Here is a 57671-nt window from a genome sequence, read left to right as displayed (position 1 = left end):
TGCTGGCCGCGGTCGAAGCCGTGGACCTGTTGGGCTCACGGATCGGCGGGGCCAGCGCCATGGACATCCGGAGGCTGCGTCAGAGGTTGCGCTACGCGGAACTCAGGGACGGTGGCGGCCGCAATTCGGACCAACTCCTGGTGGAAGCCCTGGTGGTGCCGGGGGCGCTGGACGCCGCTGGGGTGCGCTCGACCCCCGCCAGGCGGATCGCTCGCATGGTCCAGGCCGGCCGGGCCGCGTTGGGTGGGCCCAATGCGACCGCGGAGACGGTGCTCTGGGCGCTGTGGGAGGCCGCGGGGGTCGCGGATGCGTGGCAGCGGGAGGCGCTCAACGGTGCGGAGGCCGGACGACGAGCGGACCGCGACCTGGACGCCGTCGTCGGTCTGTTCGAAATGGCCGAACGATTCGTGAACCACCTGCCCGGTGCCGGTGCGGCGGAGTTCCTGGACTTCCTGGAATTACAAGAGCTGCCCATGGACACCCTTGCTGCACGGGCCCCCACCCGGGCGACGGTCGAGATCATGACCCCCGCCACCGCGGCCGGCCGGGAATGGCCCGTCGTGTTCGTCGCGGGAGTCCAGGAGGGCCAGTGGCCCAACACCACCCTGCGCGGCCAGCTCCTGGGTGCCGATCTGCTCGACGACGCCGTGGAGCTGGGGGTCGAGGCCGCCGCCAGGACCTCGCCCATCACGCGCCTCACCCTGGTCCGGCATGACGAACTGCGGTCCTTCTCGACCGCTGTATCCCGCGCCGGGCGTGAACTGCTCGTCAGTGCCGTGGTGGACCAGGACCACGAACCCTCCGATTTCCTGGGCCTCGTGGACCCGTGGGAGGTGGACCGCCACCCGGAGGCCGCGGAGAACAGCAGGCCCGTGCTCAAGGCACCCCGGCCCCTGACCCTGCGCGCTTTCACCGGGCAGTTGCGCGCCGCCGTCGGGGACGGGGCCGAAGCCCCTGAACACGCAGAGGCCGCAGCTCGCCTGCTCCACCGGCTCACCCGGACCCGCACGCCCGTGCCGGGCGCGCATCCGGAGCAGTGGTGGGGTCTCCTGCCGCTGTCTTCCGAGGGCCCCGTCCTGGATCCCGACCAGCCCGTTCCGGTGTCGCCGTCGCGGATCGAGACCATCAGCCGCTCGCCGTTGGACTGGTTCGTGTCCACGGCGCGGGCGGAGGAAGCCACGGATGCCGCGCGCAGCCTGGGCACGCTCGTGCATTCGATCGCGGAGGAGTTCCCGAACGGCTCGGGGACCGAACTGGTCGCCCAGTTGGAACGTCGCTGGCCGGAACTCGGTCTGCCCACCGGGTGGGAAACGGACCTCCTGCTGGAACGGGCCCGCACCATGCTCCGCAAGTTCGCCGCGTACGTGATCGATGCCCGCAAGGACGGCGGGCGGGAACTCGTCGCGGTGGAAGGCTCGTTCAGCGTGCTGGTTCGTGGACGCGCGCGGGACGCCCTGCTCCGGGGCCGCGTGGACCGGCTGGAGGTGGATGCCCAGGGTCGTTACGTCGTGGTCGACCTCAAGACCGGGGCCGTGCAGCCCAGCGGGGCCGATGTTGCACGGCACCCGCAGATGGGCACCTACCAGGTCGCCCTGGCCGCCGGGGCGGGGGAGGCAATGGCTGCCGCTGCTCGATCCCAGGACGACGACGCCGCGCCCGATCAGGAGGCCGACCTGGTCCTGGACCTCGGCCCGGAATCCCGGGTGTCCGATCCGGGCGGAGCCGTCCTCGTGCAACTGGGCCGAACAACCAGCGGCTACACGGCACAGCGCCAGGACCCGCTGGCACCCGACGAACGATGGGCCCAGGAACTCGTCACCGCCGCGGCCGAACTGGTGTCCCGCGACCATTTCATCGCCCGCCACACGGGGCAGAACACCGGCTCGTACGGGATGCGCTGTCGCCTGCCGGAGATCTGCCCGCTCTGTAGTCAGGGAAGGCAGGTCACCGAATGAACGCCCATCCGTACGGTGGGATCGACCCTCGATTCACCCCCGAGGAACTGGCCGCCGCGCTGGGGACAAACACCCCCACGGGCCAGCAGTCCGCTGTCATCTCCGCGCCTCTCACGCCCAAGCTCGTGGTCGCGGGCGCAGGTTCGGGCAAGACGGCCACGATGGTCGACCGCGTGGTCTGGCTGGTGGCCAACGGGATTGTGCGGCCGCACCAGGTCCTGGGCGTGACCTTCACCCGCAAGGCCGCCGGCGAACTGCGGGACCGAGTGCGCGGGCGGCTCAGCGTTCTGCGCTCCAAGGGGCTGCTGGTCCCGTCCGAGGACACGGCGATGGAGGACACCGCCGCCGCAGATGTCGGAGACGTCGGCGACTCGCTGCCCCTTGACCCCACCGTGTTGACGTACCACTCCTACGCGAGTGCCCTGGTGCGGACCTACGGGCTGAGGATCGGGGTCGAGCCCGAGACCGTGTTGCTCGGCCAGGCTCAGGCCTGGCAGCTGGCCACCCGCGTGGTGCAGTCCTGGGACGGCGAGGTCACGGCCGACCTCAAGGCCTCCACCCTGACCCAGGACGTGTTGTCCCTCAGTTCCGGGGCAGCGGAGCACCTGCTGAGTCCGGGGGAGATCGACGAGTTCCTGGAGGGCTTCCTGCCCCAACTGTCCGACGTCCCGCCGTCCAAAAAATCCAGGGCACTCGACAAGGCCGTCAAAGATGCGGTGGCCAAGATGCATCGCACCCGTTTGCTCACGCGGTTGGTCAAAAGGTTTCGTGACCTCAAGCGGGAGACCGAGACCATGGACTTCGGGGACCTGCTGGAACGCGCGGCCCGCATCGCCAAGGAGGACCCGGCGGCCCGAACCCTGGAACGTGAACGCTTCCGCGTGGTCCTGCTCGACGAGTTCCAGGACACCTCCCACGCGCAGATGGTGCTGTTCGCTTCTCTGTTCGGAGACGGCCATTCCGTGATGGCCGTGGGAGATCCCCAACAGTCCATCTACGGTTTCCGCGGCGCCTCCGCGGGGCAGCTGTTCAGCTTCGACCGGTGGTTCCCCGCCCCGGACGCAACGGCTGCCGAACCGGCCTACCTCACCACGGCCTGGCGGAACGACACCGCGATCCTGGACGTGGCGAACACCATCGCCCAACCGCTGCGCACGCCGCCGCCGTGGTCCGTGAGCACCGGCCGGGGCCTGCAGGAGGTCCCTCAACTCGACCCCCGCCCGGGCGCCGGGACCGGCCGTGTGGAGGTCAACCGCTATCTCACCGACGACGACGAGGCCCGCGCCATCGCCGGATCCATTGCGGGATCCATTGCGGGATCCATGGGTGGGTCCATCGCCGAGTCCGACCAGGGCCCTGGTTCTGCGCACGGTCAGGTCGCCTCGGAGCGCACTCCGCCGGTCACCACCGCGGTGCTGTGCCGGCGTCGTGCCCAGTTCGAGCCCGTGCGACGGGAACTGGCCGCACGCGGCATCGCCTACGAAGTCGTGGGCCTCGGTGGCCTGCTCGAGGTTCCCGAGGTGGCCGACGTCGTCGCCACCCTGCAGGTCCTCACCGACCCCGGACGTTCCGACGCCCTGGCACGCCTGCTCACCGGGGCGCGCTGGCGCATCGGAGCCCGCGACCTGGTCGCTCTGGCGGACTGGGCGGGGCACCTCGAGCGGCGTCGCACGCAGGCGGCGCGCACCGGCCGCCTGGTCGAGGAGATCGACGCCGACGCCGAGGCCGGGGCGGGGGAGGGCGGCGACGTCGTGATCGAACCCGACCTGTCCGATGCCGCATCGCTGATCGAGGCGGTCGAAACCCTGCCGCGGCCGGGGTGGACCTCCGGGGCCGGGCGCAGCATCACGGACAGCGGACGCGATCGCATGCAGCGCTTCGCCGACGAGCTGCACGGCCTGCGGTCCTGGCTGTCCGAGGACCTGGCCACGGTGCTGACCGTGGTCGAACGAACCATCGGCGTGGACATCGAGGTTTCGGCCAGGGCCGGGGCTTCCGCGGCGGAGGGGCGGCGGAACCTGGACGCCTTGCAGGACGTGGCGCTCGAATACAGTGCTGCGACCGGGTCGCAGGACATCGGGGCCTTCCTCGCCTGGCTCAAGGTCGCCGCTTCCGAGGAGAATCCGGACACCGCACCTGCGGATCCGAACCCCGGCGCCGTACAGATCCTCACCGTCCACGCCTCCAAGGGGCTGGAATGGGACCACGTCTACGTGCCGGGCATGAACGCGAAGTCGTTCCCGTCCGACAAGTCCTCCGCCTGGACCAAGTCTGCCGCGGCCGTGCCCTGGCCGCTGCGTGGTGACCGGGACTTCCTGCCACAGTGGGCCCCGGACACCACGGACGTGGTCACGCTCAAGGAGTCCATGGCGCTGTTCGTCGAGGACTGCGCGCAGCACACGACCGATGAGGAGCGACGGCTGGCGTATGTCGCGTTCACCCGTGCCCGTAGCCTGCTGAGCCTGTCGTGCTCGGTGTTCGTGGGCGGCACAGCCATGCAAAGGGCTCCCTCGGAGTTCCTGGACGAGTTGAACGATCTGACGGAGCCCGGACCGGCGGGTACGTCCGTGGTGCGTCGGGGAACCTGGGTCGAACCGGACGAGGACTTGCCCAACCCTGCCAAGTCGAGGACCCTCGAAGCGGCCTGGCCCTACGATCCCCTCGAGGGCCCCGAGGTCACCGAGATCGTGGCGAGCACAGCAAGCCCCGGTGCGGACACCACCGGAGCTGAAGTCCACGGGGCTGAGGGCACGGGTGCTGAAGTCATCGAGTACCGCACGGTGCGGCCCCCAGTCCGGGCGGGACGACGTCGCCACCTGGAACAGATCGCGCGAGCGGTACTGGACGGAGGTTTCCGGGAACACCGTGACCTGAGCGACCAGGAACTCTTGGCGCTGCCCGAGGTCCGCCGCTGGGCGGAGGAGGCCCAGGTGCTCGTAGCCGCCCACGAGGCGCCACCGGACCAGCAGGTGCTGCCCATGCCGTCCCACATCTCGGCCTCGACGGTGGTTGCCTTGGGCCAGGACCCGGAAGCCGTCGCCGCCCAGTTGCGGCGCCCCATGCCGCGGCGCCCCGCCGTGGCAGCCAGGGCCGGAACCACGTTCCACGCCTGGGTCGAGGAGTATTTCGGTTCGAGCGCGATCTTCGACGTGGACGAACTCCCCGGCGGCGCCGACGACTTCGTGGACGAGGGCTACGACCTCCCCGCGCTGGCGCGGACCTTCCGGGAGAGCGAATGGGGGCAGCGTCAGCCGTGGGCGGTCGAGCACCCGATCGAGACACCACTGGGCGGATTGACCGTCCGCGGCCGGATCGACGCCGTGTTCAAGCTGCCCGACGACCGGTGGGAACTGGTGGACTGGAAGTCCGGGCGAGTCCCCGGGGCCGCAGACCTGGCGGGTAGAGCTGTGCAGCTGGCGGTGTACCGCCTGGCCTGGTCACGGCTGATGGGGGTGGAGCTGGAGAAGGTGTCGGCGGCGTTCTACTACGTGGCCTCGGACAGGACGGTTCGCCCGCACGACCTGGCGGGCGAAGCCGAGCTGGAGGCGATCGTGACGCGAACCCTCAAGTGAGCGGGTCGCGGCGCAGCTGCGTCACATTGGTCGGCGGCTCGGCCTGACCGGCCTGATCCGTCTGACCGGACGGACCCGTCTGATCGACGCCGTTGGCCTGCCCGTCCCCGTCAGGAACGCCGGCCGCTTGAGCCTGCTCGCCCTGCTCCGGCTGAGACTGTTCCGCGCGGGTACGCGCTTCACGCGCGTGCTCCGTGCGGGCCTCCACCGAGTCCTCCGCCTGTGCGGGGCGGCCGGAGGCCAGCTCCTCCTCGTAGTCCGCCACGTCCTTTTCGAGCACCCGGAGCGTGTGCTGCGCGTCGGCCACCATGTCCGGCCGCTCGCGGGAGACCCCGCGCACCAGCCAACGGGCCAGCGCGAACTCGGCTTCCAAGTGGGCCCGACGCAACAGGTGCGGGTCGGGGGCGCGGACACCGGCTCGCGTGTAGGCAGCCACCACAGCCTCCGCGAAACCGGCGTCGTTGGCGCCGATCAACCAGGCGAAGTCCAGGGCGGGGTCGCCCACGTGGACGTCGGACCAGCCGGTGACGGCGGTGATGCGGTTGCCGTCGACCACCAGGTTGTCCTCGTTGAGGTCGCCGTGCACCACGTGGGTGGAGAAGCGCCACAGGGTGCGGTCCTCGAGGGCGTTCTCCCAGCGTTGCAGCAAGCCGGACGGGATCTTCCCCGTGGTGGCGGCCTGGTCCAGCTCGTTGAGCATGCGGGTCCGGCACTGGTCGGCGCTGTAGGCGGGCAGGTCGGCGTCCATGACCATTGCGCGCGGCAGGTCGTGGATCGCGGCCAGGAGCTGGCCGATCTGGGTGGTCACGGGCGGGACGGGCTCCGCGCTGGGTGGTTGCGGCCGCGTGGGTGCCGCGTCCTGCAACCGGTCCAGTCGGTCGATCGGCACCGGCCCACCGGGGAGGTGAGAGTAGATGAAGGTCCTGCGTCCGCCGTCGTCCACGGAGCCCACCACGGTGGGGATCAGGAACGGCAGCTTGGACCGCAGCGCCGGGGTGAACGCGCTCAACACGGCGTGCTCGGCGGCCAGTCGGATACCGGCTTCCTCCGTCAGGGGGCTGCGCACCCGCCAGCGTTTGTGGGCCTGATCCGTCACGACGGCGGAGCGGAAATCGGCGTCGTCGTCCGGTGACGGACCAACCGATGCGGGCACGATCCCGGGCACCCCGGCGACCGCCACCGCTGCCAGATGTTCGAGGGAGGGGCGCATGGAAGCAACCCTACAAGGGGCGGGGAAGGTCACCGCGCCGGTGCGTGGCAGGGGAGTTACCCACCGCCGTGGAGGGCACAGGCCCGGCCCACGTGCGCGCCGTTAGAGTGGAACGGTGCAGTTGCCCAGGCCCACAGTCCTCAACCCCGATGTCATGCCGCTGACGCGTTCGCGTCTGGAACGGCGCAGCCCGGAACGCGACCGCGAGGACCAGCGGCCGGGTTCACGGTGGACGTTGGTCACCCTGGACGGTCGGATGCCCGTGGCCGACGGGCGCCTGGTGCTCGTGGAACGCTCAGTCCTTGCGCGGATTATCGAGGGCTTGGACGATCCCGACGCCGACCCGGGACTCCCGGAGGTCTACCTCGGTGAACTCACCGACGGCAGCGCGGAGGGCGTGACCGTCCGCCCTCAGCAGGGTCAGGGCGAGATGACACAGGCCCTCACGGAACTGGTGGAACTCAGCCACGCCAGGGGAGATTCGGCCGGCCAACCGCTCGAATGGGCCACCCTGCGGGCGATCGCCCCGGCCCTGGGAGCAGCCGAGCCGGAACACGCAGCCCTGGCGGTCACGGCCCAGGCCGTCACGGCCTGGCACGTCGACCACCCGCGCTGCCCCCGGTGCGGCGAGCTCACGCACGTCGAACGCTCCGGCTGGATGCGTCGATGCCCCGCCGACCGGTCCATGCACTTCCCCCGCACTGACCCCGCGGTGATCGTGGCGGTCACGGACGGTGCCCCTGACTCGTCCCGCGAACGCATCCTCTTGGGCCAGTCCGCGGCCTGGAGCGGTAACCGCTTCTCCACGCTGGCCGGCTTCGTGGAACCCGGCGAATCCATCGAACAGGCTGTTGTCCGGGAGATCGAGGAAGAATCCGGGATCGTGGTCGACCAGGTGCGGTACCTGGGCTCCCAGCCCTGGCCGTTCCCGCGGTCGCTCATGATCGGCTGCACGGCCGTCATGCAGTACGGCCAGTTGACCCCCGACGGGGACGAGATCGCTCAGCTGCGGTGGTTCACCCGCGATGAACTCCGGGAAGCCTCCCTCAGCGGAGAGATCGTACTGCCCGGCAAGGTTTCGATCGCCCGCGCGCTGATCGAGCACTGGTTGGGCGAAAACCTGCCCGAATCCGGTTGGTGACCCGTGCTCGCCCCTGACGCAGCGGCTCAAGCGCTCTTCCCGGTCGAGAGTGAGGATCAGCGGCCCCTCCCCGAACGCATCCTGGACGGGCTGGACCCGGAACAACGCCAGGCCGCCACGGCACTTCGCGGCCCCGTGTGCATCCTGGCGGGAGCGGGAACGGGCAAGACCCGCGCGATCACCCACCGGATCGCCTACGGAATCGCCACCGGCGTCTACACCCCGCAGAAGGTGCTCGCCCTGACGTTCACCACCCGCGCCGCCAACGAGATGCGCAACCGCCTCCGGGTCCTGGGCGCCGACGGCGTGCAGGCCCGTACGTTCCATTCAGCGGCACTGCGCCAGCTGCAGTACTTCTGGCCGCAGGCGATCGGGGGCAGTGTCCCGGAGCTGGTGGAACACAAGGCACGCCTGATCGCGCAGGCCGCGGGCGCCATGCGTCTGAGCAACGACCGCGCCACCATCCGTGACCTGGCCGGGGAGGTCGAGAAGGCCAAGGTCTCCATGCTCACACCCGACACCTACGCCGCGGCGCACGAATCCGGTGGCGTTCCGCGGCCGTTGCCGGGCGGTCACGACGCCCGCACGATCGCCCGGCTGTGGCAGACCTACGAAGAGATCAAGACCGACCGCAACCAGATCGACTTCGAGGACGTGCTGCTCCTGACCGTCGGCATCCTTGAGGAGGACGAACGCATCGCGGCCACCGTGCGTGCGCAGTACCGCCACTTCGTGGTCGACGAGTACCAGGACGTCTCCCCGTTGCAGCAACGGCTCCTGGACGCGTGGCTCGGCCCGCGTGACGACCTGTGCGTGGTCGGCGACGCCTCCCAGACCATCTACTCCTTCACGGGGGCGACCTCCCGCCATCTCCTGGACTTCCCGCGCCGGTATCCGGAGGCCACCGTGGTCAAACTGGTCCGGGACTACCGGTCCACACCGCAGATCGTGAACACGGCCAACCGGTTGCTCGCCGCCCGCCGCCCCGGGCCGGACTCCACACCGGGTACCTGGGCCACCCCGTTACGACTGGTTGGCCAGCGCAAGGAGGGCCCCGCGCCGTCGTGGAACGAATACGACGACGACCAGCTCGAGGCCCAGGGCACGGCGGTGCGGATCCAGGACCTCCTGGACGACGGCGTTCCCGCCTCCGAGATCGCGGTTCTGTTCCGCACCAATGGCCAGGCCCAGGCCTACGAGACGGCGCTCGCCGACGCCGGGATCGGATTCCGGCTCCGGGGTACCGAACAGTTCTTCCGCCGTCCGGAGATCCGACAGGCACTGCTGCAGATCCGCTCGGGCGCCCAGGCCGAAACTCCGGCGACCGCCGACGACGCCACGGCCACACCCGCCGGTGACACGCACGGCAACTCCGGGGGGGCCGCAGCCACCGGGACCGCCGGGGCCGCTGCGGTGCGGCAGACCGTGAGGGACATGCTCTCCTCGTTGGGCTGGTCACCGCAGGCACCGCGGGTCACGGGGGCGGTCCGTGAGACCTGGGAGTCGCTGGCCGCGCTGGTGGACATGACCGATCGGATGGCCGCGGCGCACGAGGAGGCGGCACGCACCGCCGAGGAACACGGCAGGACCGGGCCGGGGGAGTTCACCCTGCGGCAGGTGGCCGAGGAACTGTCCCGCCGTGCCACCCAACAGGACGCCCCCGCGGTTGAAGGGGTCACCCTGGCCTCCTTACACTCCGCCAAGGGCTTGGAATGGGACGCGGTCTTCCTGGTGGGACTCACGGAGGGGCTCATGCCCATCACCTTCGCCGAGACCTCCGACGAGATCGACGAAGAACGTCGCCTGCTGTACGTGGGAATCACGCGTGCGCGGGAACACCTGATGCTCTCCTGGTCCCTGACCCGGACTCCCGGCGGGCGCCCCAACCGGCGGGCCTCACGGTTCATCGATGATCTCCTCCCGGAACGCCCGGGCAGTTCGCGGCGTTCGACCCGCCCGGCGGGCCAGGGACGCGGTGCTGCGCGCCGCGGTTCAACCCGCCGCGCATAAGGGGCAGGCGGCCTGCGGATTCGGCACCCGCTCGATCGTCGACACCGGCCCGCCCGGGTGCAGAACGGTCACGTGCTCGGCGGCGGACCCGTCGACCGGACCGTTGCTCGGGTGACCCCGGTGGCCGACCTCCGGACCACCGGCACCGGCCTGGGCGATCACCGCTTGGGCGAGCACGGCGGCGGCCAAGGCGGTGTGGGTCGGCCAGGCGTCGTACCGCGCACCCCGGGAGGGCTCGGGCTGCGCGGTCCCTGCGGCCTTGGCCATGCAGTCGGTGCAGGCCCGGGCGTACCAGGGGCGAACGGGCCACAGCATCGTGGTCCCCGGAGCGTGGCCACCCGGAACCACGACGTCGAGCACCTCCTGGCGCTCCCGCACACGACCCTCGGCGGCAGCTGCCCGGAGATCCAGGGACGCGCCGTCCGGGTCCGACAGGTCCACCGCGCGAATGACCAAACTGCTCGGACGGTCCTCGGCCGTGAAACGGGCGGGATCCGAGAGGGCCACGGCGTTCGGGTTGGCGGCACGGATCCGCTGCCGAACGCCCAGGTCCCGGGACCGGCCGACGTCGGGAAGGTCAAAGGCGCCCGCGGCGGCGTCGTCCCAGGTCACCGGTCGCGGGTCCGAGATCACGAAGCCTCGGACCCCGCAGCCGGCCAGGAGAACGGCGGCCGCCGCGGTGACGGGGCTCAGGCCCAGGAACATCAGCTGCAGGTCCGTGACGGGCGGTCGGCCGTCCAGCCGGACACCGGTGCTCACGGTGCGGCGGAGCTGGGGATGGCGGGCTGCGGGTACGGCGGGGACGGCAGATGTGGGCACGGTGTCCCTCCTGGATACGCGGTGCTCTGTCCCGGCAAGGAATCGCCGGTGTGCACATCAGTGTGACCCGACACCGGGCCAACCGGACCTTGTCCACAGGCGCGGTCGGGGGCTGGCTACCATCGTGGGGTGGACCGAGCCAACCCCGCTGAAGAGCCCGTCGAGAGCCCCGTCGCACCCGCGTGGGCGCAGAACCCACCCGTCGAGGTTCGGCGTTCGGCGCGGCGCCGCAAGACGGTGTCCGCCCACTGGTCGGGGGACTCCGTGGTGCTGCAGGTACCGGCGCGGATGTCCGCGCGGGAGGTCAAGCGGTGGGAAACCGAGCTCGTGGCCAAACTCGTGGCCTCACGCTCCAGGGCCACCGCGGCAGGGCGCCGTCGTTCGAGTGACGAGTACCTGGGCGAACGGGCACAGCACCTGTCCCGCACGTACCTGGATGGTCGCGCGCGTCCCACCAGCATCACCTGGTCGTCCCGCCAGAACACTCGGTGGGGATCGGCCACCCCCGCCACCGGGAGCATCCGCATCAGCGACCGCCTGCGTTCTGCCCCGGAATGGGTTATCGACTCCGTGGTCCTCCACGAGCTGTGCCACCTGCTGGAGGCCAACCATGGCCCCGCGTTCCGCGCCCTGGAGGCCCGCAGCCCTGACACGGCAAAGGCCCAGGCCTTCCTGGACGGAGCGGCCTGGGCCCTGCGGTCACCGGCGGAGGAACCGGGTCAGTCGGTGGACTGACCGGAAGAGCCACCCGCCCCGCCGTCGTCGGTGTCGTCCCCGGTGTCGTCGCTGGTGTCGTCCTTGGTGTCAGACCCCAGCAGCTGTTCCAGGGCGGCGTCGAACTCCTCGTCGGAAGCGGTGAGCAGGCCGCGACGCGACTCGTAGGCCGCGGGATCGTCCAGATCCTCGTCGGTGGGCAGAAACTCGGCGGCCTCCCACAATCCGTCGCGGTCTTCCATGCCACGCCGCTGTTCCACGAAGCGCCAGAACTCCGCAGCTTCCCGCATCCGCCGCGGACGCAGTTCCAGGCCCACGAAAGACCCGAAGGCGTGCTCGGCGGGACCGCCCGAGGCCCGACGACGGCGCATGGTCTCGGAAAGTGCGTCGGCTCCCGGCAGGTTGGTCGTGGCGCGCACGGTCACGACGTCCACCCACCCCTCGATCAGGGCGAGGATGGTCTCCAACTGCTTGAGCGTGGCCTGCTGCTTCGGCGTCTGCTCGGGCATGAACATCCCGGACCCGAGCGCTTCCTGCATGGCCGCGGGATCCGACGGGTCGATCTGCGCGGCCAACCCCTCGATGCGGTCCATGTCGATGTGGATCTCCTGCGAGAACGCGGTGATCAGGTCGACCACGTACTGGCGCAGCCACGGCGCTGCGTGGAACAGGCGGGCGTGGGCGACCTCGCGCACGGCCAGGTAGAGCACGACCTCCTGCTCCGGAACGCCCAGGTCCTCACCGAAGTCCTTGACGTTGCGCGGGAGCATGGCGGAACCGTCCTGGGCCAGCGGGAAGCCGATGTCCGTCGAGGACACGACCTCGGCGGCCAAACCACCCAGGACCTGGCCCAGCTGCATGGCGAACATCATGGAGCCCGCGTTGGCTAACATCCCGGAGGCACCGCCGAGCATGCCGGTCATCTCCTCGGGCAGCTGGCCCTGGATCGAGTCGGTCAGGGCTTTGGTCATGGACTCCGCCACCGGGCCCGTGATCTCCTGCCAGGTGTCGAAGGTGCCCTCGACCCATTCGCTGCGGGACCAGGCGGTCGGGTTGGTGGGGGGTGTGTCGAAAGCCGTGTGGTCGGCCACCCAGAGCTGCGCCAGCTGGACCGCTTCGTCGATGACCTTGCGTTCGGCCTCCGTGACCGACGGGTCTCCCGCAGCGGAAACCACACGCCGGGCGTGATCCTTGGCGGCCTTCCAGTTGACGGGTCCGTCAGCGGGGCCAGCTGAGAACATCGACTGGACCTGGGCGAACATGGCCTGCATGGCCGCCGGATCGGTGGGAATCCCCATCTTCTGGAGGTCTTCCTCCGACATCCCGGACTGGCCCAGGAACTGCTGGAACATCGCCTGGAAGGGGTCCTGACCTTCGTTGTCGTTCTCGCCGTTGGGGGGCTGCGACGTCATGGTTCCTCGATCCTTTGGCCGGTCCAGATGCTCGGGCCACGTGCGTCCGGTCAGGTCGCCGCGGCGTAGTATGTGGCGACCAGGCTATCGACTCTCCCCGGTGCAGTGGGAGGCCCTGGCCCGTCGTTCGCTTGAAGCATGCGAGTTTAAGGATCTGCCGACCAGTGTCTCCCCGCCTCCCACGCGCGCTCCGCGCCCTCCGCGGACGCCGGCTCGGCCTGGAGTCCGGATCGATGATTGCCACCGCCCTGCTGATCGTGGTGGCGGTGTGGGCTCCCACCCCGTTCGTCCTGGAGCGACCCGGTCCCACGTTCGACACCACGGGCGAGGTCGACGGCAAGACCGTGATGAGCATCGACGGGGCCCGGACGTACCCGTCGGAGACCCAACTGGACTTCACCACGGTGTACGTGGTGGGTGGTCCGGAGTCCAGCCCTCGCATCCTGGACACCATGTATTCGTGGGCCGCGCCCACCCAGGCGGTTCTGCCGCTCGAGGTGATGTACCCGCCTGCGACCACCCAGGAGGAGATCAGCAACTCCGGAACCGCGGCCATGGATTCCTCCCAGGACCTGGCCGTGGCGGCGGCCCTGGAGCACATGGGCCAGGACTACACCACCACGTTGACCGTTCATGAGGTCGCCCCCGGTTCCCCCTCGGAAGGGGTCCTGGAACCCGGCGACGTGTTGCGTACCGTCAACGGCGAGCCCATCACGTCCTTGGACGGCCTGCGGGAATCCTTGAACGACGACGAGGACGCCCGGGTGGACCTGATGGTCGACCGGGACGGGCAGGAGAAGAAGCTCACGGCGGGCACCGAGGAGTCCGAGGGCAACCGGCAACTGGGCGTCTATCTGGAGCGGGAGTTCGACTTCCCGTTCGACGTCACGTTCAGTATCGACGGCGTCGGTGGACCCAGCGCGGGCATGATGCTCTCCCTGGGGGTCATCGACGAGCTGACGCCCGGTTCCCTGGGCGGTGACCGCCACATCGCCGGTACGGGCTCCATCGACGTCAATGGCGACGTCGGGGCGATCGGCGGAATCCGTCAGAAACTCGTGGGTGCCGCGGATTCCGGGGTCGACGTCTTCCTGGCACCGGTGGAGAACTGTGGGGAAGTGGTCGGTCACGTCCCTGACGGCATGGACGTGGTCGCGGTGGACACGCTCGAGGACTCCGTGGATGCGGTCACAGCCATCTCCGAAGGCACCGATCCGGCCAGCCTCCGCACCTGCTCCGCGGATTCCTGACCCCTACCCCGCGGCCGCGGTGCGGATCAAGCCCTCCGCACCGCGGGCTCGGTCCGAGTTTCGTGTGAATCCCCGCGTGACGCTCTGGGCGAATCCTGGTGCGCCACTGTGGGGAGACTTTGCTCACGGACGCCTGTGGCGGACACAATGGGGGGTGCGTATTCAGCGCGCCCTTTGAAGAGCCCATGGAAGGCCCAGGACCGACGTGACATCAGGACCGGCAGAACCGCCCCGAACCCCAAGATCGCCGCGCCCGGCCGGGGCATCCAGCCGGAAACCCCGTAAGGGGCGCAGCCCGTTGTTCATGACGGTCGTGATCGTGGCCGCGCTCATTGCGGCATTCGTGGCTTTCACCCAGATCTACACGGATGTCCTGTGGTTCCGGCAGATCGGCTACCTCAAGGTCTTCGTGACCCAGAACGTCGCGCGAGCGGTGATCTTCGTCGTCGCAGCCCTGCTCGTGGCTGTCCTGCTCTGGCTCTCCCTGTGGCTCGCGCACCGGCACCGGCCCCTGACCGCGGCGGCCGCGGCCGACGACAACCTCCGCCGGTACCAGCAGGCACTCGAGCCGGTCCGCAAGATCGCCATGTTCGCCGTGCCCGTGCTCTTCGGTCTGTTCACGGCCTCAACCATGGCCGCGCAATGGGAGACGGTCGTGCTGTTCTTCAACCAGGAGCCGTTCGGGCAGGAGGACCCGCAGTTCGGCATGGACATCGCGTTCTGGGTGTTCACGCTCCCGTTCCTGCGCCTGGTGTTGGGATTCCTGGTCTCCATCCTGTTGTTGTGCGCGATCGCAGCCGTGCTGGTGCACTACGTCTACGGCGGCATCCGCATCTCTGAGAAGGGCCTGACCTTCACCACCGCGGCACGCGTCCAACTGGCGGTGACCGCTGCGCTGTTCCTGATCCTGCAGGGCATCAACTTCTGGCTGGACCGCTACGCCACGCTGCAGTCCACGTCAGGTTCCTGGACCGGTGCGCTCTACACGGACATCAACGCGGTGATTCCGGTGCGCGCGATCCTGGCCGTCGCCGCGATCGTCGTGGCCGTGCTGTTCATCGTCTCCGCGGTCATCGGACGGTGGCGGTTGCCGCTGATCGGAACGGCCATGCTCGTCGTGGTCGCCGTGGTGGCCGGTGGGATCTATCCATCGCTTGTGCAGCGCTTCCAGGTCACCCCCACGGAGCAGCAGGTGGAGTCCGAATACATCCAGCGCAACATCGACGGCACCCGGACGGCCTTCGGGCTGGAGGACATCGAATCCGAGTCCTACGCCGCCACCGTGGACGCGGGGGAAGGTGATCTGGCCGACTACGCCCAGACCACCAGCAACATCCGACTGCTGGACCCCAACGTGGTCTCGCCCGCTTTCGCACAGCTGCAGCAGTTCCGTCCGTACTACAACTTCCCGGCCACGCTGAACGTGGACCGGTACGAGGTCGACGGCGAGGTCCAGGACACCGTGCTTGCCGCCCGCGAACTCGATGTGAACGCCACTGACTCCTGGTACAACCAGCACGTCGTCTACACCCACGGTTACGGGCTCATCGCGGCCTACGGCGACCGTGTGGAGTCGGATGGTCGGCCGTCGTTCATCCAGGGCGGCATCCAGGCCCAGGGCGACATCTCGGAGGACTACGAACCTCGCATCTACTTCGGTCAGCAGTCCCCGGAATACTCCGTCGTCGGTGGGGCCGAAGGCGACCAGGACCTCGAACTGGACCGCCCGTCCACCACGGACGACGAGGGCAAGGACGTCAACACCACGTTCTCCGGCGAGGGCGGGCCGAACGTGGGCAACCCGCTGAACCGGCTGTCCTACGCGATCAAGTTCCAGTCCTCCGACCTCTTGTTTTCGGACGCCGTGCGCGGCGAGTCCCAGATCCTCTACGACCGCAACCCGCGGGAGCGCGTGTCCCAGGTGGCCCCGTACCTGACGGTGGACGGCAACCCGTACCCGGCGATCATCGACGGTCGGGTCAAGTGGATCGTGGACGCGTACACCACCTCGGACGCGTACCCCTACTCCACGCCCATGGAGCTGCAGGACGCCACGGCGGACACCACCACGGCGGAAGGTGCCTCCGCTCAGCTGCCGAACGAACGCGTGAACTACATGCGGAACTCGGTCAAGGCCACCGTGGACGCCTACGACGGGTCGGTGGACCTCTATGCCTGGGACGACCAGGACCCGGTGCTCAAGGCCTGGCAGAAGGTCTTCCCGGAAACGGTCAAGCCCTACTCGGAGATGTCCGCCGAACTCATGGACCACGTGCGATACCCGGAGGACATCTTCAAGGTCCAGCGTGAACTGCTGAACACCTACCACGTGACCCAGGCCAACAGTTTCTACGCGGGCGACGACGTGTGGTCGATCCCCAACGACCCCACCAGTGACGATTCCACGGCCATCCCGCCGTACTACCTCTCCCTGCAGATGCCGGGCGAGGACCAGGCCAGCTTCTCACTGACCACGCCCTTCATTCCACAGCAGAACCAGGGCGAGAACACCCGCAACGTGCTCTACGGGTACCTTTCTGCCAACGGCGACGCAGGCACGGGCGAGGACGGCGTCAAGGCCGACACCTACGGCAAGATGACGTTGCTGGAACTGCCTCGAAGCTCCGTGGTTCCGGGCCCCGGGCAGGCGCAGAACAACTTCAACTCGGACACGGAGGTCTCCTCCGCGCTGAACCTGCTGCGGCAAGGTGGTTCCGAGGTGATCAACGGCAACATGCTCGCACTGCCGGTCAACGACGGGATCCTCTACATCCAACCCGTGTACGTGAGGTCTTCGGGCGAATCCGGGTACCCCACGCTGCGGCGCGTGTTGGTCTCCTACGGTGAGGAAGTCGGCTTCGCCCCCACGCTGGACGAGGCGCTGGACCAGGTCTTCGGTGGGGACTCGGGAGCCCAGACCGTGCAAGGTGCCGGGGTGAGCGAGGAGCAAGCGGCCGAGGCCGCAGGCCAGGATCCCGCAGCCACCGACCAACCCACGGACGGAAGCACCGACGACGCCGGCTCCGGTTCGGGTGGAGGCGGTTCCCTCGAGGACGCCCTCGACGACGCCAGCAAGGCCATGGAGGACTCCAACACCGCCATGGAGGAGGGGGACTGGGGCGCCTACGGCGAGGCCCAGGACCGGTTGGAGGACGCCATCAACCGGGCGCTGGAAGCCGACGGGGTGGCCACCTCCACGGCGCCGTCGGCACCCGCCACGAGCGATTCGGGGAACTGACACCACTCAACCCGCGCCGGGGCGGAGACCGTCCCGGCGCGGGGCACCCGATTTGCATGGGTGTCATCCGGTGCGTACAGTAGTCATCTGTCGCCGCGGGGTGGAGCAGTTCGGTAGCTCGCTGGGCTCATAACCCAGAGGTCGCAAGTTCAAATCTTGCCCCCGCAACTCTCGAAGGCCCGGTTCCTGGAATCCAGGAACCGGGCCTTTCTTCGTGCAATGTGGTCAACCTGTTCGATGCTGTTCCGCAGAAGCGCGTTGCAGGTTGCCGAAGACCCTGGTGAGGCGGGGATCCGATCGGACACCGTCCAGTAGTTCGTCGTACATCGTGATGCCCAGGACTTCGCTGTTCGGGAAAACGGCTCAGTCCGCTGTCGGTGGAGCTGGCGTGTTTCCCGAACATTCCTGCTTTCTTGTTTGGGTAAATAGAGTGTTCCGTCGTCGGCGGAACAAGCCCAGGACCTGAACGGGGGCCCAGTCGTGGCGACCAGCGACGCGCCTACGGCCGCTGAGGCGGCGCGAATCGTTGCAGCCTCCGTGCGTGAGCGTCTGCCGCGTAACTGGAAGACAGTCGAGGCGCTTGAACCAGACCGAGGAACGGCGCGTCCGGACCTGGAGATCACCGTCGAAGCCCCGGATGGTCGCACAGCACGTTTGGTGGTCGAGATCAAGCAGGTCCTGGAGCGTCGCGACGTCGGTCGGGTCACTGATCAATCCCGCAGCATGACGACAGGTCACACCGACGTTCCGGTCGTCGCAGCCAGATACCTCACCCCATCGGTACGAGAAGCGTTGGCGGAGCAAGGGCTCTCGTACGTGGACGCCACCGGGAACATCCGGGTCGTCATCGATGCACCCGCGGTGTTCATCTCGGAAAGCGGTGAGGACCGCGACCCTTGGCGGAAGGGTCGACCTCGCGGCACGCTGAAGGGAGAGCCTGCGGCGCGAGTCACTCGCGCGTTGCTGGACTACCGCCGCGATTGGAGTGTGCGTGAACTAGTGGCTGCCTCCGGCTCTTCCACTGGCGCCGCCTACCGCGTGTTGGATTACCTTGAGCGTGAGGGCCTTGTGGTCAAGAAGCTCACCCGTTACCGGGTAACCGACTGGGAGCGACTGTTGCGTGCATGGAGCGCTGACGCCGCGTTTCAGACGACAACTCGCACGATGGCCTTCATCGAGCCTCGCGGCGTCGAGTCTTTCCTCCGAAACCTGGCGGAGGACTCGACGTTCCCTGTTGCCGTCACGGGTTCGATGGCTGCGAGAGAGTGGGCGACCTACGCCCCGGCCAAGGCCGCTTATGTTTATGTCTCGTCCATCCAGGAGGCCTCCGAACAGTGGGGGCTCCGGCCCAACGCCGCCGCTCCGAACGTCATCCTGCTCGAACCCAAGACCGTCGGTGACGTGCCGTTCGTCAATACCGTTCGTGCTGAGGCGGGCTATCCGGTGGCCGCGCCGCCTCACGTGGCAGCCGACCTGCTCAACGGGCCGGGCCGCGAACCGGCTGAAGGCGACTACCTGATCGAGTGGATGAAGGCCAACGAAGAACGGTGGCGCCGTGAATGACGAAGTGGCGCTGGCGCGGACGGGGCTGCTCGATGCGCTGGAGGCATTGGAACTGCACCGCGACGCACTCGTCATTATTGGGGCGCAGGCCGTCTACCTCCACACGGGTGCGACGGAGATCGCCTTGGCCGAGTTCACCACAGACGGTGATGTCGTGGTGGACCCGCACAACTCGAAGTCGATGCGGAGGATCCGTGGCATTGAGGCTGCGTTGATCGACAACTCCAAGATGGTCATCGGGGCTCGCGATCCTGCCGTCCACCCTCGGGAGTTCGAGGTCTCCGTGGCTGGTCCCGCCGCGCTGCTGGTGGCCAAGCTGCACAAGATCCACGACCGGATCGACTCGCCTTCGAGGCGTGACAACAAGGACGCACACGACGTCTACCGTTTGCTGCGGGCTGTGGAGACGCAGGTGTTCGTTGCGGCGATCGAACGCCTTTTGCACGAAGGTGTCAGCGCGGACGTAACTCGCGAGGCGATCATCCAACTCGACGAGCTCTTCGGCAATGGCGCAGCTGCCCGCGGGTCCCTCATGGCCGGTGCAGCTGAGGAGTTGGTCGGTGACCCAACTGCCGTGTCCGAGAGCGTGGCGCTGCTGGCAGAGGACCTCCTTGCCGCACTGGAGCGCTAAAGCTTTATTGCGTCTGGACGTCCGGCGCGGTCGCTGACGAGCGCCGGTGAGGGTGGTTCCTGCCCGTCGCCTCAAGGTGACGGGCAGGAACCACCCCGCACGTCTCAGACCTCCTCGGAGCTCACGATCTTCTCGCCGTCCTTGGCGGCGTTGCCCGATCCGCCGGCCTTGAGCGCGGCCAGCCGGGCCTCGAGTTCGGACTGCCGGCCCAGTTCCTCCAGGGACTCGAACTGCGCGTCCAACGACGACGCCGCGAGTTCCTGCTGACCCGCGATCCGCGCCTCTTCGCGGCGGACCTTGTCCTCGAACCGGGAGACCTCGGAGAGCGGGTCCATCACGTCGAAGGCCTTGAGCGAATCCTGGACGGCCGCCTGGGCCGCGACCGTCTTCTGGCGGGCGTTGAGTTCGTCCCGCTTGGCGGAGAGTTCCTGCAGCTTGCCGTGCATCTTGTTCAGCCCGTCCTTGAGCTGATCGACCACGCGCGTTTGAGCCTCGATCTGCGGAGCCGATGCGCTGGCCTCGGACTCGTGCTGCATCTGACGCTGCAGTGCCACCTTGGCCAGGTTGTCGAACTTGTCGGCCTCCGTGCTCTGGCCCGCGGACCGGAACTGGTCCGCGCGGGTGGACGCCGCAAGCGCCTTGTTGCCCCACTCCTCGGCATCCCGAACGTCCTCGGCGTGGTCTTGTTCGAGCATCCGCAGTTGGCCGATGGTGGTGGCGACGGCGGATTCGGCCTCCCGGATGTTCTGCGTGTAGTCACGCACCATCTGGTCCAACATCTTCTGCGGATCCTCAGCGGAGTCGATCAAGGCATTGATGTTGGCCTTGGCCAGCTGGGCCACGCGCCCGAAGATGGACTGCTTTGCACTCATGGGATCGTCCTTTCGATCAGGGTCTGACGGTCGTTCAGGTGGTTCGAGTGGTTCGTGTCGGATGCGGTGAGGTCAATGTGGGGTGGCGACAGTGCTCAGAAGTCGAAGCCTCCGAAGTCACCCAGTCCGCCCAGGAATTCGCCCAGACCGTCGCCCACGGAATCGCCGAAGCCACCGCCGAAGTTTTCACCGATGGCGTTGCCGACGTCGCCGCCCACGTTCGGGGCGCCGTCGTTGAAGCCGTCCAATGCGGAGCCGAGGAGGATGCCGCCCAGCACCGCCCCGCCCAGACCGGGGGAGCCCATGCCGCCGTATCCCTGGAAGCCGCGGCGGTACCCGCCTCGGCCGTAGCCTCCGTGGCCGCCCCAGCCGGGGCCGCCCATGGGTCCCCAACCGCCGCCGTATCCCCCGTGAAATCCGGAGACGTCGTCCTGCGCTTCCTGGCGGGCGGAGGTGGCCAGCCGGATGGCTTCGTTGGCGTGGTTGAGCGCGGTCGAGGGTTCGGTGCTGCGTAGCCGCTGCGCCTCGGAGAGATGCCGTTCGGCCTCCGACAGGTGGGTGCGCGGTTGTGCGGTCACGCCCCCGCGGCGGGCCCCCAGGTAGTCGTGGGCTTGTGTCACGGCGGCCTGAGCGGAGACTAAGGTGCGGTCCAAAGTGGCCCGGGCGGCTCGGTCGCGTTCGTGCTCCTCCCGGAGCCCGCCCAGGGCCTTCTCGAGTTCCGTGGTGACCACGGACAGGCGGTGGGCCAACGAATAGGGGTCGAACCGTCCGGCGGCCAGTTCCGCCTGGATGCCGGTGAGCACGGACCGCACGCCCGCGGCACTGCCTGTCAGTTCGGTGCGCATGGCCACCTGGGCGGCGGCCTCGGCCTCGGCCACGTCACGTTGGGCCACGGCCACCGCATCCCGCAGGGACTGCTCGGCGCGTTCCAGATCCTGGGCCCCGCGTTCCACGGAGGCCACCAGGTCCCGGGCCTGTGCTGCAGCCTGCTCCGCTGCGCGAACCTCCAGTGCAGCCTCCGACCGGGCACCACTCTCGAGATGGGCCTCGGCCTGACGAACGGCGGTGTGCACGAAGTCCACCCGGTCCCTGGCCTGAGCCAGATTGTCGGGGAGGGTCTGCCAGGCGGAGTCCAGATACCGCGCGGCCACACGGTCCAAGGTGGCCTGGGCTTGTTCCAGATCCGGTGCCAATGCGTCGACGGCGGCCGTTGCGGCCTGCGCTGCCGCCGGAATGTTGCTTTCCAGGGCACGCAGCTGACTGAAGGATTCGCGCTGCTGCGTCAAGGGCCGGGCGGCTTGCTGGCAACGGTCCAGGATCTCGCCGATCCATGCCCGCTGTTCGGCCTCCGTGTCCGGAATCGATTCCTCGAGCTTCTGCTGGAGTGCGAAGGAATGTTGCAGATGGTCCTTTGCCTGACTCAGTGCCTCTTGATACGGGCCCACCGCGTTGTCACCGAACTGGAGTTGGGCGAAGGCCAGTTCCTGCTCAGCAGACTGCACGGCGTTGTCCGCCGAAACCAGCGCCTCACCGGCGCGCTTGTGCAATTCCGGGAGCGGGACGGGGGCGTTCTGCGGCACCGTGTGGGCCGCCGATTGCTCAACAGGAACCCCACCGGGGCCGTAACGCTGATTGGGATCCGCAGCGACGGCGGGCGCCTGACCGCTACGACGACGGCGGCTGCGCGACCAGGAGATCAGCCCGGCCGACAACACGATGGCCAGCAAGCCGATGACTCCCAGGACTCCGAACGCAGCAGACGTGCTCATGCTGGGAAGTCTACTGAGGGGGTTGGTGTCAAACCTGGGTGCGCAGTGATGATTCGCCGTGGGCGTGGTTGGGTTACTAACCCAACTGCCGATGCGCCCAGCCAGGGAATGCCCACTCGGCTGCCCACCGGCTCGCGCACAGGGTGGACACAGCCAGAGGGGGATACTGGTTCCCAGTCCACAGACGTGATGAATGAGGAGTTCCGTTCATGAGTGACGGTCACCAGCCGTACGGTTCCAACCCGCAGGACCCCAATCAGTACGGCTACCAGCCCGCTCCGATGGTCAACCAGAACCCTTACGCGGACGCCTATGACGCCCACCAGGCGGCAGGGGAGCCCAAGGCTCCTTCGCGCGGGATCGGGCGCAAGACCCTGGCAGGGGGCATGGTGGTGGCGGCTCTGGTCGGGGCAGGCACCTACGGCCTGGTCGACCTGGCTGCCGGTGGATCGGATGCACTGACCAGTTCGACCCAGGGTGCCAGTTCCGACCTCATCGTGAACAACAAGGACGATGTCAATGCGGTCACCGCGTCGGCCGCCAAGGCATCGCCGTCGGTGGTCACCATCTCCTCCGTGTCCGGGAGCCAGTCGGGTTCGGGCTCCGGTGTGATCTTGGACGACCAAGGGCACATCCTCACCAACACGCACGTGGTGACGCTGGACGGGCAGACGAACGATCCCGATCTTGAAGTCCAGCTCTCCGACGGCACGGTGACCGAGGCCAGCGTCGTCGGCACCGACCCGCTCTCGGATCTGGCGGTCATCAAGGTCGATGCCGAAGGCCTGGTTCCGGCCGAGATCGGCGACTCCTCGAAGCTCAACGTGGGTGACACGACCATCGCCATCGGTGCCCCCTTGGGCCTTTCCGGCACCGTGACGGACGGCATCGTCTCCACCACGGACCGCACCATTACCGTGGCCTCCTCCGCGGTTCCCGACACCCCCACGGAGGGCGACACCCAGGACGAGGGCGGCAGCAGCCGGGGCGACTGGAGCGACTTCTTCTTCGACTACGGCCAGGGCTCCACGCAGGGCGAGACGGAATCCGTGTACCTCAACGTTCTGCAGACCGATGCGGCGATCAACCCCGGCAACTCCGGTGGTCCCTTGGTCAACACGGACGGCCAGGTGATGGGCATCAACGTGGCCATCGCCTCCGCCGGTTCCTCGTCCTCCGGAGAGTCCTCCGCGGGCAACATCGGCGTGGGCTTTGCCATCCCGATCAACCATGCCAAGCGCGTGGCCGACGAGATCATCGAGAACGGCGAAGCCACCCACGGCTACCTGGGCGCCACGGTCTCGGCATCCCCAGCCAACGACGGCGACAGCCAGGTCTTCTCCGGTGGTGCCGTCGTGCAGTCCGTGGAGGACGGCTCACCGGCGGCCGACGCCGGCCTGGAGAAGGACGACATCGTCCAAAGCTTCAACGGGCACAAGATCCAGGACGCGGATGAACTGACCGCCGCCGTGCGCGAACTGCCGGCCGGTGGCGAAGGCGAACTGGTCTACACCCGCGACGGCCGGGAAGAGACCGTCACCGTGACGGTCGGCAACGCGGAGGACGCCCAGAGCTAGAGCTTGGCCCCGGTGAAGCCCAGCTGACGCCAGGCTTCGTACACGCCGATGGACGCGGCGTTCGCCAGATTGAGTGAGCGCCGCGCGGCCAACATGGGGATCCGCACCTCCTGCGTCACGTGCGGGTCCGCCTTGTGTTCCTCGGCGAGCCCCTGGGACTCCTTGCCGAACATCAACACGTCGTCCTCCCGCCACTGTATCTCCGTGTGCGGCGTGACCCCCGTGGTCGTGAACGCGAACACCCGGTTCGGTTGCAGGGCCGCCCAGGCCGATTCCAAGTCGGGATGGACGGTCATGACGGCCAGGTCGTGGTAGTCCAGACCGGCGCGGCGCAGGTGGGCGTCGTCGAAGTTGAACCCGATGGGCTCCACGATGTGGAGTTCCGCCCCGGTCACCGCAGCCAGACGGATCGCGTTGCCGGTGTTGCCGGGGATCTCGGGTTCCACGAAGAGGATGCGCAGCATGACAGCGATCCTAGGGCGTGGTGCGGCTCAGGACTCCGCCAGGACACGCTGCCGCAGCATGAGCATCGAGCCGTCCCGCAGCACCTGGAGAAGTTCCGTGTGCCGGGCCGTGCCCGGTTGCCCCGTCGCGTCGTCCTGAATGTCGTCGTGGACAATGCGCTGCCCGCCGCCGCCTGTCAGAGCAGGCGCCAGGCTCAGGTGCAGTTCGGCCACTCGCTCGGCGGCGAACCAGCGGCTGAGCAAGGTGGGGCCGCCTTCGCACACCACCCGGCGGTACCCGCGGTCGGCGAGATGGTCGTGGATCAGCTCGGGGTCCGCTCCGGGCCCGCTGCCGAGCACGACGACGTCGGCCACCTCGGTCAGCTCCCGGACTTTGTCCACCGGTGCGTCGGGACCGGTGAAGATGATCGGCCGGGTCGGGGCCTGGGCCAGGAATGGGGTGTCAACGCTCAGGTCCAGGGCGGCGGACACCACCGCCAGGGTGGGGTGCTCGTCCATCCCGTGCGTAGTCCGCCAGGCGACGGAATCCTCGGACACAGTGAGACCGCCGTAGCCTTCGTCCCGCAGGGTCCCCGCACCCACCACCACGACGTCCGCCACGCTCCGGAGCAGGTCCATGAGCAGCTGATCCGCGGGAGAGGACAGCCCGCCGGACACCCCGTCCAGCACGGCCGAGCCGTCCAGGGAGGAAATCATCATCGCCACCGCGCCATCGCGGGAGTCCGGCCAGGTGGACAGGTACGTTTCGCGCAGTTCGGTGGGGGAGACCTGACCCGGATCCGGCCACAGACGGTCGAACTGCGTCACGGTCTCAGGCATTGCGGTCTCCCATGTTGTGCTGCGGGTCGATCGGCTCACGCAAACCCAGGACGGCCGCCGCCATGTCCAGGGCCCGGCGCGAACCGCGGGCGTCGTGCATCCGAAAAATCCTGGCCCCTCCGAACGCACACGCGGCAGCGGCCACCAGGGACCCCTCACCGCGTTCCTCCTTGGGCAGGCCCAGGGATTCACCCACGAAATCCTTGTTGGACACGGCCGCCAACGCAGGGTGACCCAGGGCCGCGATCTCCGCGAAACGGCGGGTCAGTTCCAGGGAATGGGCGGTGTTCTTGTTGAGGTCGTGACCCGGGTCGATCACGAGTTGATCGGCCCGCAACCCGCTCGACAACGCGGTTTCCACCCGCCCTGTCAGGAACCGGAGGACGTCGGCCACCACGTCGTCGTAGGTGGGGCGCGGGACCACGGTCCGGGTGGAGGCCGGGGAGGTGGTCAGCGAATGGGTGACGACCAGTTGCGCACCGTGCTCGCGCACCACCGTGAGCATGTCCGGATCGGAGAGCCCGGTGGTGTCGTTCACGACGTCCGCACCCGCGGCCAGGCACGCGTCGGCGACGCTCGCGTGAAAAGTGTCCACGGAGATGATGACATCCGGGCGGGCCGCCCGGATGCCTTCGACGACGGGCAGCACCCGGTCGGCTTCCTGCTCCGCGGGCAAGGGCTCACCGGGGGAGAACGGCACCCCGCCGATGTCCACCCAGTCGGCGCCCTCGTCCACGGCTCGGAGACCGGCGTTCACGGCGGCGTCCAGGGCAAAGGTGCGGCCCCGGTCGTAGAACGAATCGGGGGTGCGATTGACCACGGCCATGACCAACAGGTCGGTGCGGAAATCCACGCGCCGCGCTCCGATCAGGCGAACAGGAGCCACGAAATCCGGGTGGAAACCCAAGGGCGGCGGAGCGGGGGTGTGCGGATCGGTCACGCCCCTCACGGTACCGGGCCGTCAGGCCAAGCGTTCCTGGGGGCGGTTCGGGGCGTCGTCGTGCGTGAAATGCTTCCTCAACGCCAGGGCTGCGTAGACCAGCGCCACCAGAGCGGGCACCTCGATCAACGGGCCGACCACGCCGGCCAAGGCTTGCCCGGAGGTGACGCCGAAGGTGCCGATGGCCACGGCGATCGCGAGTTCGAAGTTGTTGCCCGCCGCAGTGAAGGCCAGCGTGGTGGTCCGTGCGTAGCCCAGTCCGAGCCCGCGACCGCCTACATTCTGCCCGGCGCCTGACGACGAGCTCCGCGTGACCGCACTCACTCGCCCCCTCCAGAGGACTCGACGACGCTCGTAGACTGGCCCCATGCCCACCCCTGACCCGACCCCGACGTCCAGCGTGCCGACCTCCGGCCCGGCATCTCGGGCGTCCCAGGTGTACTTGGACCACGCGGCCACGCACCCCACGCTTCCGCAGGCGGCGACCGCCATGCTCGACCAGCTCCAGCGCGGCGGAAACCCGTCGGCCATCAACGCCACCGGCAGGAGCGCACGTCGCGTTCTGGAGGAAAGCCGGGACACTGTCGCCCGGGCACTGAACGTGGACTCCGTGGAGGTCATCTTCACCTCCGGGGGGACAGAGGCCGACAACTTGGCGGTCAAGGGTCTCTACGGCAGGCGCCACCAGGAGAACCCAGCGCGGACCCGGGTCCTGGTCTCCGCCGTCGAACACCCTGCGGTGATGGAGAGCGCCCAGTTCCTGGCCGACCGCCACGGCGCGCAGTTGGAAATCGTGCCGGTGGATGCCCAGGGGCGGGTCAGCCTCACGGTGCTGCGGGACATGATCGCCCGGGCTCCTGATCAGGTGGCCCTGGTGGCCGTCATGTGGGCCAACAACGAAATCGGCACCGTCCAGCCCGTTGCCGAGCTTGCAGCCGTGTGCCAGGAATACGAGGTCCCGCTGCACGTGGACGCCGTTCAGGCCTTCGGCGCTCTTCCGGTGGATGCCAGCCTTCCGGGCATCGCCACCCTGGCCGTGACTGGGCACAAGATCGGGGCGCCCGTGGGCACCGGTGCCCTCTACGTCGGGCGTACCGTCAAGCTGGACACCACCCTCCACGGCGGCGGGCAACAGCGCTCGCTGCGTTCGGGCACCCTGGACGCCGCGGGGGCAGCCGCCTTCGCGGCAGCCGTGGACACCGTGTGCGATGACCTGGCGGGCGAGTCGGAGCGCATCGCCACGTTGCGTGACGACCTGATCCGTGGCATCCGCGCCGCGGTTCCGGAGGCCGTGCTCCGCGGACCCGAGGACTTCGAACACACCGGAACCCGCTTGCCCAACAACGTTCACTTCACCTTCCCCGGCGCGGAGGGCGACTCCCTGCTCTTCCTCCTGGACGCTGCCGGTATCGCGACCTCCACCGGCTCCGCCTGCTCCGCCGGGGTCCCGCGCCCGTCGTCGGTCCTGTTGGCCCTGGGCCTGGACGAGGACACAGCCCGCGGCGCCCAACGCTTCACCCTGGGCCACGGTTCCACCCACGACGACGTCGCTGCCCTCCTGGCCGTCCTGCCCGAGGTGTACGGTCGCGCGAAGGCCGCGGGAATGGCCGGGCGCGTCTCGTCGTTGGGGTAGGGGCGACCCGGGTCAAGTTCTTGGACCCAAGCCTGAACCGACTCGCAGGCCCCGTCCGATCCAGTTCGTTCCGACCCACCGCTTTCACCCACACCTTCCGATCCACACAGGAGAATCCATTGCGCGTGCTTGCAGCCATGTCCGGAGGTGTCGACTCGGCGGTCGCCGCCGCCCGAGCCGTGGACGCCGGCCACGACGTCACCGGAGTCCACCTGGCCCTCAACCGCATGCCCGGCACCCTGCGCACGGGCTCCCGCGGCTGCTGCACCGTGGAAGACTCCAACGACGCCTGGCGGGCCGCCGAGAAACTCGGCATCCCGTTCTACGTGTGGGACTTCTCCGAACGCTTCAAGGAAGACGTGGTCGACGACTTCGTGGCCGAGTACGCCGCCGGACGCACCCCCAACCCGTGCCTGCGCTGCAACGAAAAGATCAAGTTCGCGGCCCTGCTGGAAAAGGCGATGGCGCTGGGGTTCGACGCGGTGTGCACCGGCCACTACGCCAACGTGGTGACCGTGGACGGCCACCCGCAACTGCACCGCGCCGCCGAGGACGCCAAGGACCAGTCCTACGTGCTCGGCGTGCTGGACGAACAGCAGCTCAACCACTGCCTGTTCCCCCTGGGGGACACACCCTCGAAGGCCCAGATCCGAGAAGAGGCCGCCCGCCGCGGCCTGTCCGTGGCCTCCAAGCCGGACTCCCACGACATCTGCTTCATCCCCGACGGCGACACCCGCGGATGGCTCTCCGAGCGCATCGACCTGGAACCCGGTCGAATCCTGGACGACCAGGGCAACGACCTGGGGCAGCACGACGGCGCACTGGCCTACACGGTCGGTCAGCGCAAGGGGCTGAAGATCGGCCGACCCGCACCCGACGGCAAGCCCCGGTTCGTCCTGGAGATCCGTCCCAAGACCAATGAAGTGGTCGTGGGGGCCAAGGAGCAGCTCGCGGTCCGCACCATCCGTGGCATACGTGCGTCGTGGGCCGGGCAGCCCGTTCCAGCCTTCGAGCAGTTCCTGGCGGAGCAGCCGCAGCCGGCGGCGGCGACGTCGTCGTCGATCCGCGTGGAGGTCCAGGTCCGTGCCCACGGTGAGTCCTTGCCCGCCACGGCGTGGCTCGAGTCCGCGGTGGACGACGACGCCACGGAGCCCACGACCCGCGTGGAACTGGTCATGGTCCTGGACGATTCCCTCAAGGGCGTGGCACCCGGCCAGTCGGCCGTGGTCTACGACGGAACCCGGGTGCTGGGGCAGGCCAAGATCAACACGGCTCGGGCGGGGGTCCCGGCTGACTTAGGATCGAGCGCATGAAGGCGTCCGAACAGGCCATGACCGAGCTGCGTTCCATCCGCGACACCATCGACAACCTGGACGCGGTCCTGGTGGGCGTGTTGGCGGAGCGGTTCAAAGCCACCCAGCGCGTGGGGGAGCTCAAGGCCCTCAACGATCTTCCCGCGGGTGACCCCGAGCGGGAGAAGCTGCAGATCGAACGGCTGCGCCGGTTGGCCTCCGAGGCGCAGCTGGACCCGGAGTTCGCGGAGAAGATCCTGAACTTCATCATCAGCGAGGTCATCCAGCGTCATGAACGCATCGCCGAGGAACACCGAGCTGATGAACAACGCGCCGATGAACACCGAGCCGAGGCCGATGCCTGAGCGCACCCAGGTCACCGGTCACGCAGCTTTGGAGCAACGTCCGGAAACGGCCCGCGCCACGGTGCTCGGCCAGTTGCCGGGAACGAACATGGTGGAGACCGTCACCATGCTGCGCGGCGAACTCGGTGCACCGCACCGCGGCGTCCTGCCGATCCTGGCCGCGCGTTCCGACGTAGCACATCCGGTGCCCCGAACCGCCACGGTCCTGACCGACCTGTGGACGGACCTGCAACCGCACGGGTGGCGGCTGACCCGCCACGACGGCAAGGAGTCCCGCGCCGCGGCCGCACTGGTGGCCAGCGACGTGAACGTGCTCGCCGACGTCCTGGGAGCCGAGACCGACGGCGACCGCGGCCCGGTCGTCGTGGAACTGCTCGGGCCGATGTCCCTGGCGGCGTCCCTTCACCTCCACAACGGGGAGAAGGTCCTGCTGGACGACGGTGCCCGCCGGGACGTGGCCGAGGCCCTGGCCGACGGCGTGGGTTCACACCTGCGCTCGGTCCGCGACTCAGCGGACGGGCGCCCGATCGTGCTGCGGTTGCGTGAACCCGACCTGGCACGCGTGCTGAACGGCGAGGTTCCCACGGCCAGCGGGTACCGCACCCTGCGGGCCGTTCCGAAGCACGAGGTGGACCGCGCCGTGGAACTCCTGGCCGAGTCCGCGCGCGCCGCGGGCGCGGCGGAGACCGAACTCGTCCTTCCCGACGGCGTCGACCCCCGTCATCACGCGGGCGGCGCCGTGGACAGGTTGTACCTGGCCCACCCGGGGTCGGCGGCCGAGGACTGGGAGCCGATCGCCGCCGTCGTGGAGAACGACGTGCGGATCGGTCTCCTTCTGCCCGCGCTCACGCGTGGCGGTTCGGACCGGTTCGTGCCGGTCGGCCGACTCGTCGAGTCCGTGGCGAGGCCGTGGACCGACCTGGGGTTGCGGGCCCAACTGCTGGACCAGGTCACGGTCGCCCCCGACGCGGGTCTTGAGGCCCACGCGCCGCACGAGGTCCGGCGCGCGACCGAGCGGGCGACGGACCTGGCCCACGCGTTGCACGAGGTGGCACTCGACGCGTGACACACTGCCACCCCGACGTCGGCGGGTGAACCCGGCATGGGCGGACACTGACCGCGGCATGACATCATGGCGGCGGTACCGTACACCCAGGCTGCCTGCGCCGGACCAGGAATGAGCGGGGAGCCCTGATGATGGAGGATCGGTGAACGCACGCATTCTGGTCGTCGACGACGACGCAGCTCTGGCAGAAATGATCGGGATCATCCTCAACGCCGAGGAGTACGAAACCGTGTTCTGCGCCGACGGCGCCGAGGCCGTCCAGGCCTTCCACGACGCCCAACCGGACCTGGTGCTCCTGGACCTCATGCTGCCCGGCAAGGACGGCATCCAGATCTGCCGCGAGATCCGAACCGCCTCGGACGTCTCGATCGTCATGCTTACCGCCAAGTCGGACACCGAAGACGTGGTCCGCGGGCTCGAGGCAGGTGCCGACGACTACATTCCCAAGCCCTTCAAGCCCGCAGAGCTGTTGGCCCGTGTCAAAGCCAGGCTGCGCCCGGGGTCCCGGGCCACCAGCAACGAACTCGAGGTCGGTGACGTCACGATCGACATCACCGGGCACCAGGTCACCCGCGACGGCGTGGAGATCAGCCTGACCCCCTTGGAGTTCGAGTTGCTGGCCACTCTGGCGCGTGCTCCCGAACAGGTGTTCTCGCGTGAAATGCTGCTGCGCGATGTCTGGGGATACCAGCATGCGGCTGACACACGTCTGGTCAACGTGCACGTCCAGCGGCTGCGCTCCAAGATCGAGCGCGATCCCGAGAATCCGCAGATCGTGGTGACCGTGCGGGGAGTCGGCTACCGCGCGGGCCACCTGGAGAGGCACTGAGCGAGCCCGCCCACGGTGCTCGCCTGAACCACGATGTCGGAACGCACGGATTCTCCGCCCCAGCACTCGGGCCCCACCCTTGAGGACGGGGTCATCGACGAACGCGCTGACGTGGTCGCAGGTGGATCCGAGCACGACGAGCGCCGCACCCCGGTCGCTCTGACGGCTGGCCCGCAGCCGGGGCACGCTGCCGATGCCCGGGTGGCCGCGGAGGCCACGACTCCGCGTCGTTTTGCCGCGCGACCGACTCCGCCTGCGGCGCCCCGGCGTCGTCGGGGTCCGATCAACATGTTGCGGTTCCGCTTGGGACTGCTGGTCCGGCGGTGGAGGCAGTCCCTCCAGTTCCGTGCCGTGAGCATCGCGATGCTCGGGGCCATGGTGATCTTCCTGGTCACGGGCGCATTCCTGTCCCACCAGATCTCCGAGCGACTGTTCAACGACCGCCTGGAACAGGTCTTGGCGCAGTCCGACACCGACTTCACCCAGGTGCAGGCCAGTTTCCAAGCCTCCGACGCCGCGGACCGTGAGCAACTGCAGACGCTGGTCAGCTCGACCCTGGACAACCTGGACAGCGACCCCGCCAGCAGCCAGCGTCGGTGGCTGCTCGTGCCGCTGTCCACGGAGACCGGTCAGAACATGCTTCCCGCCCAGGCGGAGAGCAGTTGGATGACCTCGGCCACCGTGCCGGAGGAGCTCCAGGACCGTGTGGCCCGCGGGGACGGGACCTACTGGCAGTCCTCATCGGTCCGGATGGACGAGAACGGCGCCCCAGTACCTGTGGTGATCGTGGGTCGCGTGGTGGAGCCCCAACAAGGCTCCAAGTACGCGCTGTACCTGGTCAACGACTTCTCCCAGCCCCAGAACACCCTGGACGCGATCCACGCCGTGCTGATCCTGGCCACCCTGGTCCAGGCGCTGCTGGTCTCTGGAGTGGTGGGGTACGTGACCCGGGAGGTGGTCCGTCCCGTGTCCACGACCGCGCGAGTTTCGGAGTCTCTGGCAGACGGCAACCTGGGCGTGCGCATGGAGGTCGAAGGTTCGCACGAGGTGGCCCGCCTGGGGCGGTCCTTCAACCGCATGGCCGACAACCTTGAGGACCAGATCACCCGGCTGGAACGCCTGTCCTCCATGCAACAGACCTTCGTGTCGGACGTTTCCCACGAACTGCGCACGCCCCTGACCACGGTGCGGATGGCGGCGGAGGTGCTCCACAACGCCCGCGACGAATTCGACCCGGTCAACCGGCGGTCCGCGGAACTGCTCTACAACCAGGTGGACCGGTTCGACACGCTGTTGGCCGACCTGTTGGAGATCTCCCGGTTCGACGCCGGTGCCGCCCGCCTGGACATCTCCGGCACCAATCTTTTCGCCCTGATCAACGAGGTCCTGGAGGCCACGGCCCCGCTCGCTGCGAATTCAGGGTCCGTGGTCCGCGTGCACTCGGACCTCCAGCGGTGCATCGTGCAGATGGATCAGCGCCGGATCGATCGCATCTTGCGCAATCTCCTGGTCAACGCCCTGGAGCACGGCGAAGGCCGCCCCGTGGACATCGTGGTCAAGGCCTCCGACGTCGCGGTGGGGATCGCCGTGCGCGACCACGGCATCGGCATGACGCCGGAGCAGACCCAGAAGGTCTTCAACCGGTTCTGGCGTGCCGACCCCGCCCGCGCTCGCACCACGGGTGGAACCGGACTCGGGTTGTCGATCGCCGTCGAGGACACGCGTCTGCACGGCGGCCGACTCGACGCCTGGGGCTCTCCCGGGGACGGCGCGTGCTTCCGCCTCACCCTGCCCCTGCTCAGATCGCGCCCCCTCTCGGACGCGGACCTCAGCCCGGTGGATCTGCCCCCGGTGGACGACGAACTGCCGTCGGTCGCCGTCGTCACAGACACCGGAACATTCGCCGCGGTCCCGCTGGACCGCGATTCCGTGATCGCGCCCGTCACGGAAACGATCCCCGTCATCAGCCCGCTCGACGACGACGGTGACGACTCGGCCGAGGAAACCCCCGGAGGGGACCGGGCATCCGGGACCGACACCGTCCCAGTCCCGGAACACTATCCCGTGCGGGCCGCGGCAGGGCTGGAGGGACTCGGTGCGAGCATGACCAGCCTGCGTCCCGCCATCGGCGGCGACTTCCTCACCTCCAGCACCGTGAGCGACGAGGGGGTCACCGGCGCCCATCAGTCCGAGGCCGTCCCGGCGGCGGCAGTCCATGGCCTGGGCGAGGACACGGCCGACGATCTCGACGAGGCCTACGAAGACCTCTACGCGGACGACTCGGGTGAACTGCCCGCTTTCCACGACGCCGAGGACGACGACCAGACGGGTGGTGCCCGATGAGGCGGACACACAGGTTCTCCCTGCACCGGTGGCCCCTGGCCGTGACCGTGACCGGGGCCCTGTTGCTCTCTGGCTGCGCGTCCATCCCCACGTCTGGACCGGTGCACCAGGCGGATCCGCCGGTGTCCTCCACCCCGGACGCCAGCACCGAACCCGCCGTCGCCGGCCCCGAAGCCGACATGACCCCCGAAGAGGTCGTTCAGGGCTTCCTGGCGGCAGGACAGGGCCAGGACGACGATTACGCCGTGGCGCGGCAGTACCTGACGACGGATCTGGCGGAGACCTGGAGCCCGTACGAGCGCACGGTCGTCTTCTCCGGCGCAGCCGGCATCCAGGAGGGACTCGAGGAGAACCAGGTCCGGGTCAGCGTGGACGAACGCGCCACGATCGATGACCACGGCGTGATGAAGCGACGCGAGGCGGGCTCCAGCGAGGAGATGGACGTGGAGTTGACCGAGGTCGACGGCCAGTGGCGGATCTCCTCGGTTCCCGACGGGGTCCTGGTCCCGGCCTCCAACCTGGACGACCTCTACCAGCCCCACAACCTGTACTTCCTCGGCAAGGACGGCAAGACCGTGGTGCCCGATCCCCGGTGGTTCCCGGACCGCCAGGGAGTCTCGACCTCCATCATCCGGGCCCTGTTGAACGGCCCGGCCCCGTACCTGGAGGGTTCCGTTGACTCCGCCTTCCCGGAGGGCACAGAGCTCGCAGGCCCCTCTGTGCCGGTGCAGGACGGGACGGCCGAGGTGTCCCTGGACGTGCCGGACTACAGCGCCGTGGACGTGGTGGGTAACCGGAACATGTACTCCCAGGTGAGTCTGACCCTCTTGGCGCTGGGGAACGTGGAGAACGTGAACCTGTCGGCCGGCGGGGGAGAGGCGGACCTCGGCGCGGATGACCAGTCCCCGTTGTCGCCCGACCCCGTCACGGTTCCTTCGCGTCAGATCGGACTGGACGGAGACCGACTCGTGTATCTCCAGGGCGGGCAAACCCAAGCCGTGGACTCGGTCTCCGATGCTTTGGTGGGGCAGGCGCCGCAGAATCCGGCGATGAATGCGGACATGACGGAATTTGCGGCCCTGGTCGACGACGGCTCCACGCTCGTGACCTTCACCGACGCCGAACCCGAAGCCGTTGAGCGGTTCACGGGAGAGGACCTGTCCGCTCCGTCCATGGACCCCAACGGCTGGGTCTGGGTGGGTACCGGGGACGGTCAAGTCAGGGCTGCGGATTCCGGGACTGCAGGGACGCAGGCCGAGGACGTCGACGCACCGTGGTTGGACGGTCGGGCGGTCAGGTCCCTTAAGATCTCCCGGGACGGTTCCCGTGCCCTCATTGTGGTCTCCGACGGAGAGTCGGCACAGGTGCTGATCAGCGGGGTTCAGCGTGACGACGACGGCAGACCGCAGTCCTTGAACACCCCGTACCTGGTGGACTCCGGGGAAGGCGACCTGATGATGGGCGACGCCGCGTGGATCAGCGAGACCCAGTTCGTGGCGACCTCCGTGACCGACGGCGGTACCGCGCCCCGGCTGTACGACATCTCCGGGCGCTACCGCGAACTGCCCTACGTCGACGACGGTGTGACCAACGTGGCGGGAGGCAACGGGGAGCGCGAGATCTTCGTCGAATCGGGGGACGAACTCCGCCTGCTCACCGGTGAGTCCTGGTCCCCGCAGAGTGACCAGATCGCATCGACGGCCTTCGCCGGATGACGTCAACCCCGGAGCGAATGGGGCTCCACAGTCCTCGCGCTGACGGGCACGCTTGAGTGGGCCGACACCCGTCGTGAACTGAGTCGGTCCGTGGTGGGAACCGCGGTGCAGGCTGCTCTCGTGAGTGTCCACGGACAGGCATGGGATCGCGTCGCCACCGCTGTGACCGGGGTGATCGCAACCGGTCTGGAACCGGTGCTGCCCGTTGAGTGCGTCGTGTGCCGAGAGCCCGGAGCGGCGCTGTGCCGCTCGTGTCGGCGCCTGCTCCATCGCAGCACCGCCCATCCGGCACGTGTCGAGCACTACGCCCGCCATGCCGACGGACTCCCCATCGTCGCGGCGGGCACCTACGAACACGAACTGGCTACGTGTCTTCTGGCCATGAAGCAGGCCGGGCGCACGGACCTTCTTCCCGAACTGGGGCCGGTGCTGCTGCGAGCCGTGCGCGCCGCCCTCGGAACTCCGGGGCCGGTCGACGACACCGCGGGGCCACGGCGGGTGGACCTGGTGCCGATCCCCACCTCCGCCCGGGCCCTCCGTCGCCGGTGGTTCGATCCGGTCGGCGAGCTGCTCTCGGCAGGGCGCCCGGGCGTCAACCTCCCGCCGGGGACGTCGGTCACACCCTGGTTGGTGCACCGTAGCCGGGACCCGGACGGTGCGATCCGCGAACTGGCCCAGCGGCTGCACCTTGGTCCGCGTGCGGAGGCAGGGGCGCAGAAAGCACGTTCTGCCGACGCGCGGGTGCGCTCGGGTGCTCAGAACTTCCGCGTGGCAACGGGACGTCGTCTTCCCTCCGGCCGACGGGCACAGCCGGGTGCGGTGGTCCTGATCGACGACGTCGTGACCACCGGGGCCACGTTGTCCAGAGCCTGTCGGACCCTGCGTGACGCGGGGGCGGAGGTCCTCGGCGCGGTCGTTCTGGCAGCGGCCCATACGCCGACAGGGAACATGCCGCACGGGGTCGGCCACGAAGGCCTGTGAAGGTGAATTCAAAGTGTGAGCGGGGTAACGTGAGAGGTACCGGGATTGGTCCCCGGGGTGGAGGTTGCATCGCCGGTCTCCACAGTGACCAGCGAGACTGGAGGACACCATGGAGCTCATCATCCAGGGGCGCAACGTCAGCGTTCCGGAACGGTTCAAGGAGTACGTGGCCGAAAAGGTCGTGAAATTCGAAGAACTGGGTGACAAGGTCCAACGGATCGAAGTGAAGGTCGTCAAGGAGAACCCCACTCCCGGTCGTGACGGTATGCGGGTCGAAGCCACGGTTATCGGGCGAGGCCCCGTCCTCCGTGCAGAGGCCCGGGGTGATGACAAGTTCGCAGTGTTCGACGAGGCCTACGCCAAGCTGATCGAGCAGCTGCGCCGCGCCCGCGATCGTCGTAAGGTGCACCGCGGCCACCATCGTCCCACCGCCGTGTTCGAGGCCACTGGTCCGCTGCCCGTGGCACCGACCGATGGCCCGGTCTATGCCTCCGAGCAGGAACTCGCGGCTGCCGAGGTCGAGGCCTTCGACACGGAGTACGGCCTGGAAGACGACGTTCCGCCCGTGGAGATCCGGCGCAAGCGGTTCCCTGAGGAACGCATGACCGTGGACCAGGCCGTGGATCGCATGGAACTGGTCGGTCACGACTTCTACCTGTTCGTTGACGCGGAAACCGGTGAGCCGTCGGTCGCATATCGCCGGAAGGGCTGGGAATACGGTGTAATTAGTCTCAGCTCGGAGGCCACCGACACGGAGTCGGAACCCGCCCGGGCCTACCAGGCGGGCTAGTCAACACCTGATTTCGACGGTGCGGGGCGAGAGATCACCCCGCACCGTCGTCATGTCCACTGGCGTACACTGGGGCGGATTGTCATGCCCCCGCCACCACGGGAGTATGGGTCGGGACGCGGCGACGTGTCGCCCCACGCCGTAGAGATCCCCCGACGTAGCGATCCCCGCGGACATATCCCCACGACGTACAAGGAGCGTGAGCACGTGGCCTCAATCCTGGAGAAGGTGCTCCGGACCGGTGACAAGAAGGTGCTCAAGCGCCTCAAGGACTACTCCGACGCGATCAACTCGCTCGAGGACGGTTTCCGCGACTTCACCGACGCAGAACTGCGTGCCGAAACGGACTCCTTCCGCTCCCGGATCGAGGACGGCGAGTCACTGGACCGCCTGCTGCCGGAAGCTTTTGCCGTGGTCCGCGAGGCCTCCTCCCGGACGTTGGGCAAGCGACACTACGACGTCCAACTCATGGGCGGTGCCGCGTTGCACCTGGGCAACATCGCCGAGATGAAGACCGGCGAAGGCAAGACGCTCGTGGCAACGGCACCGGCCTACCTGAACGCGCTGTCGGGCAAGGGCGTGCACGTGGTGACCGTCAACGACTTCCTGGCGGGTTCCCAGGCCGAGCAGATGGGGCGTATCTACCGCTTCCTGGGCCTGGAGACCGGGACCATCCTGGCGGGCCAGGATCCTGCCACGCGGCGCAAGCACTACGCAGCGGACATCACGTACGGAACCAACAATGAGTTCGGCTTCGACTACCTGCGCGACAACATGGCGTGGAACGTCGACGAACTCGTCCAACGCGGCCACAACTTCGCGATCGTTGACGAGGTCGACTCGATCCTCATCGACGAATCCCGTACACCTCTGATCATCTCGGGCCCGGCCTCCGGTGATGCGAACCGCTGGTACTCCGTCTTTGCGAACCTGGTGCAGCGCCTGGACCTGGACGAGGACTACGAGGCTGACGAGAAGAAGCGCACGGTCTCCGTCCTGGAAGGCGGCATCGACAAGGTCGAGGACTGGCTGGGTATCGAGAACCTCTACGACACCGCCAACACCCCGCTGATTGGCTTCCTCAACAACGCGCTCAAGGCCAAGGAACTGTTCCAACGGGACAAGGACTACGTGGTCATGAGCGGTGAAGTGCAGATCGTCGACGAGCACACGGGTCGTATTCTCAAGGGCCGCCGCTACAACGAAGGTGTTCACCAGGCGATCGAGGCCAAGGAAAAGGTCGAGGTCAAGCCCGAGAACCAGACGATGGCCACCGTCACCCTGCAGAACTACTTCCGTCTCTACGACAAGCTCGCGGGCATGACCGGTACCGCGGAGACCGAAGCGGCCGAGTTCATGAACACCTACGAACTCGGTGTGGTCGCCATCCCGACCAACAAGCCGATGATTCGTCAGGACAAGACGGACCTGGTCTACAAGGACGAGGTCCGCAAGTTCGCCGCCGTCGTTCAAGACATCGAGGAGCGGTACAAGACGGGTCAGCCTGTCCTGGTGGGCACCACGTCCGTGGAGAAGTCCGAGTACCTCTCCAAGCTGCTGTCCAAGCGTGGGGTCCGGCACGAAGTACTCAACGCCAAGAACCACGCTCGTGAGGCAGCGATCGTCGCGCAGGCGGGACGTAAGGGTGCCGTCACGGTGGCCACCAACATGGCCGGGCGCGGCACCGACATCATCCTGGGTGGCAACGCCGAGGCCATGGCCATCGAACGCATGAAGGAAAAAGGCCTGGACCCCGAGCGGGATCTGGAGGGGTACGAGGCGGCGTGGCCGGCCGTGCTCGCTGAGGCCGAGCTCGAGATCGGCGATGAGCACCAGGAGGTCCTGGACCTTGGTGGTCTGTACGTGCTCGGCACCGAACGGCATGAATCCCGGCGTATCGACAACCAGCTCCGTGGCCGCTCCGGACGTCAGGGGGATCCGGGGGAGTCGCGCTTCTACCTGTCCCTGACCGACGACCTCATGCGCCTGTTCAACGCGGGTGGTGCGGCTCGCCTCATGGCCAACGCGGCGGACGACTCGGCCCTGGAATTCCGCATCGTCTCCCGCGCCATCGCCTCGGCCCAGAACCAGGTCGAGGGCCGGAACACGGAACAGCGCAAGAACGTGCTCAAGTACGACGACGTTCTCAACCGCCAGCGCAAGGCCATCTACGAGGACCGACGCCGCATCCTGGAGGGTGACGACCTCAAGGAGCAGATCCAACAGTTCCTCACCGACGTGGTGGGCTCGATCGTCGTGGACCGGACCAGCGCAGGGCACCCGGAGGACTGGGACCTGGAAGGTCTGTGGGAGGCACTTGGACTGGTGTACCCGGTGGGCGTCACCGCGGACGAACTCATCGAGGAAGCGGGCGGTCGCGAAAAGCTCACCACCGGGTTCCTGCGCGAGCAGATCGTCTCCGACGCCCAGGTGGTGTACGAGGAGCGCGAGGAGTCCGTGGGCTCGGAGGCCATGCGGAACCTGGAACGCCGCGTCCTGCTGTCCGTCCTGGGGCGGAAATGGCCCGAGCACCTCTACGAGATGGACTACCTCAAGGACGGTATCGGTCTGCGGGCCATGGCCCAGCGTGACCCGTTGGTCGAATACCAGCGTGAAGGCTTCACCATGTACGAATCCATGATGGGTGCCATTCGCGAGGAAACCATCACATACCTGTTCAACATGGACCTGTCCAAGCAGCGCGCGGGCACGGGCGGGGCGGTGTCCGTCAACGTTCCTAAGCAGCCCAAGTTCCTGCAGTTCTCCGCCCCGGACGAGGACGGCGACGTCGACGTCCACACCGAGCCCAACACCACGGTCGCGGCGGACGGTCAGTCGGAGGGCGACGGGCGGGCGGACTCCCCGTCGGAAGCACCCACGGAATCCCCGCTGGACAAGGTGTCCACCGACGCCGATGCCGCAACGGCCCAGCCGAGGTCTCGCGCGGAACGCCGTCAGGCCGAAGCGGCTGCCAAGCGCAAGGGCACCAAGCGTCGTTCCCGCAAGGGCAAGTGAGGCTCAGCCGATCTCCAGGACGGTGACACGCCATGCGAGTTCGGGCCGTTCGGCCCGGATGACCAGGGCGCGGGTCCGGGCGTCGTCGCGAATCACCAGGGCGACCTCGTAGACACCCTCAGTCACGTGGCACACGCGCTGCCGCAGGACCTCGGAGTGCCGGTGCGTTGCGTGGACCGGAGCCTGCGGCGGCTCCAGCAGACGGCGCTGCTGCAGTACACCAGAGCGTCGGCGGAGTTTGTCCACGATTTCCGGTGTGGTCCAGCGCAGCAGCTGGGCGGCGGGCCGGGTACCGGCCATGACTTCCAGCGCGGCGACCGCCACTGCTCGGGTCAGAGCGGTGACTCGTTCGCGTTCCGTCCCCGGTGCGAAGGTGGTCGCTGCCTGCTGTCGTCCCCGCCAGACGTACCCGTGCTGCTGGGTGCCTGCTGCTTCACTGCGAGCGATGATGGACATGTCGGGCTCCTCGGAGTCATCGGAACATTCGGGGTACTGGGAGTTTTCGGGGTTTCGAACTGATCGGTCGGCGTTGTCGAAGTACTCGGTGGCGGGTGGACGGACGGTGATGAACGGTTGCGGCTCTCAGGCCCCGGACGGATGCAAGGAGTCAGGAACCGTCAGCACCGTTCCGGCCTGAAGCAGGTCGGGATCCGGGACCTGGGCGGCGTTGGCTTTCCACAATTCGGGCCAGGTGGCTGCGATCTGGGCCGCGTCAGCCTCCGGCCCCAGCAGATCAGCGGTGATGGACCACAAGGACTCTCCGCCGCGAACCGTGACCGTGCCTTCGACCACCCTGTCGGCACCGGCGTGGGTGTCCTGGGTGGGGCGGGACGGGAACGTGTCTCCCCTGGACGGGGCCGGTGGGGCGGTGGGGGAATCGGCGGTTGCATCGGGGCGGTCGTCGCCCGTGTGCCCGGTCTGTCCGCCCCCGGCGGGTTCCTGGCTGCTCCAGAACGGGGACGGCATGGCGGTCGATGACTCCTCGGGCACTCCTGTGTCGCGCTGCTCGTGCGCGGGGTCATCGACCGCGGTCACCACGGGCTGTTCGGCGTAAGCCGCCGTGCCCGCGAGTACGGAGTTCAGGCCCAGGGCGGCCAGGCCCAGGATCACGGGAGTACCGGGGGAGTACAGGTCCAGCGGAGACTCGTGCGAGTCACGCCCGTCGTCGCCGACTGGTGGCGGCGGTGGTGTGAAGCGATGTGCTGATCGCGGAGTCACCGTGCACCTCAACTCTCGTCGTATGAGCGGTCCGTGCGTCGGATGACGTCACGGCAACCAAGTGTCATTTGATGGTGATTGATTGCATTTGATGTTGTTCAAGAGCATGAGCGCACGTTCGATCTCAGTCAATAGCCGAGGGGTGACTTCTTGTTGTGTGGCGTAAAGTGACGGAGGCCACTTGAGATTCCGGGTGTGGGGCAGAACAGGGGAAGCGATGCGTTGGGACGACTTGTTCGCCGACATGGAGGCGCAGCTGGCCGCGGAGCGATACCGCGGTGTGGAGATGGAGGCTGCCGAACTCACCCGCGCGGAGACCGCCGAGGCGCTGTTGGAGGATCGTTTCGGTGCGCACCTGGGATCTCCTGCCCGGATCTCCCTGCGCGGTGGTCGGGGCCTGGACGGGTTCGTGGCCTCCGCCGGCGCGGGGTGGGTGGTGCTTGAGGAGCAGGGCCATGAAACGCTCGTTCCGCTCGCGGCCGTCGACTGGATCGAAGGTTTGGGTGTGCGTCGGCAGTCACCGGAGCATCGGCGTCGTCTCGGGTTGCCACACGCCATGCGCGCCCTGGCAACGGCACGCGCAGCCGTGCAACTGCACCTGACGTCCGGGCCTTCGGTTGTTCTGGAGGGAACCATCGACCGTGCGGGGCGTGACCACCTGGACCTGGCCCTTCACCCGTCGGATGAATATCGACGACGGCGCTCCGTACGTTCGATTCGAACGGTGCCCTACGGGGCGGTCGCGTGCGTGGTGGCACAGAACGTGGGGGACGGGCCCGACTCGGTCTGAGTGATGTGTCAGGCCACGGGCCCCCCGGCAGGGCGCCGGTCGCCGAAAGTGAGATCACCTGCCGTCCTGGCCGGCGGGTGATCAGTCGAGCGAGACGCCCGAGTGGATCGCTTTCGCGGTCTCCTGGTGCTTCTGCTGCACCCATTCCTCGAAGACGCTGATCTGGATGCGCCACTGGCCGCGGCCACCGATCTGGATGGCGGGCAACTCGCCGGAGCGCACCATGGCTCGCACCTGAGCGGGGGAGGCGCTGAGAATCTCCGCCACGTCCGCCAGGGTGTAGAACTGGGCGTTTGCCACGACTTCTCCTTCTGGGCCGGCGGACGTACTGGGCCTGCTGCGAATGGTTGGTCACCAGTGTGCCACCGACGGGTCCTCGTCCTTGGTTGTCCACAGGATCACATGCAAACGCGTCCTTCTGCGGATTGTTGCGTCGGCTGCGTCCACAGATTGACCGACGGTGTTCCGAAGAACTGTTGACGTGGGCCAGGATGACCACGCGAGTGTCCGTGCACGGGCCATCGGACAGCTGGTGGCTCGCTACGTGAGGAGAGCGTTGTGCCCAGTGGATCGAACAGCCGAACCGGGGTCTCCGCGGCTGCGCACGCCGGGGAGCCTTCCTCGTCCGGCAGGTTCCGCAAACCGGGCTGGAAGGAACCGCGTCTGCTGATCGGGTTGGGGCTCGTCCTCGCCTCGGTCGCCGGCACCACGGCCACGTTGGCCCTCACGAGCGTCACCCAACCGCATGTCGTGGCCACGCGCGACCTGGAAGTCGGGACGAAGGTGACGGCTGACGACTTCAGGACGGTCGACGTCCGGTTGGAGGGTGTGGAAGGGTCCTACCTCCAGGACGTTGACGCGTTGGAAGAGGGGACCGTGGTCCTTGCCAGTGTGCCCAGTGGCCAGCTGGTACCCAGCGCCGCGTTGGGAGCGGCCGAGGACCTGGACCGTCGCCCCATGGGCATACCGCTCACGGCTGCGCTGCCCAGCGGCACGGGTGCCGGTGACACCGTGGACCTCTGGGTCTCCGAACGTGAGAACACCGGGCGAGGCTGGGGTGAAGCAGAACAGGTACTCGAGGGGGCGGAGCTGGCCTCCGTCGACGAGGCCACCGGAACCCTGGGTGCTGGGCAACAACTGACGGCGCAGGTGCTGGTCGAGGAGGGCGACGTCTCCGACGTCGTCGACGCCCTGGCCAGTGAATCCCGGATCACACTGGTTCCCCACATCGGCGGTGGCCGGTGAGCGTCCCGCTGACGAGCGTCGGCGCGACGGCGGATCTCCTGGGGCAGGAGATCGACCGTTTGCACGGACCCGTGACGCTTGTCCGGCGATCGGCCGATCTGGCGGAGGTTCTGTCCGTGACCCGCTCCGGTCTCGCGCGGGCGGTCCTCGTCGCGGAGGGTGCCGAGGAGTTCGTGCCCGAAGCCATGGACACCCTTCTGGCGGCGGGCGTCGTGGTAGCGGTCGTCGAAGGCTTCGACGACGACCGCATGGTCGCCGCCGGGGCTGTCTTCGTCCCGGTCGACACCGATGCCCGTGAAGCCGCCGAGATCCTGAGCGATGAATCGCAGCGAATCACGCGGCTCAGAGGGGCCGCACCCGGGGCGCCGACCGCGGAGCCGACGGTGGCCGTTTCTGCGGGCGCCCCGCAGGAGTCGGAGGGGGCCCTCGGTCCCGGAGACGACATCGGCATCGGAGAATCGCTGCTCCTGTCCACGGATGACCACTTCTCGAACGGCGGCAAGCGGATCGACGACGGGGCCCGGTCCCGCGTGGTCGTCGTCTGGGGGCCGCACGGCTCGCCCGGGCGGAGCACCGTCGCCGTCAACCTGTCCGCCGAACTCGCGGCGCAAGGTCACCGGGTCACGCTGATCGACCTGGACACCTGGGGTCCCTCCGTGGCCAGTCTGTTGGGGTTGTTGGACGAGGCCGCCGGAGTCTCCCTGGCTTGCCGAGCCGCGGATCGGAACAGCCTGGATCCGGCGGCGCTCGATCGAGCGGCGGTCCGGGTCGACCTCGGTCGGAGCCACATCGATGTCCTGACGGGGCTGACCCGACCCGACCGGTGGCCGGAACTTCGTTCGGGTTCGGTGCGCAGACTCCTTCATGCCTGCCGAGCTTTCGGTGAGGTCACGCCCCCGGGGGAGGAGGATGCCGCGGCGCAGCAGCCTGTGATCGTCGTGGACATCGGGTTCAGCCTCGAAGAGGACGAGGAGCTGAGTTTCGATTCCGAGGCGCCGCGGCGGAACGCGGCAACGCTCACAGCATTGGAGGAAGCCGATCTGGTACTGGCCGTCGTGAACGCCGATGTCCTGGGGCTGCCCAGGGCGGCGAAGTCCCTGCCGTCACTCATGGAGGCCACGACCGCATCCGTCGTCGTGGTCGCCAACAAGGTCCGCAAGGCTGCGGCCGGGCGTTCACCTCGAGCCGCCGTACGGGAGGCGTGGGCCGCCATCGGTGCCCCGGCCCCGATCAGCGAGTTCCTGAGCTTTGACCCGGCAACTGTGGACCAGGCCGCATTGGACGGGTCGGTGCTGTGCGAAGCTGCCCCGAACTCGGCATTGCGGCGCGAGCTGGAGTCCCTGTCGCAGCATGTCAGCGAACGCTTGGCGGGTCAGGACGTGGCGGATGCCGAGGAGGAAGTTGTGACGGAAACAAAGTTCGGCCGACGCCTGAGCGGCTGGCTCCGCCGGTGATAGCCTGCCAACGGACCCGGCGCCGCCGGTGACCCTGCCCGTCAGCAACCCGGAAGGGACGCGCCGTGCCTCAGTCGGTCGCCCGTGAACGTCCCGAACTCTCGGACCGGGCCGTCGAGCATCTTCACCTGTTGATGGCGGAATCCCAGATCCTGGCGGATCTCGGGATGGGCGATGTCATGATCACGGTGCCGGTGGCCCTGACGCCGGGGCCGCGGCCGCAACCCGCCGTGGGAACGGCCATGCGCGTCGTGTCGCACACCAGGCCCGCGACAGCGCAGACCATGTACGTGGACGATCAGCCCAACCGTGAGGTCGACGACGACCTGGCCGAGTTCCTGCGCGAAGCCTGGGGACGGGAGACCCTGACCGTCAAGCGCGACAACGTCACGCACCGCCAGGTCATGGCCGTGCCGGTGACCTGCGACTCGTACACGCTGGGGGTCCTCTCCCTGCACACCGACGGACCCGAGGACGGGTTGTCCCGCATGGACCTGTTCTACCGGGACAGTGCCCTGGACCTGATGCGCATGGCTCGGGTGGGGGCTTGGCCGACTCCGGGGCTTCCGACCGCCCCGGGGCGGGGTGCGCCGCGCGTGGGGGACGGGGTCATTCGCCTCGATGCCCGGGACCGGGTGAGTTTCATGTCTCCGAATGCCGTCTCGGCGGTCAACCGCCTGGGGTCGTCCCCGAAGGTCATGGGCGAATTCCTGACGGACGTCCTGGCGTCCGTGCTGCCCAAGGGCCAGCAGGTGGACGAGGTGCACATGGGTGTGCTGCGCGGCCGCATGGCCAACTACGCGGAACTGCGCCGGGGCCGGGCCGCCGTCATGTTCCGCTCCATCCCGCTCAAGTTCGACGACGACCGACTCGGCGCGATCTTGCTCTGCCGCGACGTCTCCGAGCTACGTCGTCGGGAACGGGAACTGGACTCCAAGGACGCGACCATCCGCGAGACCCACCACCGGGTCAAGAACAGCCTGCAGACGGTTTCCGCCATGCTGCGCATGCAGACCCGGCGCGCCGAGAGCGAGGAAGCCCGCCGGGGTCTGGCGCAGGCCACGGGGCGCGTGGACACGGTCGCGATGGTCCACGACGCCCTGTCGCAGATGTCCGAGGAGGCAGTGGACTTCGACGCGTACTTCTCCCGGCAACTGCGCACGATCGTGGACCTGGCGGCCACGGAAGGTGCGGTGGAACCTGTGCTTGAGGGCAGTTTCGGGGAACTCCCGGGACGCATCGTCACCCCACTGGCGCTGGTGCTCAACGAAGTCGTGACCAACGCCGTGGAGCACGGGCTCGGCGGGCGGGGCGGAATGGTGACGGTGACCGCACAGCGGCGTCGTCCAGAATCCACGGAGCCCGATCCGAGCACCGGGGGAGTTGAGTCCGGAGCCGAACCGTCCGAAGAACTCGTGGTCACGGTCTCCGACGACGGCGCCGGGCTGCCGGCGGACTTCCCCGTCGGCCGGTGGGCCGCCGACGAGAAGACGGAACCTCGGCTCAAGCCGCGCGGACTCGGATCCAGGATCGTGCGGAACCTGGTCCTGGGTGAACTCGACGGCGCGATCACCTGGGGGCACAGACAAGGAGGCGGCACGACCGTCGAAACGATCGTGCCGCTCTACACAGACTCCCGATGAGGCCTGGTCAAGCGCCAAGGCTCAGAGCAGGGGACTCAGACCAGAAAGCTCAGATCAGGAGGCCCGGCGCGCCCGCGCGTTGCGGCGCTTGAGGGCCCGACGCTCGTCCTCGCTCATGCCACCCCACACCCCGGCGTCCTGGCCGGAGGTCATGGCCCAGCTCAGGCACTCGTCCATGACGGCGCAGCTACGGCACACGGCTTTGGCTTCTTCGATCTGAAGCAGGGCGGGGCCGGTGTTTCCGACCGGGAAGAACAGCTCAGGGTCCTTCTCGAGGCAGGCTGCGCGAGAGCGCCAATCCATCAGCGATGGCTCCTTTCGAATGCGCTCCCGACGACGGGCATGACAGATCACGCCGAATTTTCGTGGGATGCGCCAGTGGCACGAGGTAGACGCGAACCGACCAGAGGCCACGTCTGAAAACTTGCCTAGACTTTGGCATGTGAACACAGCGTGAACAAGGGGTTTGGGAGGTTCGTCACATCACTTGACGCCCCTGCGTGTGGGCCTGTGTGTAGGGTCGACGCAGACCATTGCCTCGAGGAGAGTTCCGTGCCCCCCACCGTGTCCAGCCCGAACCCTGACGACGGTCGCCGCCCGAGCGTTCGTCCCCAGGCCCTGGTACCGCTCGTGATGATCGTGGCAGTCCAGGCGTTGGTCCTGGGAATCGGGGCGGCCTTCATGCTCTACGCGATGGTCACGGGTGAGGTGTGGTCCGTTCCCGGTGCGATCTTCCTGACCGTGGTCTTCGGCGGTGGCTGCCTGTGGCTTACGAATGCGGCGCGGGGTCTGTGGCACGGCAAACGCTGGCCGCGGGCCGCGGCTTTCACCGCGCAGTTGTTCTCCTTGGTCGCGGCCGGTGCCATCGTGCGTCCGTTCAGCACCCTGGGTGCCGTGGCGTTGGCGGTGGCTGCGGTCGTCGCCATGTTGTGCCTGTTCACCCGGCCCGTCGTGGACTGGACCACGCAGGAGGTCCGTGCGGACCTCCGGTGAATCGCGCGCTGATGTCGTCGTTGGCGACGCGGCCCGCGTGAATGGGCTCACGCCGCCCGTCGCGCGTGGGGTGCCCGCCGGGCGCGGCGGACTCCGGTACTTTTGGGCATAATGCCGAACTGGTGCCCGTGCGCGCCTGCAAAGAACCCCCCGGAGATCCGCCAGGTGATCTGCCAGCGGGGGAAGACGTCTTGGGAACGGAGTCAACGTGAACGCTGATCTTGTCGTGGTCGGGTCGGGCCTTTTCGGTCTGACGGTCGCCGAACGGGCTGCCAACGAACTGGGGCTGAAGGTCGCGATCATCGACCGCCGCCACCACATCGGCGGCAACGCCTACTCGGAGAAGGAAGAGCGCACGGGGATCGAGGTCCACCGCTACGGTGCGCACCTGTTCCACACCTCCAACGAGCGCGTGTGGGAGTACGTCAACCGGTTCACGGATTTCACCAACTACGTCCACAAGGTCTACACCCGCCACAACGGCGAGGTGTTTCCCATGCCCATCAACCTGGGCACGATCAACCAGTTCTTCCGCTCGGCCTACGGCCCGGGTGAGGCCAAGGCGCTCATCCAGGAACAGGCCGGTGAACTCGCCGGCACGGATCCCCAGAACCTCAACGACAAGGGCATCCAGCTGATCGGGCGCCCGCTGTACGAGGCGTTCATCAAGCACTACACCGCCAAGCAGTGGCAGACCTCCCCGGAGGAGCTGCCGGCGTCGATCATCACCCGCCTGCCCGTGCGGTACACCTACGACAACCGCTACTTCAACGACAAGTACGAAGGCCTCCCGGTGGACGGCTACACGGCCTGGTTGGAGCGGATGGCGGAGCAGCCGAACATCGAGGTCCACCTGGACACCGACTTCTTCGACGACTCCCACGAGTTCTCCAAGGCCAACGTCGTCGGACAGGTACCCGTGGTCTACACCGGTCCGGTGGACCGCTACTTCGACTACGCCGAAGGCGATCTGTCCTGGCGCACGATCGACCTCGAGGAAGAGGTCCTGGAGATCGAGGACTACCAGGGCTGCTCGGTCATGAACTACCCGGACGACGATGTCCCGTTCACCCGCATCCACGAGTTCCGCCACTTCCACCCGGAGCGTGACTACACCAAGGACGCCACCGTGATCATGCGCGAGTTCTCGCGGTTCGCGGAGAAGGGTGACGAGCCCTACTACCCGGTGAACACTTCCGTGGACCGGCAGAAGCTGCTGGCGTACCGCGACCTCGCTGCCGGGGAGTCCTCCGTCCTGTTCGGCGGTCGACTGGGCACGTACAAGTACCTGGACATGCACATGGCCATCGGCGCCGCGCTGTCCATGGTGGACAACAAGATCGCCCCGCACTTCCAGGGTGGAAACAAGATCCAGAGCGGAGGAATCGACGCGTGAGCGAGCAGACCGCAGAACAGCAGGAAAGCCAGGCCGACGCCCAGGGCTACCTGTCCAAGATCTCCAACGAGGTCGAGGAACAGGGGCAGGCGTTGCGCGAGGTGGCTCGGGTGGTCCTTCCGGCCAACCAGGACCTGGACGCCCTGCCGCTGTACGTGGATGGGCCCTTGCAGCGTGAGAGCAGCAACTCCGGGGCCGGCGAGGTCGCGGAGCACCCGGACGACATCCTCTCCCGGCGCTCCATGAAGATCCGCCCGGGACGTCGTGTGTCCTTCGGCTCCTACTTCAACGCGTTCCCCGCCTCCTACTGGCGGCGTTGGACCTCGGCCGAGAAGGTCGTGCTCTCGGTGTCCACCGAGGGCTCCGGCTCTCTGATCGTCTACCGTTCCAACGCTCGCGGTATTTCCCAGCGCGTCGAGGACCGTCGTCTCAAGGGCACGGACACGAGCGAGTTCGAGCTGACCCTGGCGCCGTTCGGCGACGGCGGCTGGTACTGGTTCGACCTGATTGCCGACGACGAAGGCATGACCCTGACCTCCGCGGCCTGGTCCGTGCCGGACGACCGCCCCGCGGGCACCGTGACGCTGGGTGTGACCACGTTCAACCGTCCGGACTACTGCGTCAACACGATCAAGACGATCGCCGGCGCGGACGGATTCGACCAGGTCCTGGACGAACTGATCATCGTGGACCAGGGCAACAAGCTGGTCGAGGACGAGGCCGATTTCCCCGAAGCTCAGGCCGCCATGAACGGCAAGCTGCGCGTGATCCGCCAGGGCAACCTGGGTGGCTCGGGCGGTTTCTCCCGCAACATGTACGAGGTCGTGCAGGGTCGTGAGGACGGCTCCAAGTCCGACTACGTGCTGATCCTGGACGACGACATCCTGCTGGAGACCGAAGGCGTGCTGCGCGCCGTCGCGTTCGCGGACTTCTGCCGGACACCCACCATCGTGGGCGGGCACATGTTCGACATGTACAACCGCCCCCTGCTCAACGGCTACGCAGAAGTGGTCAACAAGCACCGCTTCCTGTGGGGCCCCATCGAGGGTCTGGGCGGCGTCGACTTCTCCGAGGCCGGCCTGCGGTCCCGTCGCATGCTGCACCGCCGCTGGGACGCCGACTACAACGGTTGGTGGATGTGCCTGATCCCGCGCGTGGTCCTGGAAGACGTGGGACTGTCCCTGCCGGTGTTCATCAAGTGGGACGACTCCGAGTACTCCCTGCGCGCCGCGGAAGCCGGATACCCCACGGTGTCCCTGCCCGGCGCGGCCGTGTGGCACGTGTCCTGGATGGACAAGGACGACGCCGTGGACTGGCAGGCCTACTTCCACGAACGCAACCGGCTGATCGCGGCACTCCTGCACTCGCCGTTCCCGCGCGGCGGCCGCATGATCCGCGAGTCCTACAACGTGGACACCAAGCACACGCTGTCCATGCAGTACTACGCGGCATCCACGGTGCTCATGGCCATCGAGGACGTGCTTAAGGGCCCCGAGGGCCTGCACGGGATGATCGGCTCCAAGATGCCGGAGATCCGGGCCCTCAAGGACCAGTTCTCCGATGCCCAGTTCAGCAAGGACCTGGGCGAGTTCCCGGCGGCCAAGAAGTCCAAGCCCTCGAAGCGCGTGGGCCCGCCCAAGCCGCCCACCTACCGTGGACTGCTGCCCTGGGCCGCCAAGACCGTGGTCAAGCAGATCGGACTGCCCGTTCGGGAGCTGTCCAAGACCAACCCGGAGGAGTACGTGGCGCACCAGGACGGCAAGTGGTACCACTTGTCCACCCTGGATTCCGCGGTGGTGTCCAACGCGGACGGCACCGGGGCGGCGTGGCACAAGCGCGACCCCAAGGCCGTGCGTGACCTGCTGGCCCGCAGCGCCAAGCTCCACACGGAACTGCTCTCCCGCTGGGACTCCCTGGCCAAGCAGTACCAGGACGCACTGCCCCAGATCACGTCTCCGGAGTCCTGGGCCAAGACGTTCCAGACCAACCCTCCGGTGGATCCCAAGAAGTGATCGAGCCTCTGGGTTGATCCCGTGGCCGACCGCCCTCGACGGTGGTCGGCCACGTGCATGCAGAATTTGACGACGACGAAGACTGAAGTCCAAGGAGCAAGGATGAGTACATCCGCGCCGGAGTTGATGACCCCGGGCAAGGGCAGGGGCCTGCTGGACGTGTTCCGCAACCGCTATCTGCTGCGTCTGGTCGTGGACAAGGAGATCCAGATCCGGTACCGGGGCACGGTGCTGGGCCTGCTGTGGTCGTACCTGAAGCCGGCCGTGCAGTTCGGTGTCTTCTACATCGCCATGGGTATTTTCCTGGAGCTCAACAAGGGCCTGGAGAACTATGCGATCTATTTGTTCTCCGGAATTGTCTTGATCAATTTCTTCGGAGAGATCTTCGGTAATTCTTCTCGGTCGATCACGGACAACGGGGGATTGCTCAAGAAGATCTACCTCCCCAGGCAGTTGTTCCCGGTGTCCAACTTGTTCGTGGCGCTGGTGCATTTCGTACCGCAGCTGCTGATCCTGTTGATCGCCTGTCTCGCCTCCGGTTGGCACCCGAATTTCAAACAGTTCCTGTGCATGATCGCGGGCTGCGTGATTGTGGCGGTCTTCGCACTGGGACTGGGCATGATCTTTGCCACCTTCAACGTCTTCTTCCGCGATGCCGAGAATTTCGTGGACATGATCATGATGGTGGCCACCTGGGCCTCCCCGGTGCTTTACCTGTTCACCATGGTCCAGGAAAAGATGCCGGCCTGGTTCTACTACATTTATTTCGCCAATCCGCTCACGGTGGCCGTTGAACTGTTCCATTACGGGTTCTGGCTCCCCTCCACGGAGCTGTGGCAGCACTGGCACGTGCCCGCCCATCTGATGACCATTTGGACGCCCGTTGCCCTGTTGATCGCCTTCGGCACCCTGTTCCTCGGCGATTTCCTCTTCCGCCGCTACGAGGGCAACTTCGCCCAGGAGCTCTGAGAGACATGACAACCATTCCGTTCAAGAAACCGGGCGTCACCTTCAGCGAGGAAACGGTGGCCATCCGTTCGGACCACATGTCCAAGTGGTTCACGCTGCGGCATACGCGGTCCATCAAGGAAGCGGTCATGTGGATCGCCAAGGGCCGAAAGGGTGACCTGTCCGAGAAGTTCAAGGCCCTGGACGATGTCTCCTTCGACATCCACGACGGCGAAACCGTTGCCCTGCTGGGCTTCAATGGCTCCGGGAAGTCCACCACGCTCAAGATGATCTCCGGGGTCATGCACCCGGACGAAGGTTATGTGGGTACCCGCCGCAAGGTTGCGGGCCTGATCGAGGTCGGCGCGGGCTTTCACCCCGATCTCACCGGTCGCGACAACGTGTACCTCAACGGTGCGATCCTGGGCATGGACAAGGCCGAGATCGATTCCAAGTTCGACGACATCGTGGCCTTCTCCGAGATCGGGGAGTTCATCGACACCGAGGTGAAGTTCTACTCCTCGGGCATGTACCTGCGCCTGGCCTTCGCTGTCGCGATCCACACGGATCCGGAAGTCTTCCTGGTGGACGAGATCCTCTCCGTGGGTGACGAGCCCTTCCAGAAGAAGTGCATCAGCCGCATCAAGGACCTGGTGCGCCGGGGCAAGACGCTCGTCGTCGTCTCTCACGACCTGGACCTGATCATGGACATCTGTGAGCGCGGGATCGTGCTGGAACACGGGAAGATCGTCTACGACGGCCCCTCCGTGGGGGCCGTGGCCAAGCTGCGTGACCGCCCGGCGGCCGACGTGCAGCGTGAACAAAACGAGCGCGTGGAACGGCGGCTGTACTGGAAGCGCGACGAGCGCAGGAAGGCCGCCGAAGAAGCGGCCGCCAAGGGCGAGAAGTACGTCCCGGAGTACGACCCCGAACTGGACGACCCGGCCGATCTGGACGACCCCACCAAGGTCAAGCGCACCAAGGGGCTGTGAGCACGGGCCCGAGGATCGGCCATGGACCAGGACACGTCGGAAGGCCCCGGACCCGAAGGGGCCATCAGCGCGCTCGTCGATGCACTGCGGGCGGATGAGTCCATCGTGGCCGACACCGTCCGGATCCTCCTGGACACGGTGCCCGGGTACGACGGCGTCTCGACCGACTCCCTGGAACGTTCGACCCGGCGCAACATCCGGCTGAGCACGCAGGTGATCCGCGACGGGCACGTACCGACCGGCGAGGACCTGACCGAGGCCGAGGAACTGGCCACGGAGCGGCTGGCCCAGGGGGTGTCGCTGGGCAGCGTGCTCTCCGGGTTCCGGGTCAGCATGTCCGTGATTCTCGAACGTCTGCTGGCACTGGCGCCCACACACGGGGTCACGGCTTCGGAGGCGTTGTCCTTCAGCACCGGGCTGTGGGCGCTGGCCGACGCATTCTCCTCGAGAGCGCTGCGGGTCTACCAGGAACAGGGGATCGCGGCCGCGGCCGCGGACTCCGCTCGGAGACTGCAGTGGATCGTGGACGCCGTGGTGCGCGGGCATGAGCCGGTGGAACTGCGGCGCGGCGTCACCGCCTACGCGGTGCCCACGGATCGCGCGGTCCGCGCCTTCCACCTGACGCGTCTTCAGCAGGAGGGACTTGACCCCACGGGTCTGGTGCAGTTCGTCCTCGCGTCCGTACCCGGGGCATTGGCCGCACCGTACGGCTCGGCCGCGGTCGGCATCCTTCCCGACGAGGGCGCCGTCCCCCAGGTCCCGGTCGAGCTGCTCCTGGCCGTGGGGCCCGCCGTCGTGCCGGAGGACCTGCCACGCTCCTACCTGACCGCAACTCGGGTGCACGAAGCCGCCTTGGCCACGGGACTTGGCGCAGCTGTGGACCTTGAACGCCTGTCCTGGCGATCGGGTGTGGCAACCAGTCCGGACACCACCCGGGTCCTCGAGCAGCGCCTCCTGGCCCCGGTCCAAGCCCACGGAACGTTCGGCGACCTGCTCCTGGAGTCCTTGGCCGCCTACCTGGACAACGACCTCAACATCGCGCGGGCCGCGGCCGCCATCCCGGTGCACGTGAACACCCTGCGGTATCGACTGCGACGCTACGAGGACCTGACGGGGGTGGACACCCAGAACCTGAACACGGTCGTCGAAATCGCGTGGGTGCTGGCTGCCCGGAAGGGCATGAACCGTTCGCGGTGATGCACCAGCGGTCGTTGTAGATCAGCACAACCGTTCGGCTGCGCGCTTGCACTTTTGTCCGTGGCGTCCATCACAATGAACGAAGAAGCTGGGAGGAGACACCGCCCGGCAAGCAGTTCAGAGGAGGCCGCCATGACCCGAACCGACTCCGCGGGACCCGATTCGTCCGCAACGGACGTGGTGATCGTGGGCGGAGCCCGGACCCCGTTCACCCGTCTGCTCGGGGCACAGGCCTCCCTGCGGGCCACGGACCTGGGGGCGCACGCGATCCGCGCGGCCCTCGAGCGCTCCGGAGTGGACCCCTCCGAGGTGGACACGGTCATCATGGGGCAGGTGGTCCAGGCCGGATGCGGGCAGAACCCGGCGCGGCAGTCGGCCATCGCCGCCGGAATCGGATGGGACGTTCCCGCCCTCACGATCAACAAGGTGTGCCTGTCCGGCCTGACGGCCGTGATCGACGCCGCCCGGTTGATCCGACTGGGGGAAGCCTCCGTGGTCGTCGCGGGCGGCCAGGAGTCCATGACCAACGCGCCGCACCTGCTTCCCGGATCACGCGGCGGGCACAAGTACGGAACCGTCGGCATGCTCGACGCCGTGGCCCATGACGGACTGACCGACGCCATGACGGGTCAGGCCATGGGGGAGCTGACCGAGGAGGGCAACGCGCAGTTGGCCCTCGACCGACGCGAGCAGGACGACGTCGCCGCAAGATCCCATCAACGGGCCGCCGAAGCCCAGGCCGCCGGGGTGTTCGCCCAGGAGATCGCGCCGGTGGAGATTCCCCAACGCAAGGGTGACCCCGCCCTGGTGGAGCAGGACGAGGGGGTTCGTGCGGAGGCCACCGTGGAGTCCCTCGGAAAGCTGCGTCCCGCCTTCGGATCGGGCTCGGAAGCCTCCATCACCGCGGGGAACTCGTCCCCGCTGTCGGACGGTGCGGCCGCCGTCGTCGTCACCTCGCGTGCGACGGCGCAGGCACACGGGTGGGAGGCCCTGGCCACTGTGGGGGCGGCCGGGCAGGTGGCCGGGCCGGATTCCTCCCTGCACTCCCAGCCGTCGCGGGCCATTCAGGCGGCGGTGGACAAGACGGAATGGTCGGTTGCCGACCTGGATTTCGTGGAGATCAACGAGGCCTTCGGGGCGGTGGCCTGCCAGTCCTTGGTGGACCTGGACTATCCGCTGGAGCAGACCAACATCCACGGCGGAGCGATCGCTCTGGGCCATCCGATCGGTGCCTCCGGTGCCCGGTTGGTGCTGACCGCGGCCCTGGAACTGTCCCGGCGGGGGAGCGGCCGGGCCGCCGTCGCCCTGTGCGGAGGCGGGGGCCAGGGCGATGCGCTCCTGCTCAGCCGCTGAGCAGCCCTTACCACCCTCCGTGCTGTCTGAGCACGTGCCCGTCGAAAGGATCTGACCGTGACACTGGACAAGACCGTGGCCACCCCGGCCCAGGCCGTGGCCGACATACCCGACGGGGCCTCGCTGGCCGTCGGCGGATTCGGCCTGTCCGGGAACCCCATGCAGCTCATCAAGGCGTTGCTGGACCACGGCGCCAAGGACCTGAGTGTGGTGTCCAACAACTGCGGGGTGGACGACTGGGGCCTGGGCATTTTGCTCAAAGCCGGCCGGATCGCCAAGATGACCTCCTCCTACGTGGGGGAGAACAAGGAGTTCGCGCGGCAGTACCTAGAGGGCGAGCTGGAGGTGGAGCTGGTCCCGCAGGGCACCCTGGCGGAGAAACTGCGGGCCGGCGGATCCGGCATCGCGGCGTTCTTCACTCGCACGGGGGTGGGCACCCAGGTCGCGGACGGTGGGCTGCCCATGCGCTACGACGCCGACGGGAACGTTCTCAAGGCATCCTCGCCCAAGCCCCTCCACCCGTTCACCCCGGGCCCTGCAGCAGGACTGGAGGAACAGCAGTATGTCCTGGAGGAAGCGCTGGTGACCGATTTCGCGCTGGTCCACGCCCTGAGGGGTGACCGCCACGGGAACCTGGTGTTCAACAAGGCGGCCCGGCAGTTCTCACCCCCGGCGGCCATGGCCGGTCGGGTGTGCATCGCCCAGGTGGAGGAACTCGTGGAACCGGGGGAGCTGGACCCGGACACGGTCCATCTGCCCGGCGTGTACGTCCACCGTGTCGTGGAAGTGGGGTCCCAGATCGACAAACCGATCGAGAAACGCACGGTCCGTCCCGCCACTGAGCACACCTCGGGAGGAGCAGAGTCATGACACAGCAGACCCACGACGCCGACACCACCCCGCCCGTCCGGTCCACCGGTTGGAGCAGGGACCAGATGGCGGCCCGTGCCGCCCACGAGCTTCCGGACGGTTCCTACGTGAACCTGGGGATCGGCATGCCCACGCTGATTCCCAACCACATCCCGTCCGGTCGCACGGTGGTGCTCCAGTCCGAGAACGGGATCCTGGGTGTGGGCCCCTACCCACGCGAGGAGCAGCTCGACCCCGACCTGATCAACGCCGGCAAGGAAACCGTCACGGTCCTGCCGGGGGCGGCCTTCTTCGATTCGGCGCTGTCCTTCGGGATGATCCGCGGCGGCAAGATCGACGTGGCCGTCCTGGGAGCCATGCAGGTCTCCGCCAACGGCGACCTGGCCAACTGGATGGTGCCCGGCAAGATGGTCAAGGGCATGGGCGGTGCCATGGATCTGGTGCACGGTGCGGGCAAGGTGATCGTGTTGATGGATCACTGCGCCAAGGACGGCACGCCCAAGATCCTGCCCACGTGCACCTTGCCCCTGACCGGGCGCGCCGTGGTCAACCGCATCATCACAGACCTTGCGGTCATCGACGTCGTCGGCACCGACGCCGACCCCCGCCTGGTCCTGGTGGAAGCTGCCCCGGGTGTCACCCGTGAACAGGTTCAGGCCCTGACGGCCGTTCCGCTTTCGGACGCCTGACCCGGTCTCAATCCGCCGAACCCTCGCGAAACTCCCGCATCAGACCTCGATGCGCGAGTTTCGCGAGGGTTCGGCGGTGAATGATGGCGCCGGAGCGGTGGATCCTGTCTACGTGCTCAGTCCTCGACGCGGGTGAACAGATCGGTGCGCATGGCTGCAGGATCGCCTTCGGGGCTCGGTTCCGTCACGTAGACCTCCCACAGCGGGAACGTCGGCGTGTGTCCGGACTCCACCACGGCCTGCATGAACGCGCCCCATGCCTCGCCGAGACCGTCGTACCCGCCGATGTAGGTCGTGGCCACGACCTTGCCCGCAGGCAGTTCGGAGGCCACCAGCTCGTCAGGAAGTTCTTGCGGGACGCGGTCCACGGGAACACCGGCTTCGATGTCCACGGTTTCCGAAGGCATCCGTGTGTGCAGCCCGAACGCGGGTCCGACCGGTTGAATCCCCTGCGCGTCCAGCGCCGGGAAGATGCTGCGGAAGGTCGCGTCGTAGAAGCCCGACATCGCCTCCGGGGTCATGGGTAGGTCCTGCTCGCGGGCAACGACGGTGGGGGTCGCGACTGCATCGATTACGACGACGCCGTCGAACGGCTCCGGTGCGACGGAGGTGTTCATGTCGGACTCCTGGGGTGCGAGGTAGCTGCTGTCGACTGCGACTCTACGGCGTCCCGCGACCGCACCGGGAGGCCGTCACTCCGCTGAACCCTCGCGAAACTCCCGCATCAGGCCTCGATGCGGGAGTTTCGCGAGGGTTCAGCGGGGGGGTGCCTCTATGGTTTTCGTCAAGCCGCCAGAGCGACTGACGACGGCGCCGAAGGCGTGGTCGGGTCTTCGTACAGAGTGCCATCCCGCAGCATCGCGTAGAGCACATCAGTGCGCCGCCG

At 67.9% G+C, this 57671-nt stretch carries 45 protein-coding genes, 1 tRNA gene and 2 pseudogenes (1 of these 48 running past the window's edge); 34 read left to right on the top strand and 14 right to left on the bottom strand.

Features of this window, described 5'->3' with window-relative positions; all coding sequences use genetic code 11:
- Together EDL96_RS09185 and EDL96_RS09180 are read left to right on the top strand one after the other, a co-directional pair.
- Positions 1-1955, top strand: the 3' portion of a protein-coding gene (locus EDL96_RS09185; RefSeq protein WP_123825499.1) for an ATP-dependent helicase. It extends 1534 nt beyond the left edge of the window; only the last 1955 of its 3489 coding nucleotides appear in the window; the start codon falls outside the window, past its left edge; it ends in the stop codon at positions 1953-1955.
- The gene (locus EDL96_RS09180; protein ID WP_123825498.1) at positions 1952-5527 is read left to right on the top strand and encodes an ATP-dependent helicase; all 3576 of its coding nucleotides are present in this window, start codon (positions 1952-1954) and stop codon (positions 5525-5527) included. Before EDL96_RS09185 ends, EDL96_RS09180 begins: the two co-directional genes overlap by 4 nt.
- Here the strand turns inward: EDL96_RS09180 and EDL96_RS09175 are convergent.
- The gene (locus tag EDL96_RS09175) at positions 5520-6737 is read right to left on the bottom strand and encodes a macrolide 2'-phosphotransferase (RefSeq protein ID WP_123825497.1); all 1218 of its coding nucleotides are present in this window, start codon (positions 6735-6737) and stop codon (positions 5520-5522) included. The genes EDL96_RS09180 and EDL96_RS09175 overlap by 8 nt on opposite strands.
- Before the next feature lie 115 nt (positions 6738-6852).
- Here EDL96_RS09175 and nudC point away from each other — a divergent pair, with 115 nt between their 5' ends.
- Positions 6853-7878: an NAD(+) diphosphatase gene (gene nudC / locus EDL96_RS09170; RefSeq protein ID WP_233568803.1), complete on the top strand. Its 1026-nt coding sequence runs from the start codon at positions 6853-6855 to the stop codon at positions 7876-7878.
- 78 nt (positions 7879-7956) lie between these two features.
- Complete coding sequence (locus EDL96_RS09165; protein WP_233568812.1) at positions 7957-9888, top strand: ATP-dependent helicase; 1932 nt, start codon at positions 7957-7959, stop codon at positions 9886-9888.
- Here EDL96_RS09165 and EDL96_RS09160 read toward each other — a convergent pair.
- Positions 9871-10707: a hypothetical protein gene (locus EDL96_RS09160; RefSeq protein WP_123825495.1), complete on the bottom strand. Its 837-nt coding sequence runs from the start codon at positions 10705-10707 to the stop codon at positions 9871-9873. The two genes, EDL96_RS09165 and EDL96_RS09160, sit on opposite strands and share 18 nt — an antisense overlap.
- 129 nt (positions 10708-10836) lie before the next feature.
- On the opposite strand from EDL96_RS09160, the gene EDL96_RS09155 reads away from it, so the two are divergent.
- Positions 10837-11442 carry a M48 metallopeptidase family protein gene (locus tag EDL96_RS09155; protein WP_123825494.1) on the top strand — a complete coding sequence of 202 codons (606 nt, stop codon included), beginning with the start codon at positions 10837-10839 and terminating at the stop codon, positions 11440-11442.
- On the opposite strand, the gene EDL96_RS09150 is transcribed toward EDL96_RS09155, so the two are convergent.
- Complete coding sequence (locus EDL96_RS09150) at positions 11427-12833, bottom strand: zinc-dependent metalloprotease (RefSeq protein ID WP_123825493.1); 1407 nt, start codon at positions 12831-12833, stop codon at positions 11427-11429. The genes EDL96_RS09155 and EDL96_RS09150 overlap by 16 nt on opposite strands.
- Before the next feature lie 233 nt (positions 12834-13066).
- On the opposite strand from EDL96_RS09150, the gene EDL96_RS09145 reads away from it, so the two are divergent.
- The 5 genes from EDL96_RS09145 (at position 13067) to EDL96_RS09125 (ending at position 19515) form a co-directional block, all read left to right on the top strand.
- Positions 13067-14083, top strand: coding sequence for a YlbL family protein (locus EDL96_RS09145; protein ID WP_123825492.1), 1017 nt, complete (start codon positions 13067-13069; stop codon positions 14081-14083).
- 304 nt (positions 14084-14387) lie between these two features.
- Positions 14388-17321, top strand: a complete 2934-nt coding sequence (locus EDL96_RS09140) for a UPF0182 family membrane protein (protein WP_199732578.1) — start codon at positions 14388-14390, stop codon at positions 17319-17321.
- Between the two features lie 94 nt (positions 17322-17415).
- Positions 17416-17489: transfer RNA gene (locus tag EDL96_RS09135), tRNA-Met, on the top strand.
- A gap of 312 nt (positions 17490-17801) precedes the next feature.
- Complete coding sequence (locus EDL96_RS09130; protein ID WP_158609577.1) at positions 17802-18884, top strand: helix-turn-helix domain-containing protein; 1083 nt, start codon at positions 17802-17804, stop codon at positions 18882-18884.
- A complete protein-coding gene (locus tag EDL96_RS09125) occupies positions 18877-19515 on the top strand; it encodes a hypothetical protein (RefSeq protein WP_123825489.1) in 639 nt (212 codons plus the stop codon). Before EDL96_RS09130 ends, EDL96_RS09125 begins: the two co-directional genes overlap by 8 nt.
- 104 nt (positions 19516-19619) lie before the next feature.
- Here EDL96_RS09125 and EDL96_RS09120 read toward each other — a convergent pair whose 3' ends face one another.
- Positions 19620-20387: a PspA/IM30 family protein gene (locus EDL96_RS09120; RefSeq protein ID WP_123825488.1), complete on the bottom strand. Its 768-nt coding sequence runs from the start codon at positions 20385-20387 to the stop codon at positions 19620-19622.
- A 95-nt stretch (positions 20388-20482) separates the two neighbouring features.
- On the bottom strand, positions 20483-22156 hold the full coding sequence (locus EDL96_RS09115; RefSeq protein WP_123825487.1) for a TPM domain-containing protein: 1674 nt from the start codon (positions 22154-22156) through the stop codon (positions 20483-20485).
- A 209-nt stretch (positions 22157-22365) separates the two neighbouring features.
- Here EDL96_RS09115 and EDL96_RS09110 point away from each other — a divergent pair, with 209 nt between their 5' ends.
- The gene (locus EDL96_RS09110) at positions 22366-23733 is read left to right on the top strand and encodes a S1C family serine protease (protein WP_123825486.1); all 1368 of its coding nucleotides are present in this window, start codon (positions 22366-22368) and stop codon (positions 23731-23733) included.
- Here EDL96_RS09110 and EDL96_RS09105 read toward each other — a convergent pair.
- From EDL96_RS09105 to EDL96_RS09090, 4 genes and pseudogenes are all read right to left on the bottom strand, one after another.
- Positions 23730-24197: a tRNA (cytidine(34)-2'-O)-methyltransferase gene (locus EDL96_RS09105; protein ID WP_123825485.1), complete on the bottom strand. Its 468-nt coding sequence runs from the start codon at positions 24195-24197 to the stop codon at positions 23730-23732. The genes EDL96_RS09110 and EDL96_RS09105 overlap by 4 nt on opposite strands.
- A 27-nt stretch (positions 24198-24224) precedes the next feature.
- Entirely contained in the window at positions 24225-25016 is a 792-nt protein-coding gene (locus EDL96_RS09100) for a dihydrofolate reductase family protein (RefSeq protein ID WP_123825484.1), read from the bottom strand.
- Positions 25009-25956, bottom strand: a complete 948-nt coding sequence (folP, locus tag EDL96_RS09095) for a dihydropteroate synthase (protein WP_233568802.1) — start codon at positions 25954-25956, stop codon at positions 25009-25011. The genes EDL96_RS09100 and folP overlap by 8 nt, the downstream gene beginning before the upstream one ends.
- A gap of 21 nt (positions 25957-25977) precedes the next feature.
- Positions 25978-26229, bottom strand: a pseudogene (locus tag EDL96_RS09090) (arsenic resistance protein); the annotation flags it as partial.
- 94 nt (positions 26230-26323) lie between these two features.
- Here EDL96_RS09090 and EDL96_RS09085 point away from each other — a divergent pair.
- The 10 genes from EDL96_RS09085 to secA all read left to right on the top strand — a co-directional run bounded on the left by EDL96_RS09085 (position 26324) and on the right by secA (position 39985).
- Positions 26324-27589, top strand: a complete 1266-nt coding sequence (locus tag EDL96_RS09085) for a cysteine desulfurase family protein (RefSeq protein ID WP_123825483.1) — start codon at positions 26324-26326, stop codon at positions 27587-27589.
- Between the two features lie 119 nt (positions 27590-27708).
- Positions 27709-28902 carry a tRNA 2-thiouridine(34) synthase MnmA gene (mnmA, locus tag EDL96_RS09080; RefSeq protein ID WP_199732577.1) on the top strand — a complete coding sequence of 398 codons (1194 nt, stop codon included), beginning with the start codon at positions 27709-27711 and terminating at the stop codon, positions 28900-28902.
- Positions 28899-29246: a chorismate mutase gene (locus EDL96_RS09075; RefSeq protein ID WP_123825482.1), complete on the top strand. Its 348-nt coding sequence runs from the start codon at positions 28899-28901 to the stop codon at positions 29244-29246. The genes mnmA and EDL96_RS09075 overlap by 4 nt, the downstream gene beginning before the upstream one ends.
- Positions 29239-30312: a hypothetical protein gene (locus EDL96_RS09070; protein WP_123825481.1), complete on the top strand. Its 1074-nt coding sequence runs from the start codon at positions 29239-29241 to the stop codon at positions 30310-30312. Before EDL96_RS09075 ends, EDL96_RS09070 begins: the two co-directional genes overlap by 8 nt.
- A 142-nt stretch (positions 30313-30454) precedes the next feature.
- Positions 30455-31141, top strand: a complete 687-nt coding sequence (mtrA, locus tag EDL96_RS09065; protein WP_123825480.1) for an MtrAB system response regulator MtrA — start codon at positions 30455-30457, stop codon at positions 31139-31141.
- A gap of 33 nt (positions 31142-31174) precedes the next feature.
- On the top strand, positions 31175-33484 hold the full coding sequence (mtrB, locus tag EDL96_RS09060; protein WP_325049547.1) for an MtrAB system histidine kinase MtrB: 2310 nt from the start codon (positions 31175-31177) through the stop codon (positions 33482-33484).
- Entirely contained in the window at positions 33481-35199 is a 1719-nt protein-coding gene (locus EDL96_RS09055; RefSeq protein WP_123825479.1) for an LpqB family beta-propeller domain-containing protein, read from the top strand. Before mtrB ends, EDL96_RS09055 begins: the two co-directional genes overlap by 4 nt.
- 120 nt (positions 35200-35319) lie before the next feature.
- The gene (locus EDL96_RS09050) at positions 35320-36180 is read left to right on the top strand and encodes a ComF family protein (protein ID WP_123825478.1); all 861 of its coding nucleotides are present in this window, start codon (positions 35320-35322) and stop codon (positions 36178-36180) included.
- 109 nt (positions 36181-36289) lie between these two features.
- Entirely contained in the window at positions 36290-36970 is a 681-nt protein-coding gene (gene hpf / locus EDL96_RS09045) for a ribosome hibernation-promoting factor, HPF/YfiA family (RefSeq protein ID WP_123825477.1), read from the top strand.
- A 207-nt stretch (positions 36971-37177) separates the two neighbouring features.
- Positions 37178-39985, top strand: a complete 2808-nt coding sequence (gene secA, locus EDL96_RS09040) for a preprotein translocase subunit SecA (protein WP_123825476.1) — start codon at positions 37178-37180, stop codon at positions 39983-39985.
- A gap of 3 nt (positions 39986-39988) precedes the next feature.
- On the opposite strand, the gene EDL96_RS09035 is transcribed toward secA, so the two are convergent.
- On the bottom strand, positions 39989-40441 hold the full coding sequence (locus tag EDL96_RS09035) for an Rv3235 family protein (protein ID WP_123825475.1): 453 nt from the start codon (positions 40439-40441) through the stop codon (positions 39989-39991).
- A 126-nt stretch (positions 40442-40567) separates the two neighbouring features.
- Complete coding sequence (locus tag EDL96_RS13455) at positions 40568-41203, bottom strand: LysM peptidoglycan-binding domain-containing protein (RefSeq protein ID WP_199732576.1); 636 nt, start codon at positions 41201-41203, stop codon at positions 40568-40570.
- A gap of 217 nt (positions 41204-41420) precedes the next feature.
- Between EDL96_RS13455 and EDL96_RS09025 the strand changes: the two genes are divergently transcribed.
- Positions 41421-41993, top strand: a complete 573-nt coding sequence (locus tag EDL96_RS09025; RefSeq protein WP_123825474.1) for a hypothetical protein — start codon at positions 41421-41423, stop codon at positions 41991-41993.
- 81 nt (positions 41994-42074) lie between these two features.
- Here EDL96_RS09025 and EDL96_RS09020 read toward each other — a convergent pair whose 3' ends face one another.
- Positions 42075-42293: a helix-turn-helix domain-containing protein gene (locus EDL96_RS09020; RefSeq protein WP_123825473.1), complete on the bottom strand. Its 219-nt coding sequence runs from the start codon at positions 42291-42293 to the stop codon at positions 42075-42077.
- A 258-nt stretch (positions 42294-42551) separates the two neighbouring features.
- On the opposite strand from EDL96_RS09020, the gene EDL96_RS09015 reads away from it, so the two are divergent.
- From EDL96_RS09015 to EDL96_RS09005, 3 genes are all read left to right on the top strand, one after another.
- Positions 42552-43238: an SAF domain-containing protein gene (locus EDL96_RS09015; protein WP_123825472.1), complete on the top strand. Its 687-nt coding sequence runs from the start codon at positions 42552-42554 to the stop codon at positions 43236-43238.
- Complete coding sequence (locus tag EDL96_RS09010) at positions 43235-44692, top strand: AAA family ATPase (protein WP_123825471.1); 1458 nt, start codon at positions 43235-43237, stop codon at positions 44690-44692. Before EDL96_RS09015 ends, EDL96_RS09010 begins: the two co-directional genes overlap by 4 nt.
- 65 nt (positions 44693-44757) lie before the next feature.
- Positions 44758-46335 carry a sensor histidine kinase gene (locus EDL96_RS09005; protein ID WP_233568801.1) on the top strand — a complete coding sequence of 526 codons (1578 nt, stop codon included), beginning with the start codon at positions 44758-44760 and terminating at the stop codon, positions 46333-46335.
- 54 nt (positions 46336-46389) lie between these two features.
- On the opposite strand, the gene EDL96_RS09000 is transcribed toward EDL96_RS09005, so the two are convergent.
- On the bottom strand, positions 46390-46638 hold the full coding sequence (locus tag EDL96_RS09000; RefSeq protein ID WP_123825470.1) for a WhiB family transcriptional regulator: 249 nt from the start codon (positions 46636-46638) through the stop codon (positions 46390-46392).
- A 249-nt stretch (positions 46639-46887) separates the two neighbouring features.
- Between EDL96_RS09000 and EDL96_RS08995 the strand changes: the two genes are divergently transcribed.
- The 9 genes and pseudogenes from EDL96_RS08995 (at position 46888) to EDL96_RS08955 (ending at position 56785) form a co-directional block, all read left to right on the top strand.
- Positions 46888-47328 carry a hypothetical protein gene (locus EDL96_RS08995; RefSeq protein ID WP_123825469.1) on the top strand — a complete coding sequence of 147 codons (441 nt, stop codon included), beginning with the start codon at positions 46888-46890 and terminating at the stop codon, positions 47326-47328.
- Between the two features lie 208 nt (positions 47329-47536).
- Positions 47537-48724 (top strand): UDP-galactopyranose mutase, encoded by a 1188-nt coding sequence (gene glf / locus EDL96_RS08990; protein WP_123825468.1) that lies wholly within the window; start codon positions 47537-47539, stop codon positions 48722-48724.
- Positions 48721-50736, top strand: a complete 2016-nt coding sequence (locus EDL96_RS08985) for a glycosyltransferase (protein WP_407656942.1) — start codon at positions 48721-48723, stop codon at positions 50734-50736. The genes glf and EDL96_RS08985 overlap by 4 nt, the downstream gene beginning before the upstream one ends.
- Positions 50737-50838: 102 nt before the next feature.
- Positions 50839-51705, top strand: coding sequence for an ABC transporter permease (locus EDL96_RS08980; RefSeq protein WP_123825467.1), 867 nt, complete (start codon positions 50839-50841; stop codon positions 51703-51705).
- 77 nt (positions 51706-51782) lie between these two features.
- Positions 51783-52475: pseudogene (locus EDL96_RS08975) on the top strand (ABC transporter ATP-binding protein); the annotation flags it as partial.
- Positions 52476-52697: 222 nt separating this feature from the next.
- Entirely contained in the window at positions 52698-53873 is a 1176-nt protein-coding gene (locus EDL96_RS08970; RefSeq protein ID WP_123825465.1) for a PucR family transcriptional regulator, read from the top strand.
- A 132-nt stretch (positions 53874-54005) separates the two neighbouring features.
- Entirely contained in the window at positions 54006-55226 is a 1221-nt protein-coding gene (locus tag EDL96_RS08965) for an acetyl-CoA C-acetyltransferase (RefSeq protein WP_123825464.1), read from the top strand.
- A gap of 57 nt (positions 55227-55283) precedes the next feature.
- On the top strand, positions 55284-56096 hold the full coding sequence (locus EDL96_RS08960) for a CoA transferase subunit A (protein ID WP_123825463.1): 813 nt from the start codon (positions 55284-55286) through the stop codon (positions 56094-56096).
- The gene (locus EDL96_RS08955) at positions 56093-56785 is read left to right on the top strand and encodes a CoA transferase subunit B (RefSeq protein WP_123825462.1); all 693 of its coding nucleotides are present in this window, start codon (positions 56093-56095) and stop codon (positions 56783-56785) included. The genes EDL96_RS08960 and EDL96_RS08955 overlap by 4 nt, the downstream gene beginning before the upstream one ends.
- A 116-nt stretch (positions 56786-56901) precedes the next feature.
- Here the strand turns inward: EDL96_RS08955 and EDL96_RS08950 are convergent, their stop codons facing one another.
- Positions 56902-57402, bottom strand: coding sequence for a GyrI-like domain-containing protein (locus EDL96_RS08950; RefSeq protein WP_123825461.1), 501 nt, complete (start codon positions 57400-57402; stop codon positions 56902-56904).
- Positions 57403-57671: the final 269 nt, after the last annotated feature.

This window comes from Kocuria soli (assembly GCF_003797835.1).
GTDB classification, from domain to species: domain Bacteria; phylum Actinomycetota; class Actinomycetes; order Actinomycetales; family Micrococcaceae; genus Kocuria; species Kocuria soli.
Note: the sequence above shows the minus strand (reverse complement) of the source record. Positions and strands in the feature narration are given on the sequence as shown.

Coding starts and splice junctions, on each gene's coding strand:
- EDL96_RS09180 (WP_123825498.1), top strand. CDS start 1,952: ATGAACGCCCATCCGTACGGTGGGATCGACCCTCGATTCACCCCCGAG.
- EDL96_RS09175 (WP_123825497.1), bottom strand. CDS start 6,737: ATGCGCCCCTCCCTCGAACATCTGGCAGCGGTGGCGGTCGCCGGGGTG.
- EDL96_RS09150 (WP_123825493.1), bottom strand. CDS start 12,833: ATGACGTCGCAGCCCCCCAACGGCGAGAACGACAACGAAGGTCAGGAC.
- EDL96_RS09145 (WP_123825492.1), top strand. CDS start 13,067: ATGATTGCCACCGCCCTGCTGATCGTGGTGGCGGTGTGGGCTCCCACC.
- EDL96_RS09140 (WP_199732578.1), top strand. CDS start 14,388: ATGACGGTCGTGATCGTGGCCGCGCTCATTGCGGCATTCGTGGCTTTC.
- EDL96_RS09120 (WP_123825488.1), bottom strand. CDS start 20,387: ATGAGTGCAAAGCAGTCCATCTTCGGGCGCGTGGCCCAGCTGGCCAAG.
- EDL96_RS09115 (WP_123825487.1), bottom strand. CDS start 22,156: ATGAGCACGTCTGCTGCGTTCGGAGTCCTGGGAGTCATCGGCTTGCTG.
- EDL96_RS09110 (WP_123825486.1), top strand. CDS start 22,366: ATGAGTGACGGTCACCAGCCGTACGGTTCCAACCCGCAGGACCCCAAT.
- EDL96_RS09105 (WP_123825485.1), bottom strand. CDS start 24,197: ATGCTGCGCATCCTCTTCGTGGAACCCGAGATCCCCGGCAACACCGGC.
- EDL96_RS09100 (WP_123825484.1), bottom strand. CDS start 25,016: ATGCCTGAGACCGTGACGCAGTTCGACCGTCTGTGGCCGGATCCGGGT.
- EDL96_RS09085 (WP_123825483.1), top strand. CDS start 26,324: ATGCCCACCCCTGACCCGACCCCGACGTCCAGCGTGCCGACCTCCGGC.
- EDL96_RS09075 (WP_123825482.1), top strand. CDS start 28,899: ATGAAGGCGTCCGAACAGGCCATGACCGAGCTGCGTTCCATCCGCGAC.
- EDL96_RS09070 (WP_123825481.1), top strand. CDS start 29,239: ATGCCTGAGCGCACCCAGGTCACCGGTCACGCAGCTTTGGAGCAACGT.
- mtrB (WP_325049547.1), top strand. CDS start 31,175: ATGTCGGAACGCACGGATTCTCCGCCCCAGCACTCGGGCCCCACCCTT.
- EDL96_RS09055 (WP_123825479.1), top strand. CDS start 33,481: ATGAGGCGGACACACAGGTTCTCCCTGCACCGGTGGCCCCTGGCCGTG.
- hpf (WP_123825477.1), top strand. CDS start 36,290: ATGGAGCTCATCATCCAGGGGCGCAACGTCAGCGTTCCGGAACGGTTC.
- EDL96_RS09035 (WP_123825475.1), bottom strand. CDS start 40,441: ATGTCCATCATCGCTCGCAGTGAAGCAGCAGGCACCCAGCAGCACGGG.
- EDL96_RS09025 (WP_123825474.1), top strand. CDS start 41,421: ATGCGTTGGGACGACTTGTTCGCCGACATGGAGGCGCAGCTGGCCGCG.
- EDL96_RS09000 (WP_123825470.1), bottom strand. CDS start 46,638: ATGGATTGGCGCTCTCGCGCAGCCTGCCTCGAGAAGGACCCTGAGCTG.
- EDL96_RS08980 (WP_123825467.1), top strand. CDS start 50,839: ATGAGTACATCCGCGCCGGAGTTGATGACCCCGGGCAAGGGCAGGGGC.
- EDL96_RS08970 (WP_123825465.1), top strand. CDS start 52,698: ATGGACCAGGACACGTCGGAAGGCCCCGGACCCGAAGGGGCCATCAGC.
- EDL96_RS08965 (WP_123825464.1), top strand. CDS start 54,006: ATGACCCGAACCGACTCCGCGGGACCCGATTCGTCCGCAACGGACGTG.
- EDL96_RS08955 (WP_123825462.1), top strand. CDS start 56,093: ATGACACAGCAGACCCACGACGCCGACACCACCCCGCCCGTCCGGTCC.
- EDL96_RS08950 (WP_123825461.1), bottom strand. CDS start 57,402: ATGAACACCTCCGTCGCACCGGAGCCGTTCGACGGCGTCGTCGTAATC.